At 41.8% G+C, this 49,367-nt stretch carries 43 protein-coding genes and 1 pseudogene; 29 read left to right on the top strand and 15 right to left on the bottom strand.

From position 1 onward, the window contains the following. A partial coding sequence (locus AKG37_RS19275) for a hypothetical protein (RefSeq protein WP_077233691.1) occupies positions 1-1,263 on the bottom strand: 1,263 nt, incomplete at its 3' end. Between the two features lie 174 nt (positions 1,264-1,437). Between AKG37_RS19275 and AKG37_RS05750 the strand changes: the two genes are divergently transcribed. Beyond that, positions 1,438-2,457 carry an LLM class flavin-dependent oxidoreductase gene (locus AKG37_RS05750; protein WP_060697940.1) on the top strand — a complete coding sequence of 340 codons (1,020 nt, stop codon included), beginning with the start codon at positions 1,438-1,440 and terminating at the stop codon, positions 2,455-2,457. A gap of 38 nt (positions 2,458-2,495) precedes the next feature. Here AKG37_RS05750 and AKG37_RS05745 read toward each other — a convergent pair whose 3' ends face one another. Beyond that, positions 2,496-3,116: an acetate uptake transporter gene (locus AKG37_RS05745; protein ID WP_060697939.1), complete on the bottom strand. Its 621-nt coding sequence runs from the start codon at positions 3,114-3,116 to the stop codon at positions 2,496-2,498. Between the two features lie 141 nt (positions 3,117-3,257). Here AKG37_RS05745 and AKG37_RS05740 point away from each other — a divergent pair, with 141 nt between their 5' ends. Continuing rightward, positions 3,258-4,079 carry a uroporphyrinogen-III synthase gene (locus AKG37_RS05740; RefSeq protein WP_060697938.1) on the top strand — a complete coding sequence of 274 codons (822 nt, stop codon included), beginning with the start codon at positions 3,258-3,260 and terminating at the stop codon, positions 4,077-4,079. A gap of 38 nt (positions 4,080-4,117) precedes the next feature. On the opposite strand, the gene uptA is transcribed toward AKG37_RS05740, so the two are convergent. Continuing rightward, positions 4,118-4,720: an undecaprenyl phosphate transporter UptA gene (uptA, locus tag AKG37_RS05735; RefSeq protein ID WP_060697937.1), complete on the bottom strand. Its 603-nt coding sequence runs from the start codon at positions 4,718-4,720 to the stop codon at positions 4,118-4,120. Between the two features lie 314 nt (positions 4,721-5,034). On the opposite strand from uptA, the gene AKG37_RS05730 reads away from it, so the two are divergent. Beyond that, positions 5,035-5,265, top strand: coding sequence for an excisionase family DNA-binding protein (locus tag AKG37_RS05730; protein WP_060697936.1), 231 nt, complete (start codon positions 5,035-5,037; stop codon positions 5,263-5,265). A 47-nt stretch (positions 5,266-5,312) separates the two neighbouring features. Continuing rightward, entirely contained in the window at positions 5,313-6,302 is a 990-nt protein-coding gene (locus AKG37_RS05725; RefSeq protein ID WP_060697935.1) for a hypothetical protein, read from the top strand. A 6-nt stretch (positions 6,303-6,308) separates the two neighbouring features. Here the strand turns inward: AKG37_RS05725 and AKG37_RS05720 are convergent, their stop codons facing one another. The 6 genes from AKG37_RS05720 to AKG37_RS05695 form a co-directional block, all read right to left on the bottom strand. Continuing rightward, on the bottom strand, positions 6,309-7,409 hold the full coding sequence (locus AKG37_RS05720; protein ID WP_060697934.1) for a Ger(x)C family spore germination protein: 1,101 nt from the start codon (positions 7,407-7,409) through the stop codon (positions 6,309-6,311). Further along, positions 7,406-8,506 (bottom strand): GerAB/ArcD/ProY family transporter, encoded by a 1,101-nt coding sequence (locus AKG37_RS05715; RefSeq protein WP_060697933.1) that lies wholly within the window; start codon positions 8,504-8,506, stop codon positions 7,406-7,408. The genes AKG37_RS05720 and AKG37_RS05715 overlap by 4 nt, the downstream gene beginning before the upstream one ends. Positions 8,507-8,518: 12 nt before the next feature. Further along, positions 8,519-10,006: a spore germination protein gene (locus AKG37_RS05710; RefSeq protein ID WP_060697932.1), complete on the bottom strand. Its 1,488-nt coding sequence runs from the start codon at positions 10,004-10,006 to the stop codon at positions 8,519-8,521. Between the two features lie 72 nt (positions 10,007-10,078). After that, positions 10,079-11,422: a (Fe-S)-binding protein gene (locus tag AKG37_RS05705; RefSeq protein WP_060697931.1), complete on the bottom strand. Its 1,344-nt coding sequence runs from the start codon at positions 11,420-11,422 to the stop codon at positions 10,079-10,081. Then, on the bottom strand, positions 11,419-12,828 hold the full coding sequence (gene glcD, locus AKG37_RS05700) for a glycolate oxidase subunit GlcD (RefSeq protein ID WP_060697930.1): 1,410 nt from the start codon (positions 12,826-12,828) through the stop codon (positions 11,419-11,421). Before glcD ends, AKG37_RS05705 begins: the two co-directional genes overlap by 4 nt. A 77-nt stretch (positions 12,829-12,905) precedes the next feature. After that, positions 12,906-14,039 (bottom strand): CdaR family transcriptional regulator, encoded by a 1,134-nt coding sequence (locus AKG37_RS05695; protein ID WP_060697929.1) that lies wholly within the window; start codon positions 14,037-14,039, stop codon positions 12,906-12,908. A 125-nt stretch (positions 14,040-14,164) separates the two neighbouring features. Here AKG37_RS05695 and AKG37_RS05690 point away from each other — a divergent pair, with 125 nt between their 5' ends. Then, the gene (locus AKG37_RS05690) at positions 14,165-14,719 is read left to right on the top strand and encodes a hypothetical protein (protein ID WP_060697928.1); all 555 of its coding nucleotides are present in this window, start codon (positions 14,165-14,167) and stop codon (positions 14,717-14,719) included. 38 nt (positions 14,720-14,757) lie between these two features. On the opposite strand, the gene AKG37_RS05685 is transcribed toward AKG37_RS05690, so the two are convergent. After that, positions 14,758-15,522, bottom strand: coding sequence for a DeoR/GlpR family DNA-binding transcription regulator (locus AKG37_RS05685; protein WP_060697927.1), 765 nt, complete (start codon positions 15,520-15,522; stop codon positions 14,758-14,760). 150 nt (positions 15,523-15,672) lie between these two features. On the opposite strand from AKG37_RS05685, the gene AKG37_RS05680 reads away from it, so the two are divergent. The 10 genes from AKG37_RS05680 (at position 15,673) to AKG37_RS05635 (ending at position 27,799) form a co-directional block, all read left to right on the top strand. Continuing rightward, positions 15,673-16,479: a tyrosine-protein phosphatase gene (locus tag AKG37_RS05680; RefSeq protein ID WP_060697926.1), complete on the top strand. Its 807-nt coding sequence runs from the start codon at positions 15,673-15,675 to the stop codon at positions 16,477-16,479. 24 nt (positions 16,480-16,503) lie between these two features. Further along, on the top strand, positions 16,504-18,042 hold the full coding sequence (locus tag AKG37_RS05675) for a glycoside hydrolase family 10-like protein (protein ID WP_060697925.1): 1,539 nt from the start codon (positions 16,504-16,506) through the stop codon (positions 18,040-18,042). A gap of 151 nt (positions 18,043-18,193) precedes the next feature. Further along, on the top strand, positions 18,194-19,336 hold the full coding sequence (locus tag AKG37_RS05670) for an acyl-CoA dehydrogenase family protein (RefSeq protein WP_060697924.1): 1,143 nt from the start codon (positions 18,194-18,196) through the stop codon (positions 19,334-19,336). Between the two features lie 42 nt (positions 19,337-19,378). Further along, a complete protein-coding gene (locus AKG37_RS05665; protein WP_060697923.1) occupies positions 19,379-21,022 on the top strand; it encodes an AMP-binding protein in 1,644 nt (547 codons plus the stop codon). 8 nt (positions 21,023-21,030) lie between these two features. Further along, positions 21,031-22,380 (top strand): acetyl-CoA carboxylase biotin carboxylase subunit, encoded by a 1,350-nt coding sequence (locus tag AKG37_RS05660; protein ID WP_060697922.1) that lies wholly within the window; start codon positions 21,031-21,033, stop codon positions 22,378-22,380. Next, positions 22,377-22,592, top strand: a complete 216-nt coding sequence (locus tag AKG37_RS05655; RefSeq protein ID WP_060697921.1) for an acetyl-CoA carboxylase biotin carboxyl carrier protein subunit — start codon at positions 22,377-22,379, stop codon at positions 22,590-22,592. Before AKG37_RS05660 ends, AKG37_RS05655 begins: the two co-directional genes overlap by 4 nt. Positions 22,593-22,605: 13 nt before the next feature. Further along, on the top strand, positions 22,606-23,514 hold the full coding sequence (locus tag AKG37_RS05650; protein ID WP_060697920.1) for a hydroxymethylglutaryl-CoA lyase: 909 nt from the start codon (positions 22,606-22,608) through the stop codon (positions 23,512-23,514). 12 nt (positions 23,515-23,526) lie between these two features. Further along, positions 23,527-24,309: an enoyl-CoA hydratase-related protein gene (locus AKG37_RS05645; protein WP_060697919.1), complete on the top strand. Its 783-nt coding sequence runs from the start codon at positions 23,527-23,529 to the stop codon at positions 24,307-24,309. 18 nt (positions 24,310-24,327) lie between these two features. Further along, positions 24,328-25,851 carry an acyl-CoA carboxylase subunit beta gene (locus tag AKG37_RS05640; protein ID WP_077233690.1) on the top strand — a complete coding sequence of 508 codons (1,524 nt, stop codon included), beginning with the start codon at positions 24,328-24,330 and terminating at the stop codon, positions 25,849-25,851. 13 nt (positions 25,852-25,864) lie between these two features. Beyond that, positions 25,865-27,799 carry an AMP-binding protein gene (locus AKG37_RS05635; protein ID WP_060697917.1) on the top strand — a complete coding sequence of 645 codons (1,935 nt, stop codon included), beginning with the start codon at positions 25,865-25,867 and terminating at the stop codon, positions 27,797-27,799. Positions 27,800-27,828: 29 nt separating this feature from the next. Here the strand turns inward: AKG37_RS05635 and cysI are convergent, their stop codons facing one another. After that, positions 27,829-29,547 carry an assimilatory sulfite reductase (NADPH) hemoprotein subunit gene (gene cysI / locus AKG37_RS05630; protein ID WP_060697916.1) on the bottom strand — a complete coding sequence of 573 codons (1,719 nt, stop codon included), beginning with the start codon at positions 29,545-29,547 and terminating at the stop codon, positions 27,829-27,831. A 33-nt stretch (positions 29,548-29,580) separates the two neighbouring features. Further along, positions 29,581-31,401 carry an assimilatory sulfite reductase (NADPH) flavoprotein subunit gene (locus AKG37_RS05625; protein WP_060697915.1) on the bottom strand — a complete coding sequence of 607 codons (1,821 nt, stop codon included), beginning with the start codon at positions 31,399-31,401 and terminating at the stop codon, positions 29,581-29,583. 408 nt (positions 31,402-31,809) lie between these two features. Between AKG37_RS05625 and AKG37_RS05620 the strand changes: the two genes are divergently transcribed. From AKG37_RS05620 to AKG37_RS05610, 3 genes are all read left to right on the top strand, one after another. Then, positions 31,810-32,793, top strand: coding sequence for a hypothetical protein (locus AKG37_RS05620; protein ID WP_060697914.1), 984 nt, complete (start codon positions 31,810-31,812; stop codon positions 32,791-32,793). 609 nt (positions 32,794-33,402) lie between these two features. Continuing rightward, on the top strand, positions 33,403-35,190 hold the full coding sequence (locus AKG37_RS05615; RefSeq protein ID WP_060697913.1) for a DNA/RNA non-specific endonuclease: 1,788 nt from the start codon (positions 33,403-33,405) through the stop codon (positions 35,188-35,190). Between the two features lie 338 nt (positions 35,191-35,528). Beyond that, the gene (locus AKG37_RS05610; protein WP_060697912.1) at positions 35,529-35,873 is read left to right on the top strand and encodes a DUF3221 domain-containing protein; all 345 of its coding nucleotides are present in this window, start codon (positions 35,529-35,531) and stop codon (positions 35,871-35,873) included. 58 nt (positions 35,874-35,931) lie between these two features. On the opposite strand, the gene AKG37_RS05605 is transcribed toward AKG37_RS05610, so the two are convergent. Next, positions 35,932-37,359: an aldehyde dehydrogenase family protein gene (locus tag AKG37_RS05605; protein WP_060697911.1), complete on the bottom strand. Its 1,428-nt coding sequence runs from the start codon at positions 37,357-37,359 to the stop codon at positions 35,932-35,934. Positions 37,360-37,571: 212 nt separating this feature from the next. Here AKG37_RS05605 and AKG37_RS05600 point away from each other — a divergent pair, with 212 nt between their 5' ends. From AKG37_RS05600 to AKG37_RS05590, 3 genes are read left to right on the top strand one after another with little or no spacing between them, the layout of a single operon-like run. Then, entirely contained in the window at positions 37,572-37,997 is a 426-nt protein-coding gene (locus tag AKG37_RS05600; RefSeq protein ID WP_060697943.1) for a DMT family transporter, read from the top strand. 13 nt (positions 37,998-38,010) lie between these two features. After that, the gene (locus tag AKG37_RS05595) at positions 38,011-38,691 is read left to right on the top strand and encodes a Crp/Fnr family transcriptional regulator (RefSeq protein WP_060697910.1); all 681 of its coding nucleotides are present in this window, start codon (positions 38,011-38,013) and stop codon (positions 38,689-38,691) included. A gap of 21 nt (positions 38,692-38,712) precedes the next feature. After that, positions 38,713-39,192, top strand: a complete 480-nt coding sequence (locus tag AKG37_RS05590; RefSeq protein ID WP_060697909.1) for a DMT family transporter — start codon at positions 38,713-38,715, stop codon at positions 39,190-39,192. A gap of 180 nt (positions 39,193-39,372) precedes the next feature. Here AKG37_RS05590 and AKG37_RS05585 read toward each other — a convergent pair whose 3' ends face one another. Beyond that, on the bottom strand, positions 39,373-40,779 hold the full coding sequence (locus tag AKG37_RS05585) for a phospholipase D-like domain-containing protein (protein WP_060697908.1): 1,407 nt from the start codon (positions 40,777-40,779) through the stop codon (positions 39,373-39,375). 159 nt (positions 40,780-40,938) lie between these two features. Here AKG37_RS05585 and AKG37_RS05580 point away from each other — a divergent pair, with 159 nt between their 5' ends. The 5 genes from AKG37_RS05580 to AKG37_RS05560 all read left to right on the top strand — a co-directional run bounded on the left by AKG37_RS05580 (position 40,939) and on the right by AKG37_RS05560 (position 45,536). Next, the gene (locus AKG37_RS05580; RefSeq protein WP_060697907.1) at positions 40,939-41,715 is read left to right on the top strand and encodes a MurR/RpiR family transcriptional regulator; all 777 of its coding nucleotides are present in this window, start codon (positions 40,939-40,941) and stop codon (positions 41,713-41,715) included. Positions 41,716-41,846: 131 nt separating this feature from the next. Continuing rightward, complete coding sequence (gene pfkB / locus AKG37_RS05575; RefSeq protein ID WP_060697906.1) at positions 41,847-42,761, top strand: 1-phosphofructokinase; 915 nt, start codon at positions 41,847-41,849, stop codon at positions 42,759-42,761. Positions 42,762-42,774: 13 nt separating this feature from the next. Continuing rightward, positions 42,775-44,190: a PTS fructose transporter subunit IIC gene (locus tag AKG37_RS05570; protein ID WP_060697905.1), complete on the top strand. Its 1,416-nt coding sequence runs from the start codon at positions 42,775-42,777 to the stop codon at positions 44,188-44,190. Between the two features lie 15 nt (positions 44,191-44,205). After that, entirely contained in the window at positions 44,206-44,664 is a 459-nt protein-coding gene (locus AKG37_RS05565) for a PTS sugar transporter subunit IIA (protein WP_060697904.1), read from the top strand. A 2-nt stretch (positions 44,665-44,666) separates the two neighbouring features. Beyond that, positions 44,667-45,536: a class II fructose-bisphosphate aldolase gene (locus AKG37_RS05560; RefSeq protein WP_060697903.1), complete on the top strand. Its 870-nt coding sequence runs from the start codon at positions 44,667-44,669 to the stop codon at positions 45,534-45,536. Positions 45,537-45,574: 38 nt separating this feature from the next. On the opposite strand, the gene AKG37_RS05555 is transcribed toward AKG37_RS05560, so the two are convergent. Continuing rightward, positions 45,575-47,095 carry an MDR family MFS transporter gene (locus tag AKG37_RS05555; RefSeq protein WP_060697902.1) on the bottom strand — a complete coding sequence of 507 codons (1,521 nt, stop codon included), beginning with the start codon at positions 47,093-47,095 and terminating at the stop codon, positions 45,575-45,577. Between the two features lie 170 nt (positions 47,096-47,265). Between AKG37_RS05555 and AKG37_RS05550 the strand changes: the two genes are divergently transcribed. The 3 genes and pseudogenes from AKG37_RS05550 to AKG37_RS05540 all read left to right on the top strand — a co-directional run. After that, on the top strand, positions 47,266-47,685 hold the full coding sequence (locus AKG37_RS05550; RefSeq protein WP_060697942.1) for a MarR family winged helix-turn-helix transcriptional regulator: 420 nt from the start codon (positions 47,266-47,268) through the stop codon (positions 47,683-47,685). A gap of 206 nt (positions 47,686-47,891) precedes the next feature. Further along, a pseudogene (locus AKG37_RS05545) lies at positions 47,892-48,366 on the top strand (GNAT family N-acetyltransferase). Positions 48,367-48,839: 473 nt separating this feature from the next. Next, the coding region (locus AKG37_RS05540; RefSeq protein ID WP_193391696.1) for a T7SS effector LXG polymorphic toxin at positions 48,840-49,367 on the top strand (528 nt) is incomplete at its 3' end.

Genomic DNA, 49,367 nt, shown 5'->3' with positions numbered 1-49,367 from the left:
AGTAGGACCGGTTGAACCGGTGATACCTGTGGCCCCAGTATCTCCAGTTGATCCAGTGTTACCTGTTGCACCAGTAGGACCCGTTGGTCCAGTACTACCAGTTGCGCCAGTAGGTCCAGTTGCTCCAGTGATACCCGTGGCCCCAGTATCTCCAGTTGGTCCAGTGCCACCCGTTGCACCAGTAGGTCCAGTTACTCCAGTGCCACCCGTTGCGCCGGTAGGACCGGTTGAACCGGTGATACCCGTGGCCCCAGTAGGTCCAGTTGGTCCAGTGCTACCTGTCGCACCAGTAGATCCGGTTGAACCAGTGATCCCCGTTGCGCCGGTAGGTCCAGTTGGTCCAGTGCTGCCTGTTGCACCAGTAGGTCCGGTTGCTCCAGTGCTACCAGTTGCGCCAGTAGGTCCAGTTACTCCAGTGCCACCCGTTGCGCCAGTAGATCCGGTTACTCCAGTGCTACCAGTTGCGCCAGTAGGTCCGGTTGAACCGGTGATACCCGTGGGCCCAGTATCTCCAGTTGCTCCAGTGCCACCCGTTAAACCGGTAGGCCCAGTTTCACCCGGTGCTGCTAAAAGTGTGTAATCTGGTGACGTATCGGGCGTACCTGAAGGAGGGGCAGAATCCACAATATACGTACCACCACCATAAGTGACGACTTGACCTACTGAATATGTTGGTGCTATTACAGGATCATAGGCTTCAACACCACCTAATCCAATTCCTGTAGCCCCAGTTGGTCCAGTGCCACCCGTTGCGCCGGTAGGTCCAGTTACTCCAGTGATCCCCGTGGCACCGGTAGACCCAGTGCTACCAGTGGCGCCAGTAGGCCCAGTTTCACCAGAAGCAGCCAAAAGAGTATAGTCAGGGGAGAGTCCAGGTATCCCTGATGGAGCATCAACATTGGCAATGTAAGTACTGCCATTAAACGTGACAACTTGCCCTGCATCGTAATCTTGTGATTGTGAGGGATCAAAGGGGAGGGCTCCGGTTAACCCGCCAGCAGGTCCAGTAGGTCCCGTTGGTCCAGCGGGACCTGCCGGGCCTCTTGGTCCAACAATTTGATTTGGTTTTGATTGTTTGTTTCCCTTTGCAATGTAACAGGGTTGATTCCCCTGGGGTATCTTTTGTTTTGGATATTCTTCTTTTATGAAGGGACAGTCTCTTTTTCTAGGACGGTCATGACGTGATCTTTTGTAATGAGGCTGTTCATGGTATTTACCGCAAAAGGGACATTTGTGATCGAATTGATTGTACAAATTGCCCATCTCCTAAAATTGATATTTCATTCTATGTGCAAATTTTCAAATTGGAAGTAAAACCTAGAAAATCATCATTTCGAAAATCATCGAATCAAATCATTTAAATCTTTCATGAATTTATGTTATGGTGTTGAAAGTATAAAAATAGTATGATATTTGACAGAAATGGGGACATCATTTATGAGTCAATCAGTTTTACAGGGCAAAGCCTATTCCGTTTTAAATTTATCCTCTGTGACAGAAGGAGGCACCATTAAAGAATCTTTTGATCGTAGCATGGATTTAGCAAAAAAGGCGGAGAAGTGGGGCTATCATAGATACTGGCTGGCAGAACACCATAACATGGAAGGGGTTGCGAGCTCTGCAACGTCCGTTTTAATTGGATATATTGCTGGAGGAACTGAAAAAATTCGAGTAGGGTCTGGTGGGATTATGCTGCCAAACCATTCTTCACTTGTCATTGCCGAACAATTTGGCACACTTGAGACATTGTATCCGGGGAGAATTGATTTAGGTCTTGGACGAGCACCAGGGACGGATCAGTTAACAGCAAGAGCGCTTAGACGTAATCTTCATAACGGAGAAGATTTCCCTGAACAGCTTGAAGAACTTCGTCAATATTTCAAACCAACCGGTCAAGTCAAAAAACATGTAAGAGCTGTTCCAGGAGAAGGGCTAGACATTCCGATTTGGCTCCTTGGTTCAAGTGGTTTTAGCGCGAGACTTGCAGGAGAACTTGGATTGCCATTTGCTTTTGCGGCACATTTCTCACCTAAAAACACAATCCCTGCGTTAGAATTGTATAGACAGTCATTTAGACCTTCTGATGTGTTAAAGGAGCCTTATGCCATGGTTGGTGTGACTGTTTTTGCTGCAGACCAAACAGAGCGAGCTGAATATTTGGCGACTTCTCATTATCAGCGGTTTTTGAGTCTTATTCGCAACACGCCAGGTAAACTTAAGGCGCCTGTCGACAGTATGGACGGCCTTTGGAGTCCGTATGAAAAGGCGATGGTGGATGAACAATTAAGTTCGACCATAATCGGGGATAAAGAAAAGGTGAAAAAAGAATTAGAAGCCTTTATTGAAGCTACTCAAGCAGATGAAGTGATGATTAATTCGGATATGTTTGACCATCAAGAAAGAATGCGCTCGTATGAAATCATCGGAGAGATCTTTCAAGAGGCACAGGAAAAATAAACATCAAAAAAGAACTGCACAGAGCAGTTCTTTTTTATTTATGCTTTTGTAAAAATGCGGAATGGTTGTCCGATTGGCAGAACAGTACGGCCAAAGTGTGTATTAAGGACAACAGCAGCTGAACCATAAAACGAAAGCAGGGAAATGATCAATTCTGCAATACCTGCCATGGTATGTGTTACATCGTACATCACACCAAACGAGCTAAGGGAAAGACCAATGAATAAGAAATCAATAAAGACGAAAATCAAAAATAACACTTTATGTGTTTCCATTGCACCAATCGTCATAAACAAGCTGAAAATTAAATAACCGATAAACGCAAAGCCTAACTGTTTTGGATCTGCAGCTCCCGCAAGCGTTTTCCCAAAAACGCCGGCTTGAATGAGCCAAGTGGTTCCAACGCCCATCCAAAAAAGACCGAATGCGCCAAAGGCAGTGGCTCCAAAAATATTATGATGCTTTGAATCTTGTATGGACGCGATTAGCTGCGCGATTCCTCCAAGGAAGATAGCCCAAGGTAAAATAAGGGAAGTGCCATCTGTGATTCCTAGTTTTTGTGAGGACGCAACGAGCGTCACCATTGCTAAACCAAACAAACCAAGTGGTGTTGGGTCTGCAATTGATAATCGAATTGCTTGAACATTCTGTTTTTCCATAATGACCTCCTACAATTTGCACTTACAAAAGATACTCGAATTCGATAGAAACGTCAAGCTCTTTTTAGTAGACACTTGCAACGTCTTCCAAATAAATCTATATTTAATACATATTAAATGTGATAGAAAAAGAGGGATAAAATGAGTAAAGGCTTATCTGGAAAAACAATTGCCATTTGTGGCACGAGAAAAACGGAAGAAATGCGGACACTTGTCGAAAAGCAAGGAGGACAAGCCGTTATTCGCTCTCTTCAAGGAACAGTATTTTTAGCCAAAGAGGAATTAAAGCCAGGCATTGAGACCTTTGTCAAACAAGGGGCGGATTGGGTGATTTTGACCACAGGTATCGGTACTAATACATTAATTGAGAGTGCAGAAGAACTGCAGCTCGGTAAAGAATTTATGAACATTCTATCAAATGCACAGATTGCTTCAAGAGGATACAAAACCTTCGCTGCGCTGAAAAAACATGGAATTCAGCCAGGCGTCTCTGATGAAGACGGAACGGTTCGTGACCTGATTTCAAAGCTAGAAGACAAGGAGTTTCAAGGTAAGCGCGTTATGGTGCAGCTTCATGGTGAAAACGCACCAGCTCTCATTCAGTTTTTACATGATAAGGGGGCAGATGTTTTACCGCTTTTACCATATCAGCACACCCCTCCTGAACCAGAGGCTGCTGAAACACTTTTTCGAGAAATGAAAGATGGACAGGTTCATGCCGTCTGTTTTACAACCGCTGTCCAGGTTCACGCCTTTTTCAAGCTAGCAGCAGAATGGGGCAGAAAAGAAGAATTGCAAAAATTATTTGAGCAGAACGTGCTGGCAGTAGCTGTCGGAAAAGTCACTGCTGAAGCTTTAAAAGAAGAGGGAATAGACCGAATTCTTGCCCCGTCACTAGAGAGAATGGGTGCAATGATTATAGAATTATCACAATATATGAAAAAACATTCAGCACACTCATAAAAAAACGCCTTTCACCAGATCAGTGAAAGGCGTTTTTGTTAAATTGTCCGTTTTCGATTCGTCCGAATTTTTTTGAATACGAAATAGAGAACAATGAGGACGATGGCAATGACCATAATAGGGGTTGTATAAGCGTGAGCAACGCTTTGAATGTGATCCCATTTTGTCCCAAGCTGCATGCCAAGATAGATAAATAAGATAGACCAAGGGATGGCAGCTAGTCCTGTCAAGAAAACAAATTTCAAAAAAGGCATCTTGGCAATACCTGCTGGAATCGAGATAGCATGGCGCACAACAGGGATAAAGCGCGCGGTAAACACTACACCGGTTCCATACCGGTCAAACCAGCGTTCTGCAGTCGCGATATGATGTTCATGGATGAATAAATACTTTCCATACTTTGTTAAAAAAGGTCTTCCGCCGTACAGACCGATCCAGTAAATAAAACACTGGGCGAGCGTACCACCGATGACGCCGGCAATAACAGCTCCAACAAAACCAATTGTGCCTGTTGAAACCATATATCCGCCATAGGCAAGTACAATTTCACTCGGAATGATTTCAATCATCAGTCCTAATGCTACACCTACATAACCAAGGCTTGTCAGCCAGGTTAAAATTTCATTAAAAAAGGTTCCCATTCATTTCACTCTGCCTTTTAATACGAATTTTCTTCAAGCATCCTTATAAGAGCGTATGCTTGTTTTGCTTTTCTCATGAGTATGCTTTCTATATATGCCAGCATGGCTAGCGGCTCATCACAGACCCCGCATAAACCTAGCTTTTCAAAAGAAAGCTCTCGTCTAGCAGATTTTATCATACCATATTTGCCTGCATCTAGACGATCTACTTGTTATATGAAGAATTGCCACCAGAAAAGAGAATAGGCTTCCTCCGTTTTTTCAACAGATCATGATATAATCTGTTAGATGAAACGAACGGGTGGTGCACAAACATGTATTTAACAATCGTAGAAACAGCTGAATACTTAGAAGTATCTGAAGCGTATATTGAAAAATTAATCCAGCAAAACAAGATCCGTTACGTATTTGACGGGGAATCATATCTTATTTATCAAGGTCAGTTTCAAACGCATTTAAAGCAGCTCGAACAATATAAAGAGCTTATCCAAGAGATCCTAAATGAACCGATTCCAGAAGACCCAGATGTAAAGGATGAAGATTAGAGCATTGTCATTTTTCAATACATATGCATTAAAAGGGAGTGAATACAATGGAGAAAAAGGCTTTATGTGAAGCCTGTCAAAAAAACGCAATGAATGTGGTAGAAGCGTCTGATGAACCGAAACAACCTTATCATTTATGCCATCCGTGCCACGAAAGACTTCTCACTTATTCATTACGCCCTATTGAATGGTATAACTTAGCCGTTCTCCATTCTCCTAAACAATTTTTACTGCACGATGATTTTTATGGAGAGGATGGACAGGCTTTCCTAGCAGAGGATAACGTCGTCGTCATCAAAAGCGATGAAGCACCAACATTACAAGCAGTTAGATATGATTTGGCGTCTTTATTAGACTTTTCTATCACTAGATGGTTTCTTGAGGATGATGTCATTGATGCTTTGAAACAGCACGATCAGCAAAAGATCTTTGATGCTGTTCAAAGTAGGTTTGATGAAACGCATCATGTCGAAGTGAAGTCGCGCATGATAGAAATTACGGCTGATGTGTTAGGTACCTCTGCTGCTGGGTGGGTAAGGGAACTTTTGGATCAAGATGATGAAGAATTTCTTTATCCGCTTTCATGGGCAGCCGCCAGCAGTTTGCCAGTAGATGAGGGATTACAACGTATTCTAGAGAAATTGAAATCCGTCAGCGAAAAAGAAAGGCCGATCGCAGCTTTTATTTGCCTGCACCGTTTCCGTTCTCACAATATATTGGATTGGATGGAATCAGCCTGCACCCATTTTGACGATCATTGGGGAAGGCTGGCAGCCGTATGCTGTCCAACCTGGGAAAGAATGAAATCTTGGCTCGATAAAGGAAGACCCTTCAGCTTAATTGCACTGGATACAATGGCAAATTGCGCCAAAGGGAATAGACCGGTCCTTGTGGAACAATTCTCTCCTAAAATCCTAAGAACAGATAAAAAGGAAGTAGAGAAGATTTTAATTGATTATCATCAAAAAGATTGCGTTCCACGAGTCAAAATGAAAGTGTCTAAAATCTTGGAGAACAAACAAGTTATATTTGAATAAACCTTTTTATTGGCTGACACCTGTTTGAACAATGTTCATCTGGCATTTAATTTGTACATCTGCATCAGGATAAATTTCTTGCCATTTTTCTGGTGTCAATGCTTTGTCTTTTGCTCTATACCTGAGGCCCAGCCCAAGCGGATCTATGTTCTGCTTTTTAAAAGACTGAACAAGGTCTTGTCCTTGCTGAGCGACACGTTTTTCCACTTCTTTTTCAACATGCTCCAAAATAGAAGGTGTATCAATTTTCTTGGACTTCATGAATTCTTTTAATTCACCTTTGAGCTTGATATCAATTGTGATATGAGGCTTTTTAGTGAGATTTTCAGTTGGTTTTATATGATAAGACACCCGTGATTTGATATTTTCAATCACAACATGAGTCTTCGCCTTATCATGAAAACGAAATTCATAAATGCCGTTTTTATGGTTTTCAATCATGGCTTTAAACGTAAACGTTTCTTCCGCCGGAATATGCCCAACCATTTTTTCTTGATCAAAAAGAGCGACACCCGAGACCTTAATAGCATTGCTTGTTTTTTTGATGTAAGGGAGATATGCATCAACACCTTTTGCCAGCATCTGGTTCATAAAAATGTGCTGATTGGTGACTGGTTCATTGCCATTTCGCATATTTTGGGTTAATAGATCTGAGAGATACACACCGATATTCAAGTTCGTTTGATTCATTTTTGTGTATAATAAATCTTCAACCTCTCCGCCTACAATCGCAAACACTTGGCGTGAACCAATGATAGGATCACGATAAATGTAATTCATTAAATCGATCATGCCGACTTCTTTTGCTAACTTTTCACTGACTAAAATAACGAGCACCTGACCCATGACGACCGGAAAAGGCGATTTTTCTGATACAAGAAATTGAATATTACTAATGGTGTTTGACCTTGCACTTAATATTTGATAACTTCCTTGCTCCTGACTTTTAAAGACAGGAAAGACAAAGAAGCCCTTCATTATTCCATCTTCTACTAAATCAAATCCAGCCGCTTGAGAGATATTTAATTCATCTAAAAGGCGAGGCTGCGCACAGCTGGTTAAGGAAAGACTCATCAACATGAGACTCATGAGTATATACCGTTTCATGCCCCTTTTTTCACCCACCTTTTTTTCAGCATCAGTCCAATGACCATACAGACAATCAATCCGTATATCAGAATGTATCCGCTATATTCCACCCATTGATTAAAGGCTTCAAAAGAAGTGGTACTGACAAAAAACGAAAACATGATCAGAATGAGGATGCTGAGACTGATTAAAGTGACGCGCTGACTCGTATGAAACACTTGTTTCGCCATTCGGCTTGCTGCCCATAATGGAATCGCGATATTTGGAATGATCAGAAGCAACCAAAGAGACACTTCAATAAATTCAAAACGCTGAATGAAGGGAAGTTTCACAATGCTTGTTAACGTCAGTGTCGGCCATTTTGTTAATTCGAGCTGAGCACTTGAGTAATACGCAATGGATACGAGAAAGACAAGTAAATTTAAGCTTGTCGTGAATAATGCCCCCATGTGGGCAAATTTTTGTGACGTCTGTGCTTTTTTAATAAAGGGATAATAGACAAGCAGCGTTCCAAAACCAAACATGGATAAGGATGCATCTTTGATTCCCATAAGCAGCTGTGTAAATGTATGGTCAAACATCGGAAACATGAAGCGAATGTGGCTGTATTTCATGACATAAAAACAGATAAACGTCATCCAGTACGTAAGTACAATGCTAAAAAATGCCCAGCCAGCAATGGTTCTAAAGCCGCCGGTATGAATGTAATAAACAAGCAGCAGCAGTACAGCCGCAAACAAAGAGCCAGGAATTTCTTTAAACAACCACACATGGATCACATCCATATAATGGACGAGGACAGTGAGCGACAAAGATGAAAAGTATAAGATATAGAGAATGTTGAATAATTGCCCAGCCCATTTACCAAATACGAATTGTGTAATCTCATGAAATTGATCCGAAGGGGCCTTTTTAAACATCAAGTACATCAGAAAGATCATGACATTGACGCTGATGCCAGAAATCAGAATGGCGATCCACCCATCATTATTCAATGATGAAACGAGGTTTGTTTGAAAGTTTAAAATGCCGACACCTACTTGATTGGCATTGATGAGAAAAAACACAAAATAAGGGGATACTTGAAATTTTTCTTTGACAGAAGAAGAGCTCATGCCTTCACTTCCTTATTCATAAAAATCATTTTTCCCCTTACGGCCTTGCTTAGGCTTAGACCGATGGATGGTTTCATTTTTTGGACGTAAATTATCCGGCCTTTTGTTCAAAAATCTGAGCTGAGGACGAATCAAACTGCCCTTTAAATCAGCGAGGCGCATTGGAAAAATAGGCTCTAAATATGGCCGCCCAATAGAGGTTAATTTCATTAAATGGGTGAGCAGGAAAGCGCCCATCACAGCAATACCTAATGCGCCCCAAACCTGTGCTGTGAATAAAAAGGGGAATCGCAGCAGGCGAATGGCACTTCCCATTTTGTATATAGGGGTCACAAAGGAGGCAAGAGCAGATAGGGCAACAATGATGAGCAGAATATTACTTGTTAAGCCTGCTGCCACCGCAGCCTGTCCAATGACAATCCCCCCCACAATTCCGAGCGTCTGTCCGACTTTAGCTGGAAGCCTGGATCCTGCTTCTCTTAGTAATTCAATTGAAATTTCTAAAAATAATGCTTCAATAATCGGCGGAAATGGCACAAGGTAGCGCGAGGACACAATCGTTTCTAATAAATCCTTTGGAATCAGCTCATAATGAAAGGTTAAAACAGCTACATATAAAGGCGTTGCAAAAATAGAAAATATGACAGCAAATATGCGTAACAGCCTAAAGCAAGAAGCCGCAATCCATGACATATTGTAATCTTCCATTGTAGAAAAATACTCTAGTAAAATGGTTGGGGCGAGCAAAACATGAGGTGAACCATCGACTAAGATAGCGATTTTTCCTTCTGTTAAACCTGACGACACGCGGTCAGGTCTTTCTGTATTTAAAAACAACGGAAAGATCGTATTGGACACATCATAAAGCATTTGAGCGAGGTAATTCGCATCTAAAATTTGATCATAATCAACGTCCTCAATTCGCTGAAGAACGGTTTCGATATTTTGCGGATTGGCGACTTCTTCAATATATAACACGGCCACTTTTGTTTGAGATAAAGTTCCAACAGTCTTTTCAGCCACCTTGAGACTCGGTGTCGTCAGCCGCCTCCTGAGCAAATTTAAGTTCGTATCTAGAACCTCCACAAATGCTTCTTGTGCACTGATAATGCCAAATTCTATCTCGGGGGAACCGACTTGTCTGCCTTTCTTTTCTTCAATCGGTATAAGAAGCGCTTTGTTCCAGTCCGTCTCAAGCCGAATGGCTATATTGCCGAGGTGAAGGGCTTCTTCCACCTTTTTCAGATCACTTGTGATGACAGCCTGTTCAATGGGAATACGTTCCTTCAGCTCTTCAAGAGAGGGGGTGAGATGCAATTCTTTTAAGCAGGGCAAAATGTGTTCATGAAGCAAATGTCCATTAATTAACGAACGAAAAAAAGACATTCGATATAGTAAGTCTTCACTGCTTGACAACTCGTTTGTAAAATCAGAGGAACGTGACAATGCCTCAAATACTGAATTCGGGTCCTTTTGAAGTTGTTTATTTTTCTTCAGCACTTGAACCATCTCCTTCCGTGATTTTCCTCTATTATCCAACCATTTGTCTGAAGATATGCATGAAAAAAGCGCTCAGCTTGATGAGCTGGACGCTTTTTTTCCATATTGAACAGCTTCTAATAATAAATCAGCAAGATGAACGGCCCGCATGCTGGGCGAATGCCCTGAGCGTTTGATGCCCGCTGCCATTTGCAGCTGGCAGCCTGGATTTGACGTGACAATAGCAGCCGCCTTTGTTTGATTAGCTTCCGTCATTTTATGATCTAAAATTTGCATCGACATTTTTGGCTGCAAGATGTTATAAATTCCGGCAGATCCGCAGCAGCGATCCGCATCCTTCATTTCTTTAAATGATATGCCTTGTATGGCCTTCATCAGCTCCCTTGGCGCATGCTGTACACCCATTCCGTTCCGTAAGTGGCAGGAGTCTTGATAGGTGATGACCTGCTCTGGCAAGGCAAGCGGCGTGCGGCGGTGAAACTCCAGCTCTACTAGAATGTCTGATATATCCGTGATCTTCTTTGAGAAGGCTTCACTTCGCTTTTGAAAATCCGAATCATCGCGAAGCAAATGATCGTAATCACTTAAAAAAGCACCACAACCGCCCGCATTCATGACTATGGCATCTGTATCTATCTTTTCAAATGCTTCAATATTCCGCTTTGCTAACTGTTTCGCTTGCTCTTTTTCTCCGCTATGACCATGAAGTGCTCCGCAGCACGTCTGAATAGGAGGGACGACAACGTCACAGCCTGCCAGCTGCAAAAGCTGGATGGTCGCTTCGTTTGTGCTGGAAAAAACGGTATCCATTAAACAGCCGGTAAAAAAGGCCACACGTTTTCTTGCTGGGCTGGCGGCTTTGTATTCCGGCAAACGATTTTTCTGTTGACGCGGTACCTTTGGAAGAGCCTGTTCCATCAGCTGTAAATGCGGTGGAAGCACCTTCAGCATGCCAGTCTTGCGGGCGGCAGTTTGCAGGCCAGATGTTTGATAAAACCGAAGAAGCCCTGCCGCTTGCCGCATTCGGCTTTGTGAAGGAAAGAGTCCTTTGAATACCACACGTCTCACAAATTTGACAGGAATAGATTGTTTTTTGTGCTGCTGAATGATGTCTCTTGCATCCTCAAGTAACCGTCCATATTTCACGCCGGAAGGGCAGACCGGTTCACATGCACGGCAACCTAGGCAAAGGTTCAGTGAATGCTCGACATCTTCATCTGGCTCAATAACGCCGTCTCTTACCGCCTTCATTAACGCAATTCGGCCGCGGGGAGAGTGTGTTTCTTGTTGACCAGATTCGATATAAGTAGGACAGGAAGGGAGACAGAAGCCACAGCGCATGCAATTGAGCAGCTCCTTTTCATCCATTTGCTGCTGAAAAGTTTGCTGAATCTCTGTTTGTTTAGAGGAGTTCATGAAACCACCACCCGTTTTCTTGCTGCTTTTCCAAACACTTTATCAGGGTTCATGATATTTGCTGGGTCAAGTGCTTGTTTGATCGCTTTCATTGCCGCAATTCCTTCTTTTTTCACCTTGAGCTCCAAATAGGGGGCTTTCATAAGGCCCACACCATGTTCACCCGTAATGGTGCCGCCAAGTGTGACTGCTTTTTCAAAAATGGCCTGAAACGCTTTTTCCACTCGCTTCATTTCTTCTTCGTTTCTTGCATCTGCTGCACAAGTAGGATGCAAATTCCCATCACCTGCATGGCCAAATGTACAGATTTTCACATTGTACTCTCTTGCAATGTCTTCAATCGCCCGCACCATGCTCGCAATTTCAGACCGGGGGACTGTGGCATCTTCTAAAATGGTTGTCGGGCTTAACCGGGCAAGGGCAGATAAAGCAGAACGTCTCGCTGTTAAAAGTGCATTTGCCTCTTCTTCAGATTGTGCGATATTTACTTTTTTTGCACCATGCTGCTGACACACTTTTGCGATACGCTGCATATCACGGGAAACCGCTTCGGGATGGCCATCCTGTTCAATTAATAGCACGGCTTGAACGTCAGTGGGCAGACCGATTTTTGCGAAGTCTTCAACGACTTCCAAGGTTGGCTGATCCATAAATTCTAATGTGGCGGGAATGATACGCTCTGCAATAATCGCTGACACGGAAGCGGCAGCTTCCTCCAGGCTTTCGTATAAGCAAAGCATCGTTTGCTTTGTTTCTGGAAGCGGCAAAAGCTTCAGCGTGGCTTCCGTGACAATTCCAAGCGTTCCTTCTGAACCAACGAACAGACGGGTCATATCATACCCAGCAACGTCCTTTGCAAGCTTGCCGCCTGTTTTGATGATGTCACCGTTTGGCAGAACGACTTCAAGTCCAAGTACATAATCTCTCGTCACACCATATTTTAACCCACGCAGACCACCTGAATTTTCATTAATATTTCCTCCTAATGTAGAGATTTTCATAGAGCTTGGATCAGGTGGATAGAAGAGGCCTCTCGCCTCTACTTGGCGAATGAATTCCTGCGTGATCAAACCAGGCTGAACCGTTGCCGTGAGATTTTCTTCATCTATTTCTATTAACTGATTCATTCTTGTAAACAGCATCACAAGTCCGCCTTGTGTAGGACATGTGCCTGCACAAAGGTTCGTTCCTGATCCTCTTGGCACGATTGGTATGTTGTATGAGGTGCAGAGCCGGATAATTTGCTGGATTTCCTCAGCCGCGCCCGGGCTTACGATAACATCTGGCATATGCTGAAAGTTCGGTGTTGCATCATAAGAGTAAGCAAGACGATCGGCTTGACTGTCTTGTACATGAGACGTACCGACAATCTTTTTTAATTGACGTGAAAATTCAGAATGTAACATGCGCATTCACTCCCACTAATTGGTCGTATCGTTTCTTTCAGTATAAAAAAAGAATCGCCTCATGCCTATGGACGATTCTACAAAATATTTGGCTGTTCGTTTCGTTTTTTTGGATCATCATCTAATAGCATAAAGGCTAAATAAAAGAGCATCGCATCCTGCATGCGCTTTGGATCAAGAGTCGTTAAATCTTGAATGCGTTTTAGCCTGTAATGCAGTGTATTGATATGTACATGCATGGCTTCTGCGGTATATTTCAATGAACAATCTGATGTCATGAGTACCCGCAATGTTTTCACTAATTCAGGATAGGGGAGAAGGGGGGCGATCGTTCGATCAAGGAACACATCTTTTGTCTCCTGACTCACTTCCTCGATAAAAAGCTCGAGCGTCAAATCTTCATCAAATACAATCGGTGTATCAGCATGTGCCATTTTTAATGCACGAAAGGCTTGTTGAAAGGATTGCTTCATCACATGTGCAGCTGCCGGTTTTCCCGCACCAATCAAAACCCCTGATGAGGAGCGAGCCGTGATGAGGGCATGGATGTGAAAAAGACGCTGCTGCAAGGCGTGGCGATCATCTGCGGTTGTTTGCAGCATGAGTAAAAAGCGGGCATGCCCCCAGCGTACGATGATTTCCTGATTAGTGAGCTGCAACATTTCCTTCAACTCATTGTATTGATTCTGCTTCATAAACGATTCAGCCTGACAATCAATTAGGACGACCGCTCGCTGCTTGTTGATATCAAGCTGAAGCCGCGCAGCCTTCTCAGTGAGATCAATTGCTGTCTCTGTCAGATGGAGCCAGTCGAATACAAACGCTTCGAGCTGTCGTTCATCCGTTTCAGTTTCTTGAAAAAATTCATGTTCATGAATGAGCAGCTCGGTCATTTTTCTTAATATTTCGCCAAAAGGAGATACATGTACAGGATCCCCTGTCATCCCAATCACCCCGATGACCTCTTGCTTAAGATAAATAGGGAGATTGATGCCAGCCTTGACACCTTTCATTTGCTGCTCGTCATCCTTTGTGAGAATTCGTTTCTGTCCTTCAAAGGATGTCAGATACGCTCCTTCATGAAATTGACCAATGCGTGCTGGATCTGTTGCCGCAATAATGGTGCCATTTGTTTGTGCGATGATGATTTCCTCAGTCAGCACCTTTTTCACTTCGTCTACGATTTTTTCTGCCAGTGTCATTGTGAGCAAAACGGACCCCTCCGAGATGTTTCTTTTGACACTATCATACCATCATATGCGGAGTCATATCTTTCTTTTCCTGAGTTGTGCTAAAATAATGAATGCACATGAAAGAGAAGAAAGGAGACATAGCCATGTCGTTACTAAATCGCTTACAAGAACGATTAAAAGAAGGACAGGCGCTGACAGACTTCGAATATGATGAAGCGGCGCGCCACAATTGGTCATTAGAAGGGTCAAGAATAAAAGAAGAAGCACGCTTTGGCGATGTATATATAGAACGTGTAGACAAAGAATCAGAGGACATGCTTCAAACAGAAGGTGCATCATTTCTAAACACACCGCTTACATATGTGAAAAAGCACCAAAAAGAGTTCATTTATATCGAATCAAAGTGGTTTGATGTCGTGAAAGTGGATGGATTAGCCATTGAATGGGATGAAGTGTTTCAAACGTATACTGTGTTATTTGGTTTAAAACAGCCTAAAAAAGACACGGGTATTCTAAAGGACATGTTATCGCCCTTACATGCTCAGCTCCAATTTAATGGACAAGACGGCTTATTTGATGTCAATGTACAGCTTCTTGAGCTTGAAGACATTCACGAAGATACGCCTCTTATTGACGTTATCACAGCAGTGTACCGATTTTTATTCCGTATGATCATACAGCTTGAAAGCAATGAATGAAAAAACGGCTCAAATTCCTGAGCCGTTTTTTTGTCCATCTATTCATTTGGTGAAGGTGTGGCAAACTGTACATCATGCTCTTTTCCATATTGAAGATAGTCTACGTTTGGCTGTTGATTGGTCACGACGATATCAATCTCGTGCAAATCACAAAACGTGGTTAAGGCGTAATGATCGAATTTGCTATCATCCACTAATAAAAATGTTTTGGCACTTTTTTGAACGAGCGTCTTTTTAATATCCGTTTCAAGCGGGGACGAATTCGTGACGCCGTGATCAATGGATAAACCAGTTGATGCGATAAAGGCTTTATTGACATTGTAAGTTTTTAGGCGCTCTACACTTTGGTAGCCAACGAAAGAATTCGTTTTTCTTTCGAGCATCCCGCCAGTGGAATAGATGGTCAGATTTTCATAGGGCATCGCCTGTGTAATGAAATCCACATTATTGGTTACAACAGTCACTTGTTTCCCAGTCAAATAGGGAAGCATCTCAAGCGTTGTCGTACCAGAATCAACAAAAATCAAATCTCCGTTTTCTACAAAAGCGGCAGCCGTCTGACCGATCAATTGTTTTTTACTTAGCTGACGGGTCTTTCGCTCCTGATACACGACTAACGTTGAGTGGTTCACAGCCACTCCGCCATACACTTTTTTTAGCACGCCGGATTCAACCAATGCTTGTACATCCCGGCGTATCGTGTTTTTTGAAACACCAAAATGTGCGACAAGCTCATCAAGTGAGGCTGATTCCCGGTCAAACACATACTCTTTGATTTGCTGAATCCGTTTTGTTTTTATCATGCTTCATATCTCCAATCAATCCGAATGTCTTTTTCCATTATACCAATAAATTCTCTTACATGATGAATAGATCAATTAGTTCCCTTTTCTCCTTTTCTATAAAAGCGTATGATAGAGAGAAGAACGAAACTGGAAAGGACTTTCACTTCTATGAATCAATCAAACACCCCATTTTCAAAACTTGCGAATTTTAGAGAAGTAGGGGGACTTCAAACAACTGATCAAATGATGATGAGGCAGGGAATGATTTATCGATCCGCAGATTTATCCCGTTTGACAAAACAAGATATCGAGATATTCTCAAAGCTCGGGATTCAAACCGTTTGTGACCTCCGAACAACCTCAGAACGTAAATCACATCCACCAAAGATCAAGGAACACGACAAAATCGTTCATATTCCGATGCAGCCTGACAGTAAGATGCCAAGTAAATGGACCATGTTTCGTATGCTCGTAAAAGAGGGGAAGTCTCTCTCATTTACACCAATTATGAAAGATTTATATCAAAGCATGCTCACCGAGCGTAAAGAGGAGATACAGCAGCTGTTCTCACTGCTTGCAGACAAGAGCAATTACCCGTTAATGCTTCACTGCACAAGCGGTAAGGATCGCACAGGCTTTTTATCTGGCCTGATTCAATTAACAGCAGGTGTACCGCTGCCTGTCGTTTTAAGTGAATACATGCGCTCTAACGAAGGAGTACAAATGCTTATCAGAAGGCAGGAACGATTTGTCCGCTTGATGAGTTTATACCGGGTGTCAAAAAAGCAAATTCAGCCGCTTCTCGGTGTGCAGCAAGATTATCTGGAAGATGTGCTGAACGAGATGCTGGAGACATACGGGAGTGCAGAGCGGTATTTAATCGAAGCCTGTGACGTACCAGAAGCTCAGCTTCATGAAATGAAAAACATGCTGCTTACACCATCTGCTGGCATTCCATCACAAAAAGCAGAATAAACTTAATATGAGGTGATGCAAAACATGCTGAAAAAGATCAGTATGACGGTTTTAACATTCATGTTGATGTTTGTCCTTTTATTGATTCCTTCTAGCAGTCTAGCTCGTCCAATGTCAAAAGGGAAGCTTGAAAGCACTAGAGAGATGCGCGCGGTATGGGTCGCATCGGTTTATAATTTAGATTGGCCTTCAAAGAAAGGATTGTCTGCAGCGGAGCAAAAACAAGAGCTCATTCATTTGTTAGATGAGATCAAAGCGATGAATATGAATGCCGTCATCATGCAAATAAAACCAACAGCAGATGCTTTTTATCCTTCGGCTTACGGGCCGTGGTCAGAATATTTGACTGGAACACAAGGGAAAGATCCTGGGTATGATCCGCTTGCGTTTATGATCGAAGAAGCTCATCAACGCGGTCTTGAATTTCACGCTTGGTTTAACCCTTATCGAATCACAATGAATCACACCGACCTCAGCCGTTTATCAGCCGATCACCCTGCAAGACAGCATCCTGAATGGACCATTGCATATGGGAACCAGCTTTATTACAATCCAGGCATTCCTGAGGCACAGGACTTCATTGTCGGCGGCATTGAAGAAGTCGTGAAAAACTACGATATTGATGCGGTGCATATGGATGATTATTTTTACCCGAATAAAATAGCCGGTGTCCCGTTTCCAGATCAAGAAACGTATGAAACATATGGGAAAAAAGCATTTACACATATAGAAGATTGGCGAAGAGACAATGTGAACCAATTGGTGAAGCAAATCAACGCCACCATTAAGAAAGAAAAGCCTTATGTGAAATTCGGTATTAGTCCATTCGGTGTATGGCGCAATATAAAAGATGACCCGACTGGTTCAAACACCACAGCAGGTATGACCAATTACGATGATTTGTATGCCGATACAAGAGAGTGGATTCAGCAGCACGATATTGATTACATCACTCCACAAATTTACTGGAGCATTGGCTTTCAAGCAGCCGCTTATGACGTGCTAACAAAATGGTGGTCAAATGAGGTGAAAGGAGAGCCGGTTCACCTGTACATTGGTCAGGCGACGTATAAAATTAATCAAAACAGTGATCCTGCTTGGTCTGACCCGGAAGAATATTTTAGGCAGATTGAGCTGAACAGGCAGTCACAGCTTGTGCAGGGAAGCATGCATTTCAGCCTGAAGGATATCAATCGCAACCCTTTAGATGTAAAGGACCGATTGATAGAAGAGTCATACCGAAAACCGGCTCTCATCCCAGAAATGCCATGGCTTCATCAAAAAGCGCCTAAAAAACCAATCATTCAATCTGTGAAAAAGACAGCCGATGGTGCGGCTTTACAAATCAAAAATGATTCGCATTCTACCGCATCCTATTATGCAGTCTATCGATTGACAAATAAAGGAACATATGAATTACTGCAAACGATCCGAAAGGAAAAAGGCTCCATAACAACTGTTAAAGACCTCCCAGCCGATCAAAAGAAGCCTGATACTTACAAGGTAACGGCTCTCAATCGCCTTCACCACGAAAGCAAGCCTTCTACAAAAATAGTAAAATAACGAAAAAAGCATGAGTGAGGTTTTTTCTTCATTGATGCTTTTTTCTTTTTTGCTACTATTTTTATTTTAATTTTCTGAATTCAATTGAGCTTGGCATGAAGCTGTCGCTTGATTAATAAATATGATAGAAAGAGCCAAAGGGGGAAAGAAGATGGATTTTGAATTAACGAAAGAACAACAAATGATCCGCCAGATGGTCAAGGACTTCGCCAAAGAAGAAATTGCACCACTCGCTCAAACCATTGATGAGCAGGCCGTATTCCCAGCCAAAACGTTTCAAAAAATGGGGGAGCTCGGCTTTATGGGTATCCCCTTTCCAGAGAAATACGGGGGCTCGGGAGGAGATACGATATCGTATGCACTCGCTGTAGAAGAAATCGGAAAACAGTGTGCGAGCACGGGTCTTAGCTATGCCGCAGCCGTATCCTTAGGCGCAAGCCCGCTTTATTACTTTGGTACAGAAGAGCAAAAGATGGATCACCTTGTCCCGCTGGCATCTGGAACAGCACTCGGTTCCTTCGGATTAACAGAACCAAACGCAGGATCAGATGCAAAAGGGACGAAAACAAAAGCAGTCAAAGAAGGACAAGAGTATGTGATCAGCGGGGAGAAGTGCTGGATCACAAATGCCAATTTTGCCAGAACCATTATCGTCACCGCTGTCTCGGATCATGATGAGCACGGCCATCCAATCATCTCCGCCTTCATTGTGGAGAAAGGGCAAAAAGGGCTTTCCATTACAAATCCATATGACAAAATGGGCGTGCGCGGTTCAGATACAGCTGAAATCATTTTAGACGGCGTCCGTGTACCAGAACATCATCTATTAGGAGACCGAGAGAAAGGCTTCAAGCAATTTTTATATACATTAGACGGGGGACGCATTTCGATTGCTGCGTTATCTGTTGGCATCGCACAAGCTGCACTTGATGCTTCACTCTCCTACGCAAAGGAAAGAAAACAATTTGGTCAAACCCTTTCTTCCTTTCAAGCCATTCAGTTTAAGCTGGCAGATATGGCGATGCATATAGAGCTCGCCAGGCAAATGGTTTGGAAAGCGGCTTGGCTGAAAGATCACGGCAAGCCATTTACAAAGGAAGCTGCCTATGCCAAGCTTTTCGCTTCTGAAATGGCGACAAAAGCAAGCCTTGAAGCTGTCCAAATACACGGAGGAACAGGCTATATGAAAGAATGTGGTGTAGAGCGGCTTGTGAGAGATGCCAAACTGATGGAAATTGGAGAAGGAACCTCTGAAATTCAGCGTCTAGTCATCGCAAGACAACTGTTAGCGTAACCCTTTAATGAAAACGCTTACCATCAATGGAGGAGGAAAGCCATGATGTCGATTCATCCACAAACAATCGGCTCCCTATTAAAAGAGAGAATGGAGCAGCACCCAGCACATGAAGCCATTGTGTATCCAGAACGTTCTTTACGTTTTTCATATGAAGCGTTTTATCGAGAAGTCAAGGTAACAGGGAAAGGTCTAATGGCATTAGGGGTTCAAAAAGGGGATCATATCGCCATTATGGCACCAAATATACCTGAATGGCTCATATTGCAATTCGCCTGCGCCTCTATCGGAGCCGTTCTAGTCACCGTCAATACGAATTTTCAATCACAGGAACTCGCTTATTTACTTAAGCACTCTGATAGCAGCATGCTATTTATCGTAGACGGGTTTAAAGAAACGTCTTATGTGAAGATGCTTGAAGAGCTTATTCCAGAGCTTCAAACTGCTGATCAAGACGAGTTTGAAATGACATCCGCATCATTTCCTTTTTTAAAAAGCATCATCTATATTGGCGAGCACACGCCAAAGGGCATGCGCAGTTGGAACAGTATTCAAGCAGCTGCCAAAAGAACAGGGGATCATGAGTGGACGAAACGAATGGATGAGCTTGTGCCGGATGATGTCATTAATATGCAATATACTTCAGGCACAACCGGCTTCCCAAAAGGAGTCATGCTCAGCCATACAAACATCGTCTGCAATGCCAGCCAAATTGCAGATTGTATGAAGCTCACCCAGCAGGACCGAATGTGTATCCCCGTTCCATTTTTTCATTGCTTTGGATCTGTTCTTGGTGTGCTTGCATGTTTCACAAAAGGCGGAACGATCATTCCAGTTGAATCCTTCCATCCAGAGCGAGTTCTTCAAACAGTCGAAAAAGAGAAGTGTACTGTTCTACACGGCGTCCCAACGATGTTTATTGCAGAGCTCAACCATTCAAATTTTCACCAATACGATCTGTCCACATTACGAACGGGCATTATGGCAGGATCTCTTTGTCCATCCCATGTGATGAAAGCAGTCATTGAACAAATGGGACTGAAGGAGCTCACCATTGCTTACGGTCAGACTGAAAGCTCGCCTGTCATTACCCAAACAAGAACGGATGATTCATTTGAGAGACGGGTTCAAACGGTCGGCCGGGCGCTTCCACACATCGAAGTGAAAATCACCGCACCAGGCACGCTGGTTGAAGTGCCAAGAGGAAAGCAAGGAGAGCTGTGCACAAGAGGGTACCATGTGATGAAAGGCTACTATAAAAATGAAGAAGCCACAAATGACGTCATTGATGAGGACGGCTGGCTTCATACAGGGGATTTAGCGGAGATGGATGAGGATGGCTATGTGAAAATCACAGGCCGGCTCAAAGATATGATCATTAGAGGCGGGGAGAATGTTTACCCAAAAGAGATTGAGGATGTTCTTTATACGCATCCCGCAATTCTTGATGCGCAGGTCGTGGGTATACCTGACGAAATCTACGGGGAAGAAGCAGCCGCATTTATTCGTCTCAAGCAAGGTCACACGGTGACGATTGAGACGTTAACCAGCTATTGCGAGTCACAAATGGCACGCTACAAAATTCCTAAATATTTTTTCATCACTGATGAGTATCCAATGACCGCATCAGGGAAGATTCAAAAATTTCGTCTAAAAAAACAGGCGCTTGATCTAATAAAGGAGTGAAGGCAGCGATGTTTCAAAAAGTACTGATTGCAAACAGAGGCGAAATTGCCCGGCGAATTATTCGAACGTGTAAAAGGCTTGGGATCAAAACCGTCGCCGTCTATTCAGAGGCAGACCAGCATGCACTTCATGTGAAAGATGCAGACAGCGCCTATTGTATTGGAGGCGCAAAAGTATCTGAAAGCTATTTAAACATGGAAGCGATCATTGAGGCAGCCAAGCAGACAAACACAGATGCCATCCACCCTGGATATGGCCTCTTATCAGAGAATGCAGCCTTTGCCCAACGGTGCCGCAGCGAAGGAATGGCCTTTATTGGACCATCCGCACAAGTCATTCAGCAAATGGGGAATAAAATTGAAGCAAGAAAGACAATGGCTCGAGCCGGTATCCCAATTGTACCAGGCGTTTCAGCCCCGCTTCATGATGCAGAAGAAGGGATCAGTCAAGCGCGGTCGCTTGGTTATCCGATTATGCTCAAGGCATCAAGTGGAGGCGGCGGAATTGGTATGCAGCTCGTTCGAAATGATGAGGAGCTGTACAGAGCTTTTGAAGGAAATCAAAAAAGGGCACAAAGCTTTTTCAACGATGGGACGCTGTATATGGAAAAGGTCATTGAAGACGCACGGCATGTTGAAATCCAAGTTCTCTTTGACTCCTTCGGCCACGGGGTTCACTTATTTGAGCGCGACTGTTCTCTCCAAAGAAGACATCAGAAAATCATTGAAGAAGCACCAGCCGCCTGTCTCGATGAATCGGTGAGACATCAGATGGGACAGATGGCCGTTAAAGCTGCCAAAGCGATTGGCTATGAAAATGCAGGAACGATTGAATGTTTAGTCGATCAGAATCAGCAATTTTATTTCCTTGAAATGAACACGAGATTACAAGTAGAGCATCCTGTCACAGAAGAAATTACAGGGATTGACCTAGTCGAGGAACAGCTGAAAATTGCTGCATTAGAGCCGCTTTCCTTTAACCAGGAAGATATTCATCAAATCGGTCATGCCATCGAGGTTAGAATCTATGCAGAAGATCCCGTCACCTTTTATCCATCACCTGGAACGATCAGCCGGCTATCTATGCCTGATGCTCCCTTTATCCGTCATGAGTCAAGTGTGACAAGCGGGAGCGTGATTACCCCATTTTACGATCCAATGATTGCGAAAATGATCGTTTACGGTGATACAAGAAAACTTGCAATAGAACGATTAAAAGAGGCTTTACAAGCATATGAAATAGAAGGGATCAAAACCAACTTACCACTTTTAAGAGAAATGGCCGGATCTTCTGCTTTCTCACAAGGCAGCATCACAACCGATTTTCTCATGAAAAAAAGGGAGGAAAACCGTTCATGAAAACTGTCACGATACAAATGGCCGGAAACTTATGGAAGCTTCTTGTGAAACAAGGGGATGAAGTGCAAAAAGGGCAGGAGGTCGCCATTTTAGAATCAATGAAAATGGAGATTCCGATTGTTGCAAATGAGGCTGGTGTCATCAGTAAAGTCCATAAGGCAGAGGGAGAATTTGTTGATGAAGGAGAGATTCTTCTGGAGCTGACAGAATAGGAGGGGGAGCGAGATGGCATTACCAAAAAGTGTGATGATCAGGGAGGTCGGTCCTCGGGACGGACTGCAAAATGAATCAGTCTGGCTGGAGACAAGCGAGAAGCGAACGTGGATTGATCTGCTCGCAGCAGCCGACCTCCCTTATATTGAAGTCACATCATTTGTTCATCCTAAATGGGTTCCAGCCTTAAAAGATGCCAAAGAACTCACCCAATCCTTAAACAAAAAAGACGACGTCACCTATGCAGCACTCATTCCTAACGAAAAAGGCTTAGCTCACTTTTTTGAAGCTAATCTTGACACAGGCGCTATGTTTATCTCTTCTAGTGAAACACATAACAAGAAAAATATGAATCAATCCATCCACGAAACACTTCCTGTCATCAAACAAATGACAGCTAGTTTAAAAGCAGAGGGAAAGACCACGCGAGCATACATTTCCACTGTGTTTGGCTGCCCATATGAAAAACAAGTGCCAATGGATCAAGTCCTGCGGTTAACGGATACTCTGCTTTCTTATGGCATTGATGAAATATCGCTTGGCGACACCATCGGAGAAGCCCATCCGCTTCAAGTAGAAAGGCGCTTAGATATTTTACTTGAACGTTTTCCTGCTGATAAAATCGCTCTTCATTTTCATGATACGAAAGGAATGGGCCTTGCCAATATCTATACGGCATTAAAAGCTGGCATCACAATATTTGATTCCTCTAGCGGCGGACTTGGCGGCTGCCCGTATGCCCCTGGCTCTAGCGGAAATGTGGCGACAGAGGATGTGGTGCACATGCTTCAAAAGCTAGGAATTGAGACAAATATTCATCTACCTGCATTGATTAAAGCGGCAGAATGGATTGAAACAAAAGTAGAACGAACCCTGCCTAGCCACTGTTTACGGGCTTTTCACTCTCATACTACTTCATAAAGGATGAATGACATGACATCATTGGTCAATTTTTCAATACAAGATGAACAAATCGGCATCATGACTTTAAACAGGCCAGAACAAGCGAATTCCTTATCTACTGCGATGCTGGAGGAGATCAATCAAATCATTCAAGAAATTAACCACGATGAAAGTATCCGCTGTCTGCTCATAACAGGAGCCGGTACTAACGTCTTTTGCGCTGGAGCAGATTTAAAAGAACGACGATTGATGACAGAGGCAGAAGCAAAAGCAGCTGTTCTGTCAATTCAGCAGACCTTTATAGAAATTGAAGCCATTTCAGTACCTGTCATTGCTGTAATGAACGGACACGCACTTGGCGGAGGCCTTGAACTCGCGCTCGCTTGTGATCTCCGCATCGCAAGAGCCGGAGCAAGACTCGGCCTGCCAGAAACAGGACTAGCTATCATACCAGGAGCCGGAGGGACGCAGCGACTTCCGCGCCTGATTGGACTCGGTAAAGCAAAAGAACTGATTTTCACAGGGACACCTTTACAAGCAGAAGAAGCCATCCAAATCGGACTAATTGAGCATATCTCTTTAGCAGATACCCTCATGAACGATGCACTCTCTCTCGCAAAACAAATCGCCAAAAATGGCCCGCTTGCCATAAAAGAAGCGAAAAAAGCGATTCAATTAAGCCTTGATCACGATTTGCATGCAGGTCTGATGAAGGAATATGAAAGTTATTTACGGCTCATTGATACAGAAGATCGAACGGAAGGTCTTCGAGCTTTCCAAGAAAAACGAACGCCTCAATACAAAGGCCAATAGCAAGAAAGGGGAATGGGTATGATCGAAGAATATGAACTGAAAAAGCAGCAAATCTTGAAGGGCGGAGCCGAGCGATATCATCAAAAAAACAAGGAAAAAGGAAAATTGTTCGTCCGTGATCGGCTTCAGTTGTTATTAGATGAGAATTCTTTCATTGAGGATGCCATGTTTGCTGAGTGTAAAGATGAACATTTACCAGCAGATGGCGTCGTCACTGGGACAGGGAGAATGAATGGACAAACGGTTTGCGTTATGGCAAATGATTCTACCGTCAAAGCCGGATCATGGGGCGTCAAAACGGTTGAAAAAATCATTAGAATCCAAGAAACAGCCGAAAAGCTCAACTGCCCAATGCTGTATTTAGTTGACTCTGCGGGTGCTAGAATCACCGATCAAATGGCCATGTTTCCAGGCAGAAGGGGAGCAGGCCGCATTTTTTATAATCAGGTAAAGCTGTCAGGGCGTATTCCGCAAATTTGTTTACTATTTGGTCCGTCTGCAGCCGGAGGGGCTTACATTCCTGCTTTTTGTGACATCGTCGTCATGGTCGAAGGGAATGCCTCGATGTATTTAGGCTCGCCGCGAATGGCCGAAATGGTGATTGGAGAAAAAGTGTCACTCGAGGAAATGGGCGGGGCAAACATGCACTGCAGCATTTCTGGGTGCGGCGATATTTTAGCGAAAACAGAGGAAGAAGCCATTCAAATCGCTCGCGACTATTTAACGTACATGCCTGCCAACTATACCGAAAAACCAAAAGCGGCAGCCGCAAAAGCACCTAAACCATCAGAGATCACCATTCAAGACCTCATCCCTAAAGGGCAGAATACCCCTTTTGATATGTATCAGCTCATTGATTTACTCATTGATGAAGGATCTTTTTTTGAAATCAAAAAGCTATTTGCCGCAGAGCTAATCACAGGCTTTGGCCGCATGAATGGGCAGCCTGTCGGTCTTATTGCCAACCAGCCGAGGGTAAAAGGCGGCGTTTTATTCCATGACTCAGCTGACAAAGCTGCCAAGTTTATTCAGCTATGTGACGCCTTCCATATTCCACTCGTTTTCCTTGCCGATATACCGGGGTTTATGATCGGTACAAAAGTGGAACAAGCTGGCATTATCAGGCACGGAGCGAAAATGATTTCTGCTATGGCAGAGGCAACCGTTCCGAAAATATCGGTCATTGTGCGTAAAGCTTACGGTGCAGGTTTATATGCAATGGCAGGGCCAGCCTTTGAGCCGGACTGCTGTCTCGCTCTTCCATCGGCGCAAATCGCTGTCATGGGGCCAGAAGCCGCTGTAAATGCTGTCTATGCGAATAAAATTGCCGAACTGCCTGCCGAAGAAAGAGCTGCATTTATCCAAGAGAAACGTAAGGAATATCAGGAAGATATGAATATATATGAGCTTGCCTCTGAAATGATTGTCGATGGTGTCATCCCATTTGACCACCTGCGAGATGAGCTTTGTCATAGATTACAAGCCTATACCTCTAAAGAGCTGACATTTACAAGACGAAAACATCCGGTCTATCCGGTCTAAAGGGGGCGGCTTCATGATAAACCTAAAACCAGCGTGGATTCCCAAAGAGCAGATGATCAAACAAACACGTCTTTACAAATGGATGCATTCACTTGGTTTTTCTACTTATGATGCGTTCTATCAAGCTAGTATCGAGCGTACCGATTGGTTTTGGAGAGAAGCCGAAAAGGCGGTCGGCATCGTCTGGAAAGAGCCGTATGAAGACGCATTAGGTCAAGATTCATTCATGTGGCCCAATTGGTACAAAGGCGGCAAACTAAACGTGGTTGAAACGGCTGTGAACAAGTGGGCAGAGAAAGAAGAAACGAAGCATCAGCCAGCGGTAATTTGGAGAAATGAAGCGGGAGAAGAGAGTAGCTGGACGTACCTCGAACTCCAGGAAAAGGTCAATCGCCTCGCTGCTGGTTTCTTGAAGAATGGGCTTCAAAAAGGGGATGTCGCAATCATCTATATGCCTATGCTTCCTGAAACGGCTGCTGTCATGCTTGCCTTTGCCAAGATTGGTGTCATCTTTAGCCCCGTCTTTTCTGGCTATGGAAGCGAGCCTCTTGCCGTCCGTATTCGTGCATCGGGGGCAACCATTCTCGTGACAGGCTCCAATATGACGCGCAGGGGAAAGACGATCAACATGCGGCAATGTGCGGCAGAAGCCATTGACAAAACCACGACTGTCAAAACAGTCATTGTTCACACTTCCTCTCATACTGGATATAAAGAGGATATCAGGCTAAACGATTTGTTAAAAGAAGTGCCGTTGATTGACACGACCTACCTCACAAATGAAGATCCTCTCATGATCTTGTACACTTCTGGAACAACCGGTACGCCAAAGGGGGCTGTTCATACACACGCAGGTTTCCCTGTAAAAGCTGCTTTTGATGCCGGTCTTTGTATGGACGTTGCAAAAGGGGACCGTTTGTTTTGGCTTACAGACATGGGCTGGATGATGGGACCATTTCTCGTTTTTGGCGGCTTAATCAATGGAGCTGCGGTTGTTTTATATGACGGTGCACCAGATTATCCAGATGAACAGCATCTCTGGTCATTCATCCATGAGCAAAAAGTAACTCATTTTGGACTTTCACCTACTTTTGTTCGGTCTGCAATGCAGCAAAATCTTGCGAAAATGAAGCTGCCGTATGTCAAAGCCATCATTTCTACAGGTGAACCGTGGAATGAAGCACCATGGCAATGGCTTTTTGACACAATCGGTCAAAAGCGTATTCCGATCTTAAACTACTCAGGGGGAACTGAGGTTTCTGGCGGTATTGTAGGGAGTACGCTGCTTCGCCCAATCAAACCCATCCTGTTTAATGCGGCGATCCTTGGAATGGCGGCAGACGTGTTTAATGAAGCGGGACAGAGCGTCAAAAATGAAGTAGGGGAGTTTGTGGTGAAAAAGCCATGGGTTGGGATGACATGTGGGTTTTGGAAAGATCCCGAGCGTTTTGAAGAGACGTATTTCAAACGGTTTGATGGGGTGTGGACACACGGTGATTGGGTGATGCAATCAGAGGAAGGTGCATTCCATATCACGGGCAGATCGGATGATGTTATTAATACAGCAGGAAAACGCATTGGCCCAGCTGAAATTGAATCCATTCTTGTCGGACATCCAGCCGTACACGAGGCGGCTGTGATTGGCGTAAAGGATGAGATGAAAGGAGAGGCACTCGTGTGTTTCATTGTGACCGGGTCACATTCTTTTGAAGAAGAAAAACTCATTCAAGAGCTCAAAACACATGTTGGTTTACATGCAGGAAAAGCGCTCTCTCCAAAAGAAATTCATCTCATTTCAGCTTTACCGAAAACAAGAAACGGAAAAATCGTCCGACGTTTATTAAAAGGAGCGTATGAACAGAAACCTTCACCAGATCTATCTTCTTTAGACAATCCAAAGGTGTACAAAAGCATTTGCGAATACTTAAAAAGGAAACAAAATCCATAAAAAAAGACAGGAGGGAATCCTGTCTTTTTTTATTGTACATGAAAATTCGTACCATCTGTTGTTGCTTTTACAATTCCTGCCCGAATCACAAAATCACCGAAATGCTCATGTTCTTCACGTTCTTTAGCATAACGAGGGAGAAGAGAACCAAGCTCGTTTAAAATATCTTCTTCACCTACATTTTCTCGGTACAGTTTACTTAATCTGCTGCCATCAAAAGCAGCGCCAAGATACATGTTGTATTTGCCAGGCGATTTCCCGATAAAGCCAATTTCACCTAGCGCATGACGGGCACATCCATTTGGACATCCAGTCATGCGAATCGTGATTTCTTTATCACTTAAGCCGTTTTCTTCGACAATGTCTTCAATTTTGTCAATCAAGCGCGGGAGGTACCGTTCTGCTTCTGCCATCGCTAAGCCGCATGTTGGAAGAGAAACACAGGCCATTGAACTGCGGCGCAGTGCAGAGTGCTGCTGGCCAGCTGATAAACCGAACTCCTGAATGAGCTGCTCGATTTGTTTCTTTTTATGAGATGTGACATTTCCAATCATTAAATTTTGATTTGCTGTTAAACGGAAGTCACCTGTATGAATCTTTGCGATTTCACGAATACCTGTCATCAGCGGGTAGTCATCGTAATCCGTGATGCGGCCGCCTTCTACAAACATCGTAAAATGCCATCTGCCATTGATGCCTTTTACCCAGCCATAGCGGTCACCGTTATGATCAAAATGATAATCTTTTGCGTCTAAAAGGGTAAACCCTAGGCGGCGTTCAAGCTCTTCTTTTACGTTTTCAAGACCGAGGCGGTCCACTGTATATTTAAAGCGGGCATTTTTACGCACAGAGCGGTTACCGTAGTCACGCTGAATAGTAATCACTTGTTTGGCAATGTCAACGACTTGATCAGGTGTACAAAAGCCGATTACTTTTGCAAGCTGAGGGTATGTGGCTGTATCGCCATGTGTCATGCCCATTCCGCCGCCAATCGCGACATTAAAGCCGACTAATTGATCATTTTCGATGATTGCTATGAAGCCTAAATCCTGCGAAAAGACATCAATATCGTTAGCAGGAGGGACCGCCACACCAATTTTGAATTTTCTTGGCAAATAAAGTGGACCATACATTGGCTCAACTTCCGTATCAGGCGTTGCCGCTACCTTTTCCTCATCAAGCCAAATTTCATGATACGCTCTCGTTTGCGGAAGCAGGTCATCACTTAATTTTTTGGCAAGCTCGTATACATCATGGTGCACTTCTGATTGGTATGGGTTTGACGTACACATCACATTCCGGTTCACGTCGCCGCAAGCAGCGATCGTATCAAGCATAGTGGAATGAATATCTTGAATGGTCTTTTTCATGTTCCATTTTAAAATACCGTGAAGCTGAAAGGTTTCGCGCGTTGTCAGCTTTAACGTTCCATTTCCGTATTTGTGAGCAAGCTCATCCATCACTAGCCACTGCTTGGATGTGGCGATTCCGCCAGGGAGGCGGACACGCAGCATAAATTGATAAGCAGGCTCAAGCTTTTGTTTTTGCCGTTCATTTCTAAGATCACGATCATCCTGTAAATAGCTGCCGTGATGCTTCATCAAGCGGTTGTCATCATCAGGAATTCCCGCTGAAATCGGATCAAGCATCACTTCTTTTAACGTTCCTCGTAAATAATCACTTTTTTCTTTGATTTCCTCTACGTCGCTCGGAGGTCCATCCGGCGCTGTTAATGCTGTCTTCACCATGTAAGTAAAAGCTCCTTTCTTTCAAGCATCAAATCAATATACGTCACGCTGATAGCGTTTTTGCTGCTGTAAATTGGCTAAATAGCTTTCTGCTTTCTCCTTGCTCATCGCACCTTCTTCTTGGATGATTGATAGAAGGGTAGCATGAACATCATGCGCCATATGTTTTTCATCTCCGCAAACATATACATAGGCACCTTGCTCCAGCCATTCGAATAGTTCTTTACTTTGTTTCTTCATTTGGTGCTGGACATATACCTTTTTCTCTGAATCTCTTGAAAAAGCCACGTCCATTTTCGTTAAGACACCATCTTTTAACCACTTTTGCCACTCGGTTTGATATAAGAAATCTGTTACAAAGTGCTGATCACCGAAGAACAGCCATGACTTTCCATTTGCACCGATTTCCTCACGTTCCTGCATAAACGAACGGAAAGGGGCGATACCTGTACCTGGTCCCACCATAATGATCGGGGCATCAGAGTTTTCAGGAAGCTTAAAGTTTTGATTGTGCTGGATATAAACCGGCAGCGTATCGCCTGGCTCTAAGCGTTCCGCACATAAGATCGAGCAGACACCTTGACGTTCTCTTCCGTGTGCATCATATCTCACAGCACCAATTGTCAAATGCACTTCTTCTTCATTTGCTTTAAGGCTGCTTGCAATCGAATAAAGACGTGCAGGAATTTTTCTTAAAATCGCAGTGAAATCTGCTGCTGTTCCTTCAAAAGGACCGAAATCGCGAGCAGCATCTACTAAATCTCTTCCCGCTATATACGCTTTTAATTTTTCTTCATTTCCTTCTTCTAAAAGGGCATGCAACTCTTCGCTTTTTGTAAAGGATGCAATCTTTTGAAGAAGAGGTTTTGTTAATACAGTAATCTCAAAATGCGAGGTGAGTGCTTCTTTTAAAGGAAGCGTGTCGCCGTTTTTATGAACGGTTACGGCTTCCTCTGCATTCCATCCGCATGTTGTGAGCAGTTCATCAACAAGCGCAGGATCATTTGTCGGATAAATACCAAGGCTGTCTCCCGGCTCATAAACAAGTCCTGATCCTTCAAGAGAAAGCTCTAAGTGGCGGGTTTCTTTGTTAGAACCGCGGCCATTTAAATTAATGTTTTCAAGCACTTCAGCATAAAAAGGATTTGTTCTTGAATATTCAGATGCAGTTGCTTGATTGACTGCTCCCGCTGATTCCTGCGGGTTTGCTGGAGCTGTACCTTCACTAAGTGAAGATGCTACCCCTTGAAGCCATTCAGAAAACGGTTCATCATAATCAAGGTCACAGTCCACTCGATCGAAAAGACGCGTTCCGCCAAGCTCTTTTAAGCGCTCATCAAATTCTTTACCTGTTTGACAGAAGAATTCGTAGGAGCTATCGCCAAGTGAAAGAACAGAAAAGTTTAAATGATCAAGCTTTGGCGCTCGTCTGCCGTGAACATATTCATGGAAAGAAAGGGCATTATCAGGAGGATCTCCTTCGCCATGTGTGCTGACAATGATCAGTAAATTGTCTATTTTTTTCAGACTATTTGGTTTAAACTCTGACATAGAAGAAAGCGTCACTTGAAAGCCTTTCTCTTCAAGATGCTGCGCTGTCTTTTTTGCTAACCCTTCAGAATTACCTGTTTGCGAGCCATAAAGCACTGTCACATCTTTACTGACAGGCTGCGCTGGTGCTGCAGCAGAAGGAGAAGCAGTTTGGGCAGTATTTTCTGATCCGGTTAAAGCTGCCTGTGCTGATAAATAACCGGTAAGCCAAATTTTTTGTTGATCTGTTAAAGTCGGAAGCAGCTGATTAAGCAGGTCTGCCTGCTGCTGACTAAACGGACTGTTCAATACATGAAGTTGCAACAATATCCACCTCACAAGGAATATAAACATAGATTAATTCGATAGGAATTATATATATAGGTTCAATTTGAACTTTACCGAAAGTTTGCCATTAAGTAAAATATATAATATTGATTGTCATGATTAAGATTTCTAATACCTTTGCAAGGTGAAGAAGGAACTTGAAGGAGGCTCAGTTTATAACAGAAAGGTTACGATCAAAGCTGTCGGATTAAGCCTACTCTAAAAAGAGAAAGAGACACTAGTTATACAAGATAGAGAACCAAACAGGCATTTTACTAGATCTGTGTTAAAACTTTTTGTTTTAAGATGTTGATCTAAAACAAGAATGTATTTCTCTTATTTACAGTGAAAAACTAATTATAAAGGGCCGATATAACTATATAGAACATTATAAAGGAGTTTTATATGAATAATTTTGATTACCTAAACAGTCGTTTAGAAAAATACGAACATTTAACTTTGAAAAAAATAAACGGATCTAGATATAGATTACAAGATGAATGTGTTAATAAGTCGTTATCGTTTAACCTTAAGGGAATAGAAGTTGAATCAAATTATATGAATATGAAAAAACTTCATTTAAAATTCGAAAATTCGAATGATTATAAGTATTTTGATGGACATGGATTTTGCATTGAAGATTATGCGGAATTTGGGATAACCGGATTTTTTGATGAAGAGTTTAATTACACATCATTTGAAACAGACGTATGCTATTCATTTGGAAAATATAAATTTATAGTTAGTGATCCAAGTAACCTGTTTCAATTTCTTACTTGGTTTGAAGATGAAACAAAATTTGATTATAAAACAATTAAATTATTTGGCACGAGTCAAGATACAGCATTAAAGGATTTAGAAAAAGCGGTCTTTTATATAGGTTCTAAGTTTTTGGAAGATGATGAAGCTTATAAAGAATTCCTATATCCCAGAATTGTTGATTTGCGCGAGGTCGGAGTAACTGCTGTGCCTTTTAACTATACCGAAATCAATTTGAATATTAATTGGGATTCCCCAATAGCAAATAACTTATCACTATTCAATTATGGTGAATCTACGGATCATTATAATTTTTTCGCTTATTATAGGTTTATAGAGACCTTTTTTGATACTGGTAATGAAGAAGATGAGCTAATAGCTTTAGTTGAATCAATAGATAATGATGAATTACTGATTTTTGCTAAGGATCATAATTTAATTGAGGCAAATGGAACTGCAAAAACATTAGCGAAAACCTTATATAAGGTGAGAAATAATTACGTACATCATAAGCTTAGAAAAGAAAGAATTGTTGATCCATATTTTAATGTTCCAGTTGCAATATTATCTAAGTGGAAAGTTATTTCGAGAGAGATTACAATTCAATTATTCAATAAGAACTGCTTATAACTATTCTAAGAAGAAGCACGATAAATGTTTGTCTCCAAAATACAAGTAGCAGTGAAAACAAGTTTACGGAGTAAGGTTCAGGAAGGGTCAGTATGATGTTATAATATGTCATTGTAATTTAACGAAGTTATAAAAGCTGAAATTAATGTTGCATATAGTTGCGGATAAACCAACTGAGCCACGAGGAGATAAGCACAGATCGGAACTAACTGTTGAAGAGCGATATAAAAAACTTATCCTATTTTAGTATGAATCATGCAATTTTCCCCATAGTTTCTGGAGCGTGTTTGATTCAGACCTTGCAAATTCGTTTTGTGTTTCTTTGCTCGCAGTTCTAACTATAATGCTGACTTATTTATTGCTTAATTGTTTCCGTCTTTATCAAATTTTTTATACCCCCCCAATTAAAAAATACCTTGTTATACTGTAATGTTTTTTTCACACTATCCTAAAAACAATGAGTATTTTTTAAAATTTACAGTATTTCATGTCACTTATATTCCTGAATTGTTTATTAATTTTAAAACACATACTTGAAGAAGAGTTGTACATAATAAATTTTGAAAAAGCATTTTCCTTTTTCATTATAAAAAGCTTGGGGGTTTTAATATGTCATTTGAAGGCTTTGAGGATTTTAATCAAAAACTAGTAGAGATGCAACAACAAAAAGCAATGGAGCGATACAGTGAAAGGAAGAGTGAAAGAGAAAGGATTGCCAATGAGCTAAAACATCAACTTCCCGTAGAGGTGGATACTCAAGAGCGTGTCACAAAACGAAAAAATTTGATAGATCGACGAAACGGTCTTGCGCTAGAGAATATATTGGGAGAAGATGATTTATTACCTATCTCATATCTTGAAGCTGGTTTAAAAGCTGCTAAATCTGTTTGTAGAATAGAGGTTCGAGATAAGATTGGGAGGATACGTGGTCATGGAACAGGTTTTCTCGTATCCCCATCATTATTGTTAACAAACAATCATGTATTAAGAGATGAAGAAGATGCAATATTTAGCGTTGCTCAATTTAATTATGAGCTTGATTTGAATAATTTGGACAAACAAATCAAAAGCTTTCGTTTTACACCCAAACGTTTTTTTATCACGAATCAAAGTCTTGATTTTACTTTGGTAGCAGTAGAAGAAGTATCAAGTGACAATACATCATTAAGCGACTTTTATTATTTACCTTTACTCCCTAGTACCGGGAAGGTGTTGCTTGGTGAGTATGTGTCTATTATACAACATCCGTCTGGGGCACCAAAAGCGGTAACAGTGAGAGAAAATCAAGTGAAAGATATTTTTGATAGCTATATCCATTATTCCACAGATACAAAACGAGGAAGTTCTGGATCGCCTGTTTTTAACGACCAATGGATTGTTGTTGGTCTACATCATGCAGCTGTAAAAGATCCTAAAAATGAATCTAAAGCGTTAATAAATGAGGGGATAAGAATAAGCAGTATTATGAAATATTTAGAGGATCAGCGGCCAAATTTAGAGAGGGTTCAATATGAATTATTGAATATGCTTTATGCTAAGACTCCAGAGGCGATTGACAAAAATGAAAAAATAGAGATTGAGCAATTAGGACTTGAGTGGTACGAAGGTTTAAAAGGTTATGACCCAAAATTTTTAGGGGAAAATTATGAAGTACCCCATCCGAAATTAAATTCTGATATAAAAGACGATATTACTCTTCTTAAAAATGGGGGGACTATTCTTGATTATACCCATTTTTCAATTGTTATGAGTAAATCACGTCGTTTAGCCTATTATACTGCAGTTAATATAGATGGAGGAAAATTAGAAGATGTCAAAAGAGAGAAAAAGTGGTACTATGATCCGCGAATTGATATTGAATATCAATGTGGTAATGAACTTTATGTTGATAATGAATTAGACAAAGGGCATTTAGTTCGACGTCGTGATCCAGTGTGGGGAGTAAACGCAGAAAAAGCAAATAAAGATACTTTTCATTATACTAATTGTTCACCTCAATATTCAACTTTTAATCAGGGGATATGGAATGATCTTGAGGACTATATACTAGATAATGCCAAAAAATATAATTTTAAAGCAAGCGTTTTCACTGGTCCGGTTTTTCGAAAAGATGATAAACTTTATAGGGGAATTCGCATACCATCTGAATTCTGGAAAATAGCAGTAATGATTAAAGAAGATGGCCGAATTTCTGCGACAGCTTATTTGCAGAGTCAAAAAACACTTATTGATAATTTAGAATTTGCTTATGGTGAATATAAAACTTACCAAGTCACAATAGCTTATATTGAATCAATTACTGGATTGAATTTTAATGATTTAAGAGAACATGAACCTAAGAATTTAGAATTAATACAAGGATATGTTGTTGAAAAGGTAAAGGATATTAAGTTTTAGGTTTTGGGAAGCGGCCCCAGTTAGGGGTCTTTTCTCTTAGTTAAATTTATGTAAAATGGAATTGGGATTTCATCTATGGTTTAGATTGAACTATTAGTATATAAGATAATAATAATGTATTATATTGGGAAAAAGTACCTTTGTCTCTTGTCTGAGTACGATGAATTGTATCGTGGAGAGTTTTAATATAAAAATGTATAAAGTATCCTACAGAAATGCAGGACGTATATATGACGTTTTTGTTCTAAGAATTCAAAGCAGAAGAATTGAAAAGAGACATATTATAGTTGACGTAATTGAAGCTATATAAATAAACTTTTTTCAAATTGTCATCTTAAATGTTTCTCATTTTATTACATTCTCCAAAAGGCAATATAAAAAATACACACAATCATCAGAATAAAACAACAACATCTTTTTCAAAAAAAGGCATCCTGCTAAGAAAAGAGGAGACGAATTTACTTCTTATAAACAATAAAAAGCCTCTAAAAAGCGATGATTCATTGAATACACAACTTCTTATTGATAAGTATAAAGACGATCTCATCATAATCGACTTAACGAAAGTAGATTCTAAAAAGCTGTCACACGGTCAAACGATTGAGATTTGGTTTGATGAGTTACAAGAATCGTTTCCTCCTAAAGCAATGGTCGAAAAATATCACATCATTATGGATAAGTAGGGAGCAGATTCTTTCTATCATGAAAAAGGAGAAAAACCCTAAGGTTTTTCTCCTAAAATTACGCCGTTGGAAGTCCCATCACAGCTTTCACTTCTAAATATTCCTCGATTCCGAAGTCTCCCCATTCTCTTCCAATACCAGATTGCTTAAAGCCGCCAAACGGGGCAAAGTAATCTGTTTCGGCATTGTTAATGGTAATTTGTCCAGCACGAATATGTTCAGCTACATATTTTAATGTTTTTTCATCTTTTCCAACCACATACCCAGCAAGGCCATACACTGTATCATTGGCAATCTCAAGGGCATGATCCAGGTCTTGATATGTGATCACACTCATGACGGGTCCGAATATTTCCTCTTGCGCAATGGTCATATCATTTTTTACATTTGTGAAAATAGTATGCTTGGCAAAATATCCTTTGTCTATCCCGTCCGGCTTCCCAGTTCCCCCAGCAAGCAGGTTAGCACCTTCTTCCATTCCTTTTTCAATATAAGATTGCACGGTATCCCATTGCTTTTTGGATACAAGCGGTCCAGTAGCATGATCTTCTCTCGGGTCACCCACTGTAAACTTCGGCAGGGCATTCAGCAGCGCTTTTTCAAACGCGTCTTTCATTGATTCTGGAATCAGCACGCGTGTGGCTGCGGAACACACTTGACCTGTATTCATCGCAATATGATGAACGGCGGTTTCGGCTGCCTCATCCACATCTGCATCATCTAAGACGATAAGAGGGGATTTCCCGCCAAGCTCAAGTGCCACTTTCTTAATATTGTCTGCAGCATTTTCCATTATTTTAGAGCCAACGGCACCAGATCCAGTGAATGAAACAAAGTCAATATCAGGATGTGAGCTAATCCCGTCACCAATGACGTCACCAGTTCCGTTTACTAGGTTGAAAACGCCTTTCGGTACGCCTGCTTCATCAATGATGTCTGCAAGAATCATTGCGGCAAAAGGTGTAATTTCCGCAGGCTTTAAAACAACTGGTGAGCCTGCTGCAATGGCACCTGCGATTTTAAGGGATGTTTGATTTGTTGGGAAATTCCAAGGGGTAATCAGTCCGCTGACGCCAATCGCTTCTTTTATAATGGTATGTCCGCCGCGGTCCTCAGTAAATGTATACGATTTAAGTGCCTCCGCTGCTTTAGAAAAATGTTCATATCCCATTTGATAATGAACCTCTTCTGATACTTTCAGAGGTGCACCGAGCTCTTGTGTCATGATTTCTATTAGTTCATCCTTCCGCTTCTCGTAGCCGCGCACAATATTTTCTAGCATTTTTACTCGTTCATTTCGAGATGTTTTTGAGAAAGAAGGGAAGGCGGAACGAGCTGCTTTCACTGCCTTATCTAAATCTTCTTTTGTTCCTAAACTAATTGTGCCAATGACTTCCTCTGTTGCGGGATTGATGACTTCCGTCGTTTCGTTTCCTGTTGATGCGATCCACTCTCCGTTAATAAAATGCTTCTCTTGATTTCTCATTCTGACATATCTCCTTTTTATATGTGATTCAGTTCTATATTCTGTTTTCAGCTGATATAAAACTGTACCCACTGTGAAAAATCTAAAACGATGAAACTGCAAAAGAAAAAGTTTCTGATATAATACGCAAAGTGGGACATATGTCCTTTTCAACATCAGGCCATCTATCATTTAATGGAACTAGACAGAAAAAAGAAGGAGCATTTGAACGAATGAAAGGTGTTATTTTCGCTTTATTAGGAGGCGCTTGTATTACGCTTCAAGGCGTAGCCAACGCAAGAATCAGCCAGGATATCGGGACATGGCAGGCGGCAACCATCACGCAGCTGACCGGTTTTATCATCTCACTTATTATTTTACTGATCGTACGGGACGGACACTTTCGAGAATATCGAAAGGTGGAGCCGCTTTATTTAATTGGAGGCGCATTTGCAGCCATTATTATTTTCAATGAAGTCACTGCGATTCAAATGATCGGTGTCACACTGACCATTGCTGCTTTGCTCATTGCACAGCTTGCTTTTACCTTTGCAATCGATGCAATAGGATGGTTTGGTGTACAGAAGAAGAAAATGAAATGGCCGCATTATGCAGGAATTTTATTGATGATCGCAGGCGTGATTATTTTAAAGCTATAAAGGAGGGCGTCAGATGGAAGAGCTTCATGATGAATCCCTATTTTCGTCTTATCTCAAGACACATCAATTAGAAAACGTCTTTCATCAAAAACTCATATCATACGTGAGCTTATGGCGCTATGAGCAAGGTGAACTGATTTGTTCCAAAGGTGATAAGAGGGAGTACCTGCACTTGTTAGTAAAAGGGAAATTAAAGATTTTCACCACCACAAAAGAAGGAAAAACCTTTATTCTTTGCTTTAAGCATCCTCTTGAAGCGATTGGAGATATTGAATACGTTCAGCAGACAGATATGGTCAATACAGTAGAGGCTGTCACAGAAGTACATATGCTTAGAATTTCTCATCAAGCGCTCATGCGTCATGCGAAGGATGATCCACGTGTGTTAACCTTTCTGCTAAAAGGCATCACAAACAAATTTTATACAAAATCAAACGATTTGAGCTTCCACCTTTTATATCCTGTAGAGGTAAGGCTCGCAAGCTACTTATTGTCTGTTTTAACAGGTGATAACAGGGCAAACGCACTTCGTCTTACTGATGCAGCAAGCTTAATTGGAACAAGCTATCGTCATATTAACCGAGTCATTCAGCAATTCTGTGAAAAAGGGCTGATAGAGAGGCGAAGAGGAGAGATTACGATTCTTGACCGGGAAGGACTCTTAGAGATAGCGGAACGCAACATTTATGAATAGAAGAAATGAAGGGATGTAGACATGATCATAGGGATAGGATTAGCCATCACGGCTGGCGCACTCGTCAGCCTTCAAACCATTTTTAACAGTAAGGTCAGTGAGCATACAGGCTCTTGGTCCACAACAACACTTGTCCTTGGAATGGGCTTTATCGCTTCACTTTTGATGGGTCTTTTACTTGAAGGAACTGGCATGTTTCAATTAAGACACATGGAAGCGTGGTACTGGATCAGCGGAGCCATTGGGGTAGGGGTTGTCATCTGCCTCGTACAGGGCATTAAACGGCTTGGGCCGACTTATGGAATTTCGATTGTCCTGATCTCACAGCTAGGATGCGCGCTTTTGTTTGATTCGCTTGGCTGGCTTGGGTTAGAGAAAGTCGAATTTTCTATTACAAAACTATTAGGTGTCATTGTCATTGTTGCAGGGATCTTAGTGTTTAAACTGACCAAATTTGAGCAAACAGACGAAGCTCAATCACAAGAGAAAGGGCTAAAATGATCTTTATTTTAGCCCTTTCTCTTCTTTTTTTCAGCGTGATAGAAAACCTTTGCAGTCTAGAAAGGACGAGTACTGGAGCGGAGCGAATGTGAGATTCGTGAGCACCGGCACGCAGAACTGACACCGAATGCGAGGGTTTGTCTACACGCTGAGGGCTGCCACAATAGTGGCTGCCCTTTTTTAAATTAATCGCCGCCAGAAAACTGTTAGCGCGGATAAACCGCTTAAAAGAAGCCTTTTCATCAAAGGCTTTTTTTTCTGCCCATAGTCGCCCGCTTTATAGGCTTCTTTGTCCTTTGCGACGAGAATACTATATGCGATTTTTCGCTCTATTGCCTGAGTAAGTGATAACGCAAACGGGGCACTATCAATAACCAAAATCGACTCTGTGTTTAAAAAACTAGATCTCGCATCTAAATTATATGTCCCAATGATACTTAAATAATCATCAATCACCATGGATTTCGCGTGAATGGAATAGGGACCTTCATATTCGTACAAATGAACTCCTGTTTTCATCAGTTCTTTTTTCGTGCTTAAATATCCTGCAAAAGCTAACGGATTTGGCGTCGCAGTAAGAGAATTCGTGACAACTGTCGTTTGAATCTCGCTGGCTAAAGGAGTAAGACCGTCTTTCATTGGACGTGTCGGGATGACATAAGGCGTTTGAATGAGCACAGAGCGCTTTGCCCGGTGGGCCAAATCATTTAGCTTTTTCAGCACAAGAGGACGCTTATTGAATCGCTCCACAGGATTTGTGAAAAATGCAATCTGTTTTACTGAGGTGGCATCTGCTGACCAATCAAAGGAGGACATTACAAAAGGCTCTTTCGTACGCACTGCCTCTTGATACGACCTAAGCAGACGCTTTCTTAGTTTTAATCCTTTTTTTGCTTTTTTCTTGGAGAACACATCTTTTGTTCTTTTTGTAAAGTCATGATTCCATAAATAAACAAAATATTGCTCCATTTCATCTAATACTTTTCCTTTTTTACCGTTATAGATCAGCACATCACGGTCAAATGCAAAGTCTTTCGGCGGCTGATCTGCAAAGTATTTATCCCCGATATTTCTTCCGCCCATCACAGCCACTTTGCCATCTGCCAGCAGCAGCTTATCATGGAGACGGTTATGCCACGTCCATGGCTTAAACAAACGAAAGGGCTCATAAAAACGAATGGCCATGTTCGGATGATTGGCCACGGCATAGCGCAAATGCTTCAGCGGTCCGCGCAGACTGTGGCAGATGCCGTCTAACAACAGCTGAACTTTTACCCCTCGATCTGCTGCTTCAATTAAAGCACCTAGTACCCATTCGGCTGTTTTTCCCTTTTGAATGGAATAATAGCTAAGGCGAATCATCCTCTTTGCTTCACGAATCATTTGAATTCTGACCTGACCCGACTCAAATCCATCGTCAAGCAGCATCACTTGATTTGTGCCCTGATCGTCTCCTGAAATCGAAGAGGCTTTATAAATACAATGTTCTTTGCATGTTTTTTGTATCGGTAAATAAAACAAAACAAATGCGGTCAAAAAGACATAAATGACATAGAGAAGGATGAGAAAAAACAAAAGATGAAGCATACGTATCAGCTCCTTTCACAGAGAAACGACTTTCCCTTAGTTTATGTCAAAAATAAAATTTCACTCATATTGGATTTTCAACAAAATACATGACAAAAGAATCATCTTGTTTTTATTGGGCATTTAATTATAGTATGAAATGAGTAAGGGGGAATCGAATTGAATGAATCATTATTTAACATCCCAAGTGATGTGTATCAAACGTTAAGTGAAACAGAACGCTATTTACTCAATTACATTCACCAGCATTTAGAGGATATCTCCACCTTATCCATTGTCACTTTAAGCGAAAGAGCCAATGTGTCGACAGCCACAATTGTCAGACTGATGAAAAAAATCGGCTACAACGGCTATACATCCTTTAAATATCGATTGAAACAAGAAAAGAAAATGACAGATGCAAGCGACCAGCTCAAAAATATTGATGAAGACATCAAACTAGCCATTCGGAAAAATGAAGAAGAGGTTTTAAAGACGATTCAACTGCAAAGTATTGGGCAAATTGAAGATGCTGTTCAAAAAATACATAATGCAGATAAAATTTATATTTTCGGCAGGGGCTTTTCAGAGATGATCGCCAAAGAGATGACGATCAAATTACAGCTCATCGGAAAAACCTGTGAAGTACATGATGATCCGAATATCATTCGGCTAAAATCGCGAGACATTGATAAAAACGAACTGGCCATCTTTGTTTCATTAAATGGGGAAACAGCTGAGCTCGTTGAAGCGTGTCAAAATCTCAGCATGAAGCAAGTGACAACCATTACCGTTACGACAAGAATAGATTCTACATTAAGTAAAATATCAGATATGACACTAGTCGGATATAAAGGTGAACAATCTTTCTTCCCAGATTATGAAGTCAGATCCCGCCTGTCTCTTCATGTCATTGCCCGCATTTTACTCGATGCCTATGTGATCCGAATGAAATAACCGATAAGAAAAGCCTTCGAGACTTTGATCTGGAAGGCTTTTTCTCATGAAAACCTTTACACAATCTGAAAACATTTTCACCGAATCGTATGAGATACTTTCTTTAGAGAAAAGAAAGAAGGTGAAACCAATTGATTTATACCTGCACCTTAAATCCTGCGATTGACCTATATATTGCATTAAAAGAAATGCGGGCAAATGCAGTCAACCGCACGGAAGATGAAGATTATCAGCCGAATGGAAAAGGCGTCAATGTGTCGATTATGCTAAAGAAATATGGCTTCACCAGCACTGCATTAGGATTTATCGCTGGGTTTTCAGGCTCTTATATTGAACAATCCTTAAAGGATCTCTCCATTCAGACCGATTTTATCTCAGTTGAAGGGATTACACGCATCAATGTTTTTATCAATACGACAGAAGAATACAAGCTCGTGAATCAAGGCCCTGCGATTGAAGCAAAAGCGCTTGACGCCTTTCGTGAGAAAATTGCGGATATCCCGCAAGGAGGCATCCTCATCATGTCAGGCAGTCTGCCAAAGGGTGTTCCAGCCAGTATTTTTTCAGAAGTAGCGGCTATTTGTCATCAACAGAGGGTCAAGTTCATTTTAGACACAAGCTCTGCAGCAGTTCTTGATACACTTCCATACAAGCCGTATTTATTAAAACCGAATGAAGAAGAAATCGCTGCTTTTTTCGGGAAGACACATCCTTTGTCAGAAAAAGAACTCATTCAATCAGGAGAAAAGCTCATTGATATGGGGGCAGAGCAAGTACTGATTTCCCGCGGCGGAGAAGGGGCATTATTCATCACGAAGGACGCCGTGTTAAAAGGAAACGCACCAATAGGCACTGTGGTAAACACCGCTTGTTCTGGAGATGCGATGCTCGCAGCTTTTCTTAGTAAACATCTTGAAGGACATTCACCTGAAGAATGCTTACGCTACGGCATTGCAACGGGCGCATCTACTGCGTTTTCGAAAGGCTTAAGTGATTTACATGACATTGATTCATTGATAGAGCAAATACACATTCAGAAGATATAAGGGGGAATAACACATGAGCCGTAAAAAAATTGTCGCTGCAACTGGCTGTCCAACAGGCATTGCACATACATTTATGGCAGCTGAAGCCTTAAAAATTGCTGCTGAGCAATTAGGGGTCGACATCAAAGTGGAAACGCATGGTCAAGTAGGAATTGAAAACGCTTTAACTGATCAAGACATTCTGGAAGCAGATGGGGTCATTGTAGCAGCTGACAAAGATGTGCACACTGACCGTTTTCACGGCAAACCACTTATTGAAGTGCCTGTAGCAAAAGGCATTCGCACACCAGCCGAGCTGATCCAGGGCATTATCAATGGAGATGCACCTGTACATCAAGTGAAAGGCCGCTCTTCTGTAACGGAGAAAGCAGCTGCGCCTACATCCTCTCAACAAAAATCAGCAAATAAATGGATACACACCATTTATAAGCACTTAATGAACGGTGTATCACACATGCTGCCATTTGTCGTTGGAGGCGGGGTTTTAATTGCCATTTCTTTCTTATTCGGTATCTATTCTGCTGATCCACAGCACGAAACGTATCATCCGTTTGCTGCCTATTTGAAAAACATTGGCGGGCTTGGCTTTAGCTTAATGGTGCCTATTTTAGCAGCATTTATCGCTGATTCGATCGCAAGACGCCCAGGGATGGTCGTCGGATTTATAGGGGGGCTCCTTGCAAACGATGGAGGTGCTGGTTTCTTAGGCGGAATTATCGCAGGTTTTGCAGCAGGATATATCATTTTATTGCTTCAATTCTTGCTTCAAAAATTGCCAGCTTCACTTGATGGATTAAAATCGATCTTCATCTATCCTGTTATCGGTATTTTCTTAATTGGGGCTGTCATGACTCCTCTATTAGTTCCAATCACAGGACTAAATAATTCATTAATGGATTTTCTCTCATCCGTTCAATCCACAAATCCGCTGCTCTTAGGCTTAATTGTTGGAGCAATGTGTGGATTTGATATGGGTGGCCCATTTAACAAAGCAGCCTATGTCACAGGAACAGCTTTGCTTGCACAAGGCGACCTATACTTCATGGCAGGTGTGTCTGCAGCATGTATTACACCACCGCTTATCATTGCGATTGCAACAACGATTTTCCGAAAACATTTCACACCACAAGAAAGAAATGCTGGAATGATCAACTATATTCTCGGGGCGACACATATTACAGAAGGGGCCATTCCATTTGCAGCAAAAAACCCTGTCGTTGTTCTGCCAATTATCATGTTTGGCTCAGCCATCTCTGCTATTTTGACATATCTGTTTGGCGTACAGGTTCCAGCTCCGCACGGTGGATTCCTTGTTCTTCCAGTCGTCACAGGTGCATTTCAGTGGGTGCTTTCTATACTCATTGGATCACTTGTAGGTGCGATTCTATACGGACTTTACCGTAAAAAAATAGACAAACCCGCAGTTTAATAGGGAGGAAGAGAAATGATGGAACATATCTATATGAATCTTCATGAAACGGCTTCTTCACAGGCTGGCGTTTTCGCAGCCATTGCTGACATTGCCTACAAAGCAGGTATTTGTACATCACCAGAGGATGTCAAAAAAGGATTAGCAGAAAGAGAAGCACTTAGTACAACAGGATTTCAAGATGGATTTGCCATTCCGCATACACAAACAGAAGCCATCACAAAACCAGCACTCGTGATTGTCCGCACGGAAACAGGAATTGAATGGGACGCTTTTGATGGGAAGCCTTGCTTTTTCTTCTTATCGTTACTGATCCCCAAAAATGAAGCAGGGACCACTCATTTAAAGGCTCTTTCTGCTCTTTCTCGAGGCTTAATGGATGAGGCGAAACGACAAAAGCTGCTGGAAACAAGAACAAATGAAGACATGCTTACTGTATTAAATACAGATATTTTAACGAGAGAGGATGTTTGATCATGCCTTTACTTTCAACAACACCAATGCTTGAGGCTGCGAAAAAAGAAAAATACGGAATTGTTGCATTCAATGTACACTCCTTTGACAGTATTTATTGGGTGCTCGAAACTGCTGCAGAATTAAAGTCACCTGTGATTTTGCAAACAACGGTTGGAACGGTTCAATCTCTTGGAGCAAAAGCGATTGCAGATACAGTGAAGGCGGCTGCTGATCAATATCAAATCCCAATCGGTCTTCACCTAGATCATTGCACAGACTTTGATGTGATCCTCACCTGTATTCGGGCCGGATATACATCCGTCATGATCGATGCATCGATGCATTCATATGAAGAAAATGTACGCCGCACAAAAGAAGTTGTGGAGCTTGCATTAAAAGTAGGTGTGAATGTCGAAGCAGAGTTAGGTAAGGTAGGCGGCGTAGAAGATGATATCGTTGTTGATGAAAAGGATGCGGAAAAAGCTGTTCCATCAGAGTGCCGTCAATTTGTAGAAGAAACGGGAGTGCCCACTTTAGCACCTGCGATTGGTACTGCGCACGGCATTTATAAAGGGGTGCCTGATATCGACTTTGCCCGCATTGAACAAATTGCAGCGCTGGTCGATGTACCACTTGTCCTGCATGGTGGTTCCGCTGTACCTGATGAGGATGTGAAGCGTTGCGTTGCACTAGGGATGGCAAAGGTCAATGTGTCCACTGAACTGAAAAATGCATACTCAGAGGCGATACGTGATCATTTCTCAAACGAACCTGAAAGCTTAGACCCGCGTATGTATTTACAAAAGGCAAAACAAGCAGCTAAAGACATGGTCACATCGAAAATACGGATCGTAGGCAGTGAAGGCAAAGCCCATCCGTTATATCAATAAGAAAAAAAGCAGAGCCACAACCGCTCTGCTTTTTTACATTATTCGTTTTCTTTCATTTCATTTGATGTACGGACTCGTGCATTTCCCATAAATACAACCGTAATCGCCGCAAGAGCAATAGGGAATAAAGCAAGCAAAAATACGTACGTAATACTTTGTGACATCGCATCAATGACTTTATTTAAAATATCAGGCGGAATTTGTGAGCGGGCACCTTCTTGAAAAATGGCCTGTGGATCGCCTAATTGAGAAGAGGCTCCTTTCATTCCGCTAAAGGCATCTGCTAAACGATTTGTCAGCACATTGGTTTGAATCGTCCCGAAAATCGTGACACCAAGCGTCATCCCAAGTGATCTCATAAATGAATTGGTCGAGTTTGCACTGCCTCGGTAGCGCGGCTCAAGATCATTCATTGAAGCTGACGGCAGAAGGGAGAAGCTGAAGCCGACGCCAAAGCCTGATATCATCATAAAGAGTGTGAGCCACAATCTTACTGTATCTGGTGACATATTAGAAAGCAGCAGCATCCCAGCGAAAAATGAAATGACAGAGATGGTCATGAGACGTCTAAATGGTACTTTTGTCTGCATTGTTCCGCCGATCATACTGCCAATGACTGATCCTATCATCATCGGTGTTAAAATGAATCCCGCACTTGTCGCAGATTCACCGTACACCGCTTGTACGAAAATAGGAATAAAGACAGCAAGAATAATAAATGTTCCGCCATATAAAAACGCCAAAATTTGAGATGTCGCAAATAAACGATTTTTAAACATCCAAAATGAAATAATCGGTTCCTCAGCCTTACGTTCAACAATAAAGAAAATCGTACCGAACACAAGAAACACAGCAAACAGCGTGAGAATTTGCACCGAATCCCAAGCATAAGATTTACCGCCAAGCTCAAGTGCGAACATTAAGCTGACAACCGCAACGACAAGCGTAATGGCACCTGACCAGTCGATTTTCTGCTTACGATGTTCAAGCGACTCCTGATAGTATCTGGCGATCAAGAAAACACTAACAACACCGATTGGCACGTTAATATAGAAAACCCAATGCCAGCCGATCGAATCTGTGATAATAGCACCTAACAAAGGTCCTAATACACTCGATAAACCAAAGACTGCACCAAACATACCGGACATTTTTCCGCGCTTTTCAGGCGGGAAGATATCAAAGATAATCGTGAACGCGATCGGAAGAAGGGCACCGCCTCCAAGCCCTTGAATGGCTCGGTAAATAATGAGCTGATCCATCGTTTGTGCGATACCGCACAGCGCAGATCCAATTAAAAAGAAAATAAGTCCAAACAGAAAAAAACGCTTTCGACCATACATATCAGAAAGCTTCCCGTAAATCGGCATTCCGGCCATCACTGCCACCATATAAGAAGCCGTCACCCAAGCAAATTTATCAAAACTGCCCAAATCTGCTACGATGCTTCCCATCGCTGTTGCAACAATGGTATTGTCCATCGCTGCCATAAAAATTCCTAACAGCAAACCGATGACAACAAAGCGAGTGGATGCCTTGCCTTTATCCACATGATTCATTTCATTTACCTCCTGCTTACGTTCTCTCCTTATTTTTGCTATGATCAACTTAACCATAAAGTAAGAGAACATTTATCTTGATGATCAAGATAAATTGATTTTAAAGGGAGGAGAACAAGTTGTCAATAAAGAACGAGGCTGAAGACAGAGCAGCCCAGATCATACATACAATGAGGCGCCTCGCCACACGAACCGTTTTATTCCACCAAGCAGCCGCTCAATCGCTCGGTCTTTTTCCAACAGATCTCAAATCAGCCGATTTATTAAACGAACTCGGCCCCCTCACGGCAGGGGAATTAAGTGAAAAAACAGGCCTTAGCTCAGGTGCAGTTACAGCTCTCATTGACCGGCTTGAAAAAGCGGGCTACGCCAAAAGAGAAAAAGACCCAAAAGACAAACGAAGAGTCATCATTGTTCCATTAACGGCAGGGAAATCACAGGTGAAAGAACTCTTCCAACCCTTATCAGCATCAACCAAACAGCTCACAAACGAATACAAACGAGAAGAATTAGATTTAATCATCCAATTCATTTCAGAAGCAGCTGAAATAATGGAACAAGAGCTGCAATTGCTTAAGTCTAAATCGTAAGAAAGCACACTGATACGTTAAATAGACTAAACTAATAAGAGGATACTATGTACAATATATGAGCAGATATCAGCGGGAGGCGTAGTGAGGTCTTTAGACCGAGCGTTAATATCTTTTAGGATAGATGTGTTATGAGAGTGCAAGAAGTTCTCATTGAGAATAACAACATAGGATGCTTATCCTAATAAGGGGAGGTATAACAGAAAGTGGAGATTTTAAAGTTTAAGGAAAACTGATACAAAAGAGATTATTTCATTGTTTTATGAAACAGTTCATTCCGTAAATTCAAAAGATTATTCCCAAGTACAATTGGATGCTTGGGCACCAAGAGATGAAAAAGAATATAAAATTAATTCTTGGAAGGAATCATTGGGTCAAAATATAACATTTGTTGCTAAAGTGAATGATAAAGTTGTTGGTTTTAGCGATTTAACGCATACCGGGTACTTAGATAAACTATTCGTTCATAAAGATTATCAAGGACAAGGTATAGCCACAGCTTTAGTTGATATGCTCGAATCTGAGGCAAAGAAACTAAATCTTTTAGAAATTGATACCGAAGCAAGTATTACAGCTAAGCCATTTTTTGAACATCTAGGTTACAAAATTGTTTGTTCACAAACTGTGGAAAAAAAAGGGGTTAAGTTGGCTAATTTTAAAATGCTAAAAAAAATAAAATAATAATTTTCTTGTTATGCTACCAGGTGCGTTAGTTTAAGAAGAAAGGGTATAACATATTAGTCATATAAAATATGTTATACCCTTTCATTTATTTAACTTTTTTCAATTTAGGTCTTGATAATTTTTAGGTGGAATATGTTGATTTTAAAATAACAAGAAGCTTTGGTGGCGCTTTCCGTTGCACGACTCAGCCATTACTGCGTAAATAATTACATCCTGAAAAGAACTTCTTTTTTATGTGGATCATCGTATAATAGACAAGAAAAACGAACCGAATATTTTTCCAGAAAGAAGAACCTGCGGACCCTGATCATTGAGCACTTTAAATGCCTTGATTGGTGTCCGTTCTTGTTTAAAAAGAAACGCATCTTTCTCTGATCAAATAGAAGCTGTTTTTGTATCTTTATTCCTATTTAACGACAAACTTTGTATTGGTAAAATTGACCTTGTCAATGAATAGGAAGGAGTGAATTCTGCTGGGGAAGATACTTGATGCAAAAGCACTAACAAGTGCCATTGATACAAGGGCAAAACACTATCAGGAACTCCGCGAACAAATGGTAGATTTAAAAAAGGCATTACAAAGTGTTGCCAATCTCGGTGATGACTTCACTGGGAAAGGTGCCGATAACATTAAAAGCTTTTATAAAGAGCTCGCCGGAAATGTAGACATGTTTATCAACTTCATTGATAAGCAAAAAGCCTTTCATGAAGGTGTTTCTGGGACACTTGATGATACAACCTTTGGCGGCGATACCTTTGTAGAAGAACACTTTTTAGACAACGCAGTACATATGGGCATCAAGAATGCCAAAAGCATTGTAAAGGATCAAAAAAAGGCACTCAAAACGATTTTTCAAGACATTGATGATCTCATTTCTCTAGAAGTATTTGATAGTCAAACCTTTGATGAAAAAATAGAAGATGCGGAAGATGAACGAAAAAAGACGGTCAAAGAACTGAGAGAGCTTGATCAAAATTTAAAAGATGAATATGCTTTG

Source organism: Bacillus australimaris, from assembly GCF_001307105.1.
Taxonomy (GTDB): domain Bacteria; phylum Bacillota; class Bacilli; order Bacillales; family Bacillaceae; genus Bacillus; species Bacillus australimaris.
Note: the sequence above shows the minus strand (reverse complement) of the source record. Positions and strands in the feature narration are given on the sequence as shown.

Bases quoted from the DNA above. Each gene is read 5' to 3' on its own strand.
- AKG37_RS05635 (WP_060697917.1), top strand. From the start codon at position 25,865: ATGATAAACCTAAAACCAGCGTGGATTCCCAAAGAGCAGATGATCAAA.
- AKG37_RS05675 (WP_060697925.1), top strand. From the start codon at position 16,504: ATGCTGAAAAAGATCAGTATGACGGTTTTAACATTCATGTTGATGTTT.
- AKG37_RS05715 (WP_060697933.1), bottom strand. From the start codon at position 8,506: ATGAGCTCTTCTTCTGTCAAAGAAAAATTTCAAGTATCCCCTTATTTT.
- AKG37_RS05610 (WP_060697912.1), top strand. From the start codon at position 35,529: ATGTTTCTCATTTTATTACATTCTCCAAAAGGCAATATAAAAAATACA.
- AKG37_RS05670 (WP_060697924.1), top strand. From the start codon at position 18,194: ATGGATTTTGAATTAACGAAAGAACAACAAATGATCCGCCAGATGGTC.
- AKG37_RS05750 (WP_060697940.1), top strand. From the start codon at position 1,438: ATGAGTCAATCAGTTTTACAGGGCAAAGCCTATTCCGTTTTAAATTTA.
- AKG37_RS05600 (WP_060697943.1), top strand. From the start codon at position 37,572: ATGAAAGGTGTTATTTTCGCTTTATTAGGAGGCGCTTGTATTACGCTT.
- AKG37_RS05560 (WP_060697903.1), top strand. From the start codon at position 44,667: ATGCCTTTACTTTCAACAACACCAATGCTTGAGGCTGCGAAAAAAGAA.
- cysI (WP_060697916.1), bottom strand. From the start codon at position 29,547: ATGGTGAAGACAGCATTAACAGCGCCGGATGGACCTCCGAGCGACGTA.
- AKG37_RS05740 (WP_060697938.1), top strand. From the start codon at position 3,258: ATGAGTAAAGGCTTATCTGGAAAAACAATTGCCATTTGTGGCACGAGA.
- AKG37_RS05620 (WP_060697914.1), top strand. From the start codon at position 31,810: ATGAATAATTTTGATTACCTAAACAGTCGTTTAGAAAAATACGAACAT.
- AKG37_RS05705 (WP_060697931.1), bottom strand. From the start codon at position 11,422: ATGAACTCCTCTAAACAAACAGAGATTCAGCAAACTTTTCAGCAGCAA.
- AKG37_RS05565 (WP_060697904.1), top strand. From the start codon at position 44,206: ATGATGGAACATATCTATATGAATCTTCATGAAACGGCTTCTTCACAG.
- AKG37_RS05680 (WP_060697926.1), top strand. From the start codon at position 15,673: ATGAATCAATCAAACACCCCATTTTCAAAACTTGCGAATTTTAGAGAA.
- AKG37_RS05550 (WP_060697942.1), top strand. From the start codon at position 47,266: ATGAGGCGCCTCGCCACACGAACCGTTTTATTCCACCAAGCAGCCGCT.
- AKG37_RS05725 (WP_060697935.1), top strand. From the start codon at position 5,313: ATGGAGAAAAAGGCTTTATGTGAAGCCTGTCAAAAAAACGCAATGAAT.
- AKG37_RS05690 (WP_060697928.1), top strand. From the start codon at position 14,165: ATGTCGTTACTAAATCGCTTACAAGAACGATTAAAAGAAGGACAGGCG.
- AKG37_RS05685 (WP_060697927.1), bottom strand. From the start codon at position 15,522: ATGATAAAAACAAAACGGATTCAGCAAATCAAAGAGTATGTGTTTGAC.
- AKG37_RS05650 (WP_060697920.1), top strand. From the start codon at position 22,606: ATGGCATTACCAAAAAGTGTGATGATCAGGGAGGTCGGTCCTCGGGAC.
- AKG37_RS05730 (WP_060697936.1), top strand. From the start codon at position 5,035: ATGTATTTAACAATCGTAGAAACAGCTGAATACTTAGAAGTATCTGAA.
- AKG37_RS05595 (WP_060697910.1), top strand. From the start codon at position 38,011: ATGGAAGAGCTTCATGATGAATCCCTATTTTCGTCTTATCTCAAGACA.
- AKG37_RS05655 (WP_060697921.1), top strand. From the start codon at position 22,377: ATGAAAACTGTCACGATACAAATGGCCGGAAACTTATGGAAGCTTCTT.
- AKG37_RS05745 (WP_060697939.1), bottom strand. From the start codon at position 3,116: ATGGAAAAACAGAATGTTCAAGCAATTCGATTATCAATTGCAGACCCA.
- AKG37_RS05585 (WP_060697908.1), bottom strand. From the start codon at position 40,779: ATGCTTCATCTTTTGTTTTTTCTCATCCTTCTCTATGTCATTTATGTC.
- AKG37_RS05665 (WP_060697923.1), top strand. From the start codon at position 19,379: ATGATGTCGATTCATCCACAAACAATCGGCTCCCTATTAAAAGAGAGA.
- AKG37_RS05590 (WP_060697909.1), top strand. From the start codon at position 38,713: ATGATCATAGGGATAGGATTAGCCATCACGGCTGGCGCACTCGTCAGC.
- AKG37_RS05720 (WP_060697934.1), bottom strand. From the start codon at position 7,409: ATGAAACGGTATATACTCATGAGTCTCATGTTGATGAGTCTTTCCTTA.
- AKG37_RS05570 (WP_060697905.1), top strand. From the start codon at position 42,775: ATGAGCCGTAAAAAAATTGTCGCTGCAACTGGCTGTCCAACAGGCATT.
- AKG37_RS05660 (WP_060697922.1), top strand. From the start codon at position 21,031: ATGTTTCAAAAAGTACTGATTGCAAACAGAGGCGAAATTGCCCGGCGA.
- AKG37_RS05640 (WP_077233690.1), top strand. From the start codon at position 24,328: ATGATCGAAGAATATGAACTGAAAAAGCAGCAAATCTTGAAGGGCGGA.
- AKG37_RS05555 (WP_060697902.1), bottom strand. From the start codon at position 47,095: ATGAATCATGTGGATAAAGGCAAGGCATCCACTCGCTTTGTTGTCATC.
- uptA (WP_060697937.1), bottom strand. From the start codon at position 4,720: ATGGGAACCTTTTTTAATGAAATTTTAACCTGGCTGACAAGCCTTGGT.
- AKG37_RS05615 (WP_060697913.1), top strand. From the start codon at position 33,403: ATGTCATTTGAAGGCTTTGAGGATTTTAATCAAAAACTAGTAGAGATG.
- glcD (WP_060697930.1), bottom strand. From the start codon at position 12,828: ATGTTACATTCTGAATTTTCACGTCAATTAAAAAAGATTGTCGGTACG.
- AKG37_RS05605 (WP_060697911.1), bottom strand. From the start codon at position 37,359: ATGAGAAATCAAGAGAAGCATTTTATTAACGGAGAGTGGATCGCATCA.
- AKG37_RS05645 (WP_060697919.1), top strand. From the start codon at position 23,527: ATGACATCATTGGTCAATTTTTCAATACAAGATGAACAAATCGGCATC.